The 56,093-nt window shown below is 63.8% G+C and carries 52 protein-coding genes (1 of these 52 running past the window's edge); 24 read left to right on the top strand and 28 right to left on the bottom strand.

The window, feature by feature from the left end; translation table 11 throughout:
- The 4 genes in view from fliF to flgB are tightly spaced (at most 51 nt apart) and all read right to left on the bottom strand, a layout consistent with a single transcriptional unit that may run on beyond the window.
- On the bottom strand, positions 1–254 hold the 5' end (the start) of the coding sequence (fliF, locus tag GTA51_RS08885) for a flagellar basal-body MS-ring/collar protein FliF (RefSeq protein ID WP_160960386.1). Its footprint begins 1,390 nt before the window's first position; only the first 254 of its 1,644 coding nucleotides appear in the window; the start codon lies at positions 252–254; its stop codon lies beyond the left edge, outside the window.
- Positions 255–305: 51 nt separating this feature from the next.
- Positions 306–632: a flagellar hook-basal body complex protein FliE gene (gene fliE, locus GTA51_RS08880; protein ID WP_160960385.1), complete on the bottom strand. Its 327-nt coding sequence runs from the start codon at positions 630–632 to the stop codon at positions 306–308.
- A 12-nt stretch (positions 633–644) separates the two neighbouring features.
- Positions 645–1,085 (bottom strand): flagellar basal body rod protein FlgC, encoded by a 441-nt coding sequence (gene flgC / locus GTA51_RS08875; protein ID WP_160960383.1) that lies wholly within the window; start codon positions 1,083–1,085, stop codon positions 645–647.
- Position 1,086: 1 nt separating this feature from the next.
- Positions 1,087–1,497 carry a flagellar basal body rod protein FlgB gene (gene flgB / locus GTA51_RS08870; protein WP_160960382.1) on the bottom strand — a complete coding sequence of 137 codons (411 nt, stop codon included), beginning with the start codon at positions 1,495–1,497 and terminating at the stop codon, positions 1,087–1,089.
- Positions 1,498–1,870: 373 nt separating this feature from the next.
- Between flgB and GTA51_RS08865 the strand changes: the two genes are divergently transcribed.
- From GTA51_RS08865 to hflX, 4 genes are all read left to right on the top strand, one after another.
- Entirely contained in the window at positions 1,871–2,443 is a 573-nt protein-coding gene (locus GTA51_RS08865) for a tetratricopeptide repeat protein (RefSeq protein WP_160960380.1), read from the top strand.
- Positions 2,444–2,585: 142 nt separating this feature from the next.
- Positions 2,586–3,179 (top strand): IMP cyclohydrolase, encoded by a 594-nt coding sequence (locus GTA51_RS08860; protein ID WP_160960379.1) that lies wholly within the window; start codon positions 2,586–2,588, stop codon positions 3,177–3,179.
- 582 nt (positions 3,180–3,761) lie between these two features.
- Positions 3,762–5,816: a methyl-accepting chemotaxis protein gene (locus tag GTA51_RS08855; RefSeq protein ID WP_160960377.1), complete on the top strand. Its 2,055-nt coding sequence runs from the start codon at positions 3,762–3,764 to the stop codon at positions 5,814–5,816.
- Between the two features lie 196 nt (positions 5,817–6,012).
- Positions 6,013–7,734 (top strand): GTPase HflX, encoded by a 1,722-nt coding sequence (hflX, locus tag GTA51_RS08850; protein WP_246198064.1) that lies wholly within the window; start codon positions 6,013–6,015, stop codon positions 7,732–7,734.
- Here hflX and GTA51_RS08845 read toward each other — a convergent pair.
- The 5 genes from GTA51_RS08845 to GTA51_RS08825 all read right to left on the bottom strand — a co-directional run bounded on the left by GTA51_RS08845 (position 7,731) and on the right by GTA51_RS08825 (position 12,021).
- A complete protein-coding gene (locus tag GTA51_RS08845; protein WP_160960376.1) occupies positions 7,731–8,585 on the bottom strand; it encodes an alpha/beta hydrolase in 855 nt (284 codons plus the stop codon). The genes hflX and GTA51_RS08845 overlap by 4 nt on opposite strands.
- 321 nt (positions 8,586–8,906) lie before the next feature.
- Entirely contained in the window at positions 8,907–9,602 is a 696-nt protein-coding gene (locus tag GTA51_RS08840; protein WP_160960374.1) for an amino acid ABC transporter permease, read from the bottom strand.
- Positions 9,603–9,612: 10 nt separating this feature from the next.
- On the bottom strand, positions 9,613–10,314 hold the full coding sequence (locus GTA51_RS08835; RefSeq protein WP_160960372.1) for an amino acid ABC transporter permease: 702 nt from the start codon (positions 10,312–10,314) through the stop codon (positions 9,613–9,615).
- 101 nt (positions 10,315–10,415) lie between these two features.
- Complete coding sequence (locus tag GTA51_RS08830; protein WP_160960371.1) at positions 10,416–11,234, bottom strand: ABC transporter substrate-binding protein; 819 nt, start codon at positions 11,232–11,234, stop codon at positions 10,416–10,418.
- Between the two features lie 58 nt (positions 11,235–11,292).
- Complete coding sequence (locus GTA51_RS08825; protein WP_160960369.1) at positions 11,293–12,021, bottom strand: amino acid ABC transporter ATP-binding protein; 729 nt, start codon at positions 12,019–12,021, stop codon at positions 11,293–11,295.
- Between the two features lie 305 nt (positions 12,022–12,326).
- Here GTA51_RS08825 and GTA51_RS08820 point away from each other — a divergent pair, with 305 nt between their 5' ends.
- From GTA51_RS08820 to GTA51_RS08810, 3 genes are all read left to right on the top strand, one after another.
- Positions 12,327–12,998: a winged helix-turn-helix domain-containing protein gene (locus GTA51_RS08820; protein ID WP_160960367.1), complete on the top strand. Its 672-nt coding sequence runs from the start codon at positions 12,327–12,329 to the stop codon at positions 12,996–12,998.
- On the top strand, positions 12,982–14,415 hold the full coding sequence (locus GTA51_RS08815) for a sensor histidine kinase (RefSeq protein ID WP_160960366.1): 1,434 nt from the start codon (positions 12,982–12,984) through the stop codon (positions 14,413–14,415). Before GTA51_RS08820 ends, GTA51_RS08815 begins: the two co-directional genes overlap by 17 nt.
- A gap of 116 nt (positions 14,416–14,531) precedes the next feature.
- Positions 14,532–15,824, top strand: coding sequence for an EAL and HDOD domain-containing protein (locus GTA51_RS08810; protein WP_160960364.1), 1,293 nt, complete (start codon positions 14,532–14,534; stop codon positions 15,822–15,824).
- A 229-nt stretch (positions 15,825–16,053) separates the two neighbouring features.
- Here GTA51_RS08810 and GTA51_RS08805 read toward each other — a convergent pair whose 3' ends face one another.
- Positions 16,054–16,650 carry a hypothetical protein gene (locus GTA51_RS08805; RefSeq protein ID WP_160960362.1) on the bottom strand — a complete coding sequence of 199 codons (597 nt, stop codon included), beginning with the start codon at positions 16,648–16,650 and terminating at the stop codon, positions 16,054–16,056.
- A gap of 137 nt (positions 16,651–16,787) precedes the next feature.
- On the opposite strand from GTA51_RS08805, the gene cls reads away from it, so the two are divergent.
- Entirely contained in the window at positions 16,788–18,200 is a 1,413-nt protein-coding gene (gene cls, locus GTA51_RS08800; protein WP_160960361.1) for a cardiolipin synthase, read from the top strand.
- Here the strand turns inward: cls and GTA51_RS08795 are convergent.
- The 7 genes from GTA51_RS08795 to tmcD all read right to left on the bottom strand — a co-directional run bounded on the left by GTA51_RS08795 (position 18,172) and on the right by tmcD (position 24,988).
- The gene (locus GTA51_RS08795; RefSeq protein ID WP_160960359.1) at positions 18,172–19,344 is read right to left on the bottom strand and encodes an NAD(P)/FAD-dependent oxidoreductase; all 1,173 of its coding nucleotides are present in this window, start codon (positions 19,342–19,344) and stop codon (positions 18,172–18,174) included. The genes cls and GTA51_RS08795 overlap by 29 nt on opposite strands.
- Before the next feature lie 313 nt (positions 19,345–19,657).
- Positions 19,658–20,071, bottom strand: coding sequence for a response regulator (locus GTA51_RS08790; RefSeq protein ID WP_160960358.1), 414 nt, complete (start codon positions 20,069–20,071; stop codon positions 19,658–19,660).
- A 104-nt stretch (positions 20,072–20,175) separates the two neighbouring features.
- Positions 20,176–21,171: a hypothetical protein gene (locus GTA51_RS08785; RefSeq protein WP_211922498.1), complete on the bottom strand. Its 996-nt coding sequence runs from the start codon at positions 21,169–21,171 to the stop codon at positions 20,176–20,178.
- Between the two features lie 121 nt (positions 21,172–21,292).
- Positions 21,293–21,691, bottom strand: a complete 399-nt coding sequence (gene tmcA / locus GTA51_RS08780) for an acidic tetraheme cytochrome c3 TmcA (RefSeq protein ID WP_160960356.1) — start codon at positions 21,689–21,691, stop codon at positions 21,293–21,295.
- Between the two features lie 23 nt (positions 21,692–21,714).
- Positions 21,715–23,034, bottom strand: coding sequence for an electron transfer complex ferredoxin TmcB (tmcB, locus tag GTA51_RS08775; RefSeq protein WP_160960355.1), 1,320 nt, complete (start codon positions 23,032–23,034; stop codon positions 21,715–21,717).
- Positions 23,035–23,049: 15 nt separating this feature from the next.
- Complete coding sequence (gene tmcC, locus GTA51_RS08770) at positions 23,050–23,709, bottom strand: TmcC family electron transfer complex membrane anchor subunit (protein WP_160960353.1); 660 nt, start codon at positions 23,707–23,709, stop codon at positions 23,050–23,052.
- Positions 23,710–23,719: 10 nt separating this feature from the next.
- Positions 23,720–24,988, bottom strand: a complete 1,269-nt coding sequence (gene tmcD / locus GTA51_RS08765) for an electron transfer complex subunit TmcD (RefSeq protein WP_160960351.1) — start codon at positions 24,986–24,988, stop codon at positions 23,720–23,722.
- Positions 24,989–25,175: 187 nt separating this feature from the next.
- Here tmcD and GTA51_RS08760 point away from each other — a divergent pair, with 187 nt between their 5' ends.
- Complete coding sequence (locus GTA51_RS08760; protein WP_160960350.1) at positions 25,176–27,407, top strand: lytic transglycosylase domain-containing protein; 2,232 nt, start codon at positions 25,176–25,178, stop codon at positions 27,405–27,407.
- Between the two features lie 361 nt (positions 27,408–27,768).
- Here the strand turns inward: GTA51_RS08760 and GTA51_RS08755 are convergent, their stop codons facing one another.
- Positions 27,769–28,233 carry a chemotaxis protein CheW gene (locus tag GTA51_RS08755; protein WP_160960349.1) on the bottom strand — a complete coding sequence of 155 codons (465 nt, stop codon included), beginning with the start codon at positions 28,231–28,233 and terminating at the stop codon, positions 27,769–27,771.
- A gap of 642 nt (positions 28,234–28,875) precedes the next feature.
- Between GTA51_RS08755 and GTA51_RS08750 the strand changes: the two genes are divergently transcribed.
- Both GTA51_RS08750 and GTA51_RS08745 read left to right on the top strand, forming a co-directional pair.
- A complete protein-coding gene (locus GTA51_RS08750; protein ID WP_160960347.1) occupies positions 28,876–30,150 on the top strand; it encodes a magnesium transporter MgtE N-terminal domain-containing protein in 1,275 nt (424 codons plus the stop codon).
- Between the two features lie 16 nt (positions 30,151–30,166).
- Positions 30,167–31,441, top strand: coding sequence for an Nramp family divalent metal transporter (locus tag GTA51_RS08745; protein ID WP_160960346.1), 1,275 nt, complete (start codon positions 30,167–30,169; stop codon positions 31,439–31,441).
- Between the two features lie 322 nt (positions 31,442–31,763).
- Here the strand turns inward: GTA51_RS08745 and GTA51_RS08740 are convergent, their stop codons facing one another.
- Both GTA51_RS08740 and GTA51_RS08735 read right to left on the bottom strand, forming a co-directional pair.
- Complete coding sequence (locus tag GTA51_RS08740; RefSeq protein ID WP_160960344.1) at positions 31,764–32,939, bottom strand: MFS transporter; 1,176 nt, start codon at positions 32,937–32,939, stop codon at positions 31,764–31,766.
- Between the two features lie 171 nt (positions 32,940–33,110).
- On the bottom strand, positions 33,111–34,226 hold the full coding sequence (locus GTA51_RS08735; RefSeq protein WP_160960343.1) for a linear amide C-N hydrolase: 1,116 nt from the start codon (positions 34,224–34,226) through the stop codon (positions 33,111–33,113).
- 249 nt (positions 34,227–34,475) lie between these two features.
- On the opposite strand from GTA51_RS08735, the gene GTA51_RS08730 reads away from it, so the two are divergent.
- The 6 genes from GTA51_RS08730 (at position 34,476) to GTA51_RS08705 (ending at position 38,222) form a co-directional block, all read left to right on the top strand.
- On the top strand, positions 34,476–34,715 hold the full coding sequence (locus GTA51_RS08730; RefSeq protein WP_160960341.1) for a hypothetical protein: 240 nt from the start codon (positions 34,476–34,478) through the stop codon (positions 34,713–34,715).
- Positions 34,712–35,242, top strand: coding sequence for an acyl-CoA thioesterase (locus GTA51_RS08725; protein ID WP_160960340.1), 531 nt, complete (start codon positions 34,712–34,714; stop codon positions 35,240–35,242). Before GTA51_RS08730 ends, GTA51_RS08725 begins: the two co-directional genes overlap by 4 nt.
- A 12-nt stretch (positions 35,243–35,254) precedes the next feature.
- Positions 35,255–35,554: a hypothetical protein gene (locus GTA51_RS08720; protein WP_160960338.1), complete on the top strand. Its 300-nt coding sequence runs from the start codon at positions 35,255–35,257 to the stop codon at positions 35,552–35,554.
- Positions 35,551–35,781, top strand: a complete 231-nt coding sequence (locus GTA51_RS08715) for a MoaD/ThiS family protein (protein ID WP_160960337.1) — start codon at positions 35,551–35,553, stop codon at positions 35,779–35,781. The genes GTA51_RS08720 and GTA51_RS08715 overlap by 4 nt, the downstream gene beginning before the upstream one ends.
- 118 nt (positions 35,782–35,899) lie before the next feature.
- The gene (locus GTA51_RS08710) at positions 35,900–36,850 is read left to right on the top strand and encodes a HesA/MoeB/ThiF family protein (protein ID WP_160960335.1); all 951 of its coding nucleotides are present in this window, start codon (positions 35,900–35,902) and stop codon (positions 36,848–36,850) included.
- 76 nt (positions 36,851–36,926) lie between these two features.
- Positions 36,927–38,222, top strand: a complete 1,296-nt coding sequence (locus GTA51_RS08705) for a histidine kinase (RefSeq protein ID WP_160960334.1) — start codon at positions 36,927–36,929, stop codon at positions 38,220–38,222.
- Between the two features lie 77 nt (positions 38,223–38,299).
- Here GTA51_RS08705 and GTA51_RS08700 read toward each other — a convergent pair whose 3' ends face one another.
- The 6 genes from GTA51_RS08700 to GTA51_RS08675 form a co-directional block, all read right to left on the bottom strand.
- Positions 38,300–39,007 (bottom strand): superoxide dismutase, encoded by a 708-nt coding sequence (locus GTA51_RS08700; protein ID WP_160960332.1) that lies wholly within the window; start codon positions 39,005–39,007, stop codon positions 38,300–38,302.
- Between the two features lie 138 nt (positions 39,008–39,145).
- On the bottom strand, positions 39,146–39,868 hold the full coding sequence (locus GTA51_RS08695; RefSeq protein WP_160960330.1) for a periplasmic heavy metal sensor: 723 nt from the start codon (positions 39,866–39,868) through the stop codon (positions 39,146–39,148).
- A 9-nt stretch (positions 39,869–39,877) separates the two neighbouring features.
- Entirely contained in the window at positions 39,878–40,339 is a 462-nt protein-coding gene (locus GTA51_RS08690; RefSeq protein ID WP_160960329.1) for a hypothetical protein, read from the bottom strand.
- A gap of 10 nt (positions 40,340–40,349) precedes the next feature.
- Entirely contained in the window at positions 40,350–40,940 is a 591-nt protein-coding gene (locus GTA51_RS08685) for an RNA polymerase sigma factor (protein WP_246198058.1), read from the bottom strand.
- Positions 40,941–40,953: 13 nt separating this feature from the next.
- Positions 40,954–41,454, bottom strand: a complete 501-nt coding sequence (locus tag GTA51_RS08680) for a periplasmic heavy metal sensor (RefSeq protein WP_160960326.1) — start codon at positions 41,452–41,454, stop codon at positions 40,954–40,956.
- 237 nt (positions 41,455–41,691) lie between these two features.
- Positions 41,692–42,744, bottom strand: coding sequence for a class I fructose-bisphosphate aldolase (locus GTA51_RS08675; RefSeq protein WP_160960324.1), 1,053 nt, complete (start codon positions 42,742–42,744; stop codon positions 41,692–41,694).
- A gap of 314 nt (positions 42,745–43,058) precedes the next feature.
- Between GTA51_RS08675 and GTA51_RS08670 the strand changes: the two genes are divergently transcribed.
- The 7 genes from GTA51_RS08670 (at position 43,059) to GTA51_RS08640 (ending at position 54,339) form a co-directional block, all read left to right on the top strand.
- Positions 43,059–43,790: an MBL fold metallo-hydrolase gene (locus tag GTA51_RS08670; RefSeq protein WP_160960323.1), complete on the top strand. Its 732-nt coding sequence runs from the start codon at positions 43,059–43,061 to the stop codon at positions 43,788–43,790.
- A gap of 104 nt (positions 43,791–43,894) precedes the next feature.
- Positions 43,895–45,088: a PAS domain-containing sensor histidine kinase gene (locus tag GTA51_RS08665; protein WP_246198057.1), complete on the top strand. Its 1,194-nt coding sequence runs from the start codon at positions 43,895–43,897 to the stop codon at positions 45,086–45,088.
- A gap of 207 nt (positions 45,089–45,295) precedes the next feature.
- Positions 45,296–45,772: a C40 family peptidase gene (locus tag GTA51_RS08660; RefSeq protein WP_160960321.1), complete on the top strand. Its 477-nt coding sequence runs from the start codon at positions 45,296–45,298 to the stop codon at positions 45,770–45,772.
- Positions 45,773–45,918: 146 nt separating this feature from the next.
- Complete coding sequence (locus GTA51_RS08655) at positions 45,919–48,729, top strand: ATP-binding protein (RefSeq protein ID WP_160960320.1); 2,811 nt, start codon at positions 45,919–45,921, stop codon at positions 48,727–48,729.
- A gap of 113 nt (positions 48,730–48,842) precedes the next feature.
- Entirely contained in the window at positions 48,843–49,127 is a 285-nt protein-coding gene (locus GTA51_RS08650) for an amphi-Trp domain-containing protein (RefSeq protein ID WP_160960318.1), read from the top strand.
- A 19-nt stretch (positions 49,128–49,146) separates the two neighbouring features.
- Positions 49,147–50,781: a PhoU domain-containing protein gene (locus GTA51_RS08645; RefSeq protein WP_160960317.1), complete on the top strand. Its 1,635-nt coding sequence runs from the start codon at positions 49,147–49,149 to the stop codon at positions 50,779–50,781.
- 459 nt (positions 50,782–51,240) lie between these two features.
- Positions 51,241–54,339, top strand: coding sequence for a PAS domain S-box protein (locus GTA51_RS08640; protein WP_160960315.1), 3,099 nt, complete (start codon positions 51,241–51,243; stop codon positions 54,337–54,339).
- 126 nt (positions 54,340–54,465) lie between these two features.
- Here GTA51_RS08640 and GTA51_RS20710 read toward each other — a convergent pair whose 3' ends face one another.
- Both GTA51_RS20710 and GTA51_RS08630 read right to left on the bottom strand, forming a co-directional pair.
- Positions 54,466–55,008, bottom strand: coding sequence for a hypothetical protein (locus GTA51_RS20710; protein ID WP_211922496.1), 543 nt, complete (start codon positions 55,006–55,008; stop codon positions 54,466–54,468).
- A 125-nt stretch (positions 55,009–55,133) separates the two neighbouring features.
- Positions 55,134–55,940: a TMEM43 family protein gene (locus tag GTA51_RS08630; RefSeq protein WP_246198056.1), complete on the bottom strand. Its 807-nt coding sequence runs from the start codon at positions 55,938–55,940 to the stop codon at positions 55,134–55,136.
- Positions 55,941–56,093 lie beyond the last annotated feature (153 nt).

Below are 56,093 nucleotides of genomic sequence, written 5' to 3'. Positions count from 1 at the left end.
ACGGTGGTTCCGTTGTCGCGCAGCTCGTAGGGCGTCTTGGAGGCCTTGAGCAGTCCCACCACCCGGGAGGCGTCTTCCTGGCCCATATTGGTATAAAGGACGCGCATATCCGGCTGGTTGAGGAAGATGAGCATCACGCCGAAGGCGATGACCAGGGAGGCGGACAAGCCGACCAGAAGGATGCGTTGGGCAGCCGATCGATTGGACCAGTACTGGATGAGTTTCTCGAAGTGCTGCTTCACAAAGTCAGGCATGGCGGTTCTCCTGGCGGGCTTCGTTTAAGGCGGCTCTAGCAGGAATCGGGCCTAGAATTGGATTTTGACCAATTCGCGGTAGGCGTCGAGAACCTTGCCGCGCACGGCCGTGGTCATCTGCATGGCCGTGCTGGCCTTTTGCAGATTGATCATCAGCTCATGGACGTTCTCGCTCTTGCCTGAAACAAAGGATTCGACCATGCCGGCCTTTTGATTTTGCATGTCATTGACGCGCGTTACGGAGTCGAGCAGCGTCTGGCCGAAGCCTTCGGCCGGGGCGGCCGGCTTGGCCAGGGAGCGCGACACCTTCGACGAGATGCCCTGGGACTGGCCCATGGCGTTTTGGTAGGCGGACAGGGCGAGCGGTGGGATGGCCATGGTGCTTCTCCGTTAACGCCCGATTTCCAGGGCTTTGTTGAACATGTTTTTGACGGTGCCGACGGATGAGCTTGACGCTTCGTAGCTGCGCATGGCCGTGATCATGTTGGCCATCTCCTCAACCACGTTGATGTCGGGATAGGCGACGTAGCCGTCGGCGTTGGCGTCGGGATGGCCCGGCTCGTACTGCATGCGAAACGGCCGGTTGTCGTCGACCATGCCCGTCACCTTGACTCCGGCCAGGTCGCGGTCCATGGCCGTTTTCATGGCGCTGGAAAACGGGCTGTCCACCGGGGTCGATTCCAGCATGACGGACTTGCGCACGTAAGGCCCGCCGCCGTTGACCGTCCTGGTGGTCTTGATATTGGCCAGGTTCATGGAGATGGTGTTCATCGTGGTCCGCTGGGCCGACATGCCCGACGAACCGATGTCCAGCGCGGTAAAGAGATCCATGCTACTTGCCTCCGTCGATGATGACCTTTTGCAGACCTTCGAAATCTCTCTTTGCCAGGTCGGCCAGGGCGTTGTACATCAACGTGTTTTTGGCCATGACCGTCATTTCCTTTTCCATATTGACGCTGTCCAGGCCCTGGACCACCCGGGGCTTCCACCCCATCTCCAGATCGCCTTCAAAGCCTGCGGCGTTAAAAACCGTGGGCAGATGGCCGCCGCTGGTGCGGGTCATCTTGCCCTTGTCGTTGGTATTGAGCGCCGACTGGAGTTCCTTTTCAAAATCCAGGGAGCGGGCCTTGTAGGCGGGCACGTCCAGGTTGGCCAGATTGGACATGACAAGATTCTGACGCTCCAGGTGCAGGTCCATGACCTTGCCGATCAGCCCGATATTATTTGAAAATATTGTTTTCATTGCGTTTTTCCCTCCGCTTGGGCGGACTGTCCCGGGTGGATTACCCCGGGTTCGCTGCTTCCTAGGGCAAAAAGCGTTCCAGCCGGATCGAACGCGTCGGCGTGTCAGGAATTTTTTTCCGGATATATGTTTCACATTCTAATAAAGCGAAGCGCATTTCCCAAAACCTTCATTGCTGCCAAGGCCCTGGAACGCGGAGGCAGGCGGCAAAAACAGGTTGGCACACCGATTGCTAGACACGCTTCACCTGACAGGTCGCACTGCCAGGCCGGCGAAAGCCGACACGTACCATCTGAGGCGTCGCTGCCAGGCGGCGCGAAACGGCAAGCGCCCAAATCCAGCAAAACGGGCTGCCGCGAATGGAGGGGATGTCATGAGTGGGCAATTGGACTACGAAATCAACAAGGAACTCGGCGAGTGTTATCTGTTCATGGGCGACCTGGACAAAGCCGAAGAGTATTACGGCAAGGCCATGACCAATAACGGCATCCATCCCGACCCCTATCTGGGTCTGGCCACCATCGCCGTCCAGCGCGGCCAGCTCGACGATGCCATGCTGCTCTACCGCAAGGCCTCCTCCATCGAGGCCGACGACCGGTCCCTGTCGGGCATGGCGCTGATCGAAATGGAGCGTGGCGAGACTGCCGAGGCCTTCACCCATTTCAAGGGTGCCCTGGCGAAAAATCCTGAAAACCTCGTGGCCCTTTTCGGCCTCGTGCGGCTGGCCCATGCCGACGCACGTCTGGGGGAAGTCCTGCCCTATTTGCAGGATTACCTCGCCCTGGACCCCATCAAGCACGAGGTGCGCTTCACCCTGGCCGGCTGTCTGGTCAATCTCGGCCGCCACACCGAAGCCGGCAACGAACTGGATCAGATCCTGTTGCAGGATCCGGCCAATGCTGCCGCCAGGGAACTGGCCGAGGAACTCAAGCGGGTCGCCGCCTAGCTTTCTCGCCCTATACGCGGCATCCCTTTGCGACGTCCGGCCGAAGACCCGTCAGCGGCCGGACGTCCCGACCAGGAGCGCCCCGCGCCCTTGCCAAGCCGGCCGGGTTGTGGCACCTCGCCTGAAAAAAGCGAGGTCCAGCATGGATTTTTTGCCAATCAAACGGGCGCTGTTAAGCGTCACGGACAAGACCGGTCTGCCTGAACTGGCCCGGTTCCTGTCCGCTGCCGGGGTCGAACTGGTCTCCACCGGCGGCACCCGCAAACTGCTCATGGAAGCGGGGCTGCCCGTGACCTCCGTCAGCGACGTGACCGGGTTTCCCGAAATCTTAAACGGCCGAGTCAAAACCCTGCACCCCAACGTCCACGGCGGCATCCTGGCCGACAAGGACAATCCCGAACACCTGGCCACCCTTGCCAAACACGGCATCGCCGCCTTTGACATGGTGGTGGTCAATCTCTACGCCTTCGGCAAGGCCCTGGAGAAAAAACTGCCCCTGCCCGAAATGGTGGAGCAGATCGATATCGGCGGCCCGACCCTGCTGCGCGCTTCTGCCAAAAATTTCGCCTCCATCCTGGTGGTGCCGGACCCGGCTTTCTATGCCGAAGTCATGGACGCCCTGGCCGGAAACACCATGCAGGCCCCGCTGGCCCTGCGCCAAAAAACCGCCGCCGCCACCTTCCGCCAGACCAGCACCTACGACGACGCCATCGCCACGTACTTGGCTGATGCCTAAGAGGGGGGAGAGCGGAAGAGGCAGGAGAGGCAGAAGAGGCCTCCGGCGGCCGGGGGGATGATCCCCCCGGACCCCTGCACTTGGAGAAGTTAATAAGGGGGGGCGAAGCGGCAAACGCTCCCCTTAAATCCCTGCCTTCCAGGAGGGATTCCAAAGGGCTCAGCCCTTTGGCCGCCGGAGGCACTCTTTTGAGCCTCACACCGCCACATCCCGCAGGCTTGCCACAACACACAGCATTTTGTGTCGTATTTTACCATAGCGACTCTGAACCGGGCTGCACACCACTGCTCCATGTCTCTGTCCATCTTGGGCCGGGCCACTCCACGGCCTCAATGCGGCCGGCTCCAGATTTGCAAAGGCTGCACTTGCGGCCTGGCATTGCGTTGCGCCCTGTCAGAAGAGAGAAATCACTTTTTACAGAATTGGAAGAATATCCTCCCTGGAGGCAGGCCAAATAGGTTGCCAGAGTAATCACTTTTCACAGCGAGCCGATAGACATGGTGCCGGTCTTGTGACATATATATAAATAATGTCATGTGGCTTTGTTGTGCCACGCCGGAACTCTCGTCTGGAGGGAACGCTATGCGTCTTTCACTTCGCGCCAAATTTTTTGCACCGATCCTCGGCATTGTCGTCATCGGCATGGCGGCTTTGGTCATTTGCAACGACCGCTCCGTCAAATCGGCCTTCAAGCAGGTCGAAAGCCAGTCCATGGTCCTTTTGGACCAGGCGATGCTCAAGGAGGTGGCCGGCTCGGTGACGGACAACCTCGCCCTCCTGGCCAGTTTCGCCAAAACGCCGCAACTCGTCGCCGCAGCCCAAGGGCAGAGCGCCGCCGAGGCCAACGCCTTGCTCACCACCCTGGTCAAAGGCATGGTTGGCGTGGATTACGCCAATGTCTTCGACCTCAAAGGGTTGGCCACAGCCTCCACCAATCCAGCCGCCATCGGCAAGGTCAATGTGGCCGACCGGGACTATTTTGCCGCTGTGGTCCGGGACACCAAGACCGACGTGGTGTCCAAGGCCCTTATCAGCCGCACCACCGGCAAAGCCGCCGTGGTGCTGGCCCAGCCTATCCGCGACGGGGCCGGCAAACTCGTTGGCCTGATCAACTGCGGTATGGATCTCGAATCGCTGACCGCCGATCTGGCCGCGACCAAGATCGGCCAGACCGGCTATGCCTTTATCCTCGACGCCCAGGGTATGATCCTGGCCCATCCCGACAAGTCGCTGCTCATGAAGACGGATTTCGCCGCCACCGACATCGGCAAGCGCATTCTGGCCACCACCGGCAACGCGGTCCTGGACTACAGCGATGCTTCCGGTGACCATCTGGCCGCCGTCGCCTTTGATGCCAAAACCGGCTGGCGTGTCGTTGTTGAAGCGCCGCTGGCGGAATTTCGCGCCTATGCCGACGCGGCCACCCGGCAAAATGCCGGCATCGCCCTGGCTGTCACCCTGGCCATTCTGGCTGCCGTTTTCATGCTGCTTAATGTCGCGGTCCTGGGCAAGCTGCGGGCCTGCATGGACTTCGCCGCCGCCGTGGCCAAGGGCGACCACGGACAGCGCCTGCACATTGCCAGTGGCGACGAATTGCAAACGCTTGGCGAGGCTTTAAGCGCCATGAGCGCCAGCATCGAAACCAGCCTGGAAGAAGCCAAAGCCAAGGGTGCGGAAGCCCTGGCCCAGGCCGACCGGGTGTCCACAGCTCTGGAGGAGGCCCGGCAAGCCAACGAGCAGGCTGAAACTGCCAAAAGCCAGGGGTTGGCCATGGCCGCCGACCGCCTGCAAGGCGTCATGGACACCCTGACCGGCGTGGCCGAGCAGCTTTCCCGGGAAATTGCCACGGTTTCCACCTCGGTGGGCGAGCAGGAGCGCCGCACCACCGAAACCGCCACGGCCATGGAAGAGATGAACGCCACGGTGCTGGAAGTGGCCAAGAATGCCGCCGCCGCTTCGACCAAGGCCGACGACGCCCGGGCCCAGGCCGTCAATGGCCGCACGGTGGTGGAAAAATCCATCGCCGCCATCAGCCGCGTGGACGCGGTATCCCGCGAGGTCAAGGCCGGCATGGACGAACTCGGGGCCAAGGCGCAGGCCATCGGGACCATCATGAACGTCATTTCCGACATCGCCGACCAGACCAACCTGCTGGCCTTAAACGCCGCCATCGAGGCGGCCCGGGCCGGCGATGCCGGCCGGGGCTTTGCCGTGGTGGCCGATGAGGTGCGCAAGCTGGCTGAAAAGACCATGACCGCCACCAAGGAAGTGGGTGCCTCCATCGGGGCCATCCAGATCGGTGCCCGGGACAGCATGGCCAAGGTGGACGAAGCGACCCGGGCCGTGGCTGACGCCACCGAATTGGCCGGCGCTTCGGAAACGGCCCTGGCCCAGATCGTGGCCCTGGTGGACGAGACGTCGGCCCAGGTCCAGGGCATTGCCACGGCGGCCGAGGAGCAGTCGGCCACCAGCGAAGAGATCAACCGGGCCGAAGAGGAAGTCAGCCGCCTGTCCTCGGAGATCGCCCAGGGTATGCGGGAATCGGCCGGTGTGGTGGAGGATCTGACGCGGCAGGTGGACGGCCTGGAAGATCTGGTGGCGGCGTTTCGCAGCAACAGCCTCGGCGAAGGCCGCTAGCCGCAGTCGTTTCCATCGCCCTTGCGCCCCTGTTCCAGCCAAACGACGCTACGACCCCTTGCCGGAGGGGCGGCTAGCGCGCTACAGGCATGCCGTTCGGTAATTCTTGTACTGCCCGGTCGCCGCGTCTGCGGCACTGCCCCTCCAACAAAAAGGATTCGCCATAGCTGCCAAGGTCGTCGGCAACGTGATCGGACTGAAACCCAGTCAGGTCAAAGCATTGGAACGTTTGGGAACGCGGCGCTATCCCGCTGTCGGCGGCTATACCGTCGATCAGGCCCGGGAACTGGCCGCCATCGCCTACGGCATCGGTCGTCAGGTCGGCTTGCTCATTGATCGCAAAGGCCGCCCGGCCCACATCATCGTCGGCAATCAAAAGGGCATCCTCATCCCCGAACTCGACCGGGCGCGCTTAAGCTCCGGCCGGTTGCGCGGGCTGCGCCTGCTCCACGTCCATCTGGCCGGCGAGCCGCTCAATGAAGAAGATTTGACCGACATGCTCTTTTTGCGCCTGGACTCCGTGGCGGCGCTGACCATCGACGGTCTGGCCGCGCCTGTGGCGCTGCATGTAGCCCATCTGCTGCCGCCCGGAGCCGGCGACGCGCCCTACGACGTGCTGCCGCCGCGTCCGTTTGACCGGGTGGACGAGGATTTTACCGCCCTGGCCGAGGCCCTGGAAGCCGAACTGGCCCGCGAAGGCGAGCGCATCGACACCCCGGGCAAATCCGCTTCGGGCCGCGAGCGCGCCGTGTTGGTCAGCGTGGCCAGCACCCCCAAGCCCGTCCAGGAAGCCTCCCTGGACGAGTTGGCCGCCCTGGCCGACACGGCCGGGTTGGATATTGCCGAGCGGGTGGTGCAGCGCGTGGCCACGGTCAATCCGAAATTTTTGCTCGGCAAGGGCAAACTGGCCGAGATCGAGATTGCGGCCTTGCGGGCCGGGGCTTCGCTGCTGGTCTTTGACGGCGAACTGTCGCCGTCCCAGATCCGCAACCTGGCCGAGGTGACCCAACTGCGGGTCATCGACCGCACCCAGTTGATCCTCGACATTTTTGCCCAGCACGCCGCCACCCGCTCGGGCAAGCTGCAAGTGGAAATGGCCCAGCTTAAATATTTGCAACCGCGTCTGGTGCGCCAGGACCGGGCCATGTCGCGGCTCATGGGCGGCATTGGCGGCCGGGGACCGGGCGAAACCAAGCTCGAAGTGGATCGGCGGCGCATTCGCGAACGCATCGGGCGCATCAAGGATGAACTCAAGGAATTGCGCAAACGCCGGGCCGCCGCCCGGGCCGGCCGGGCCAGGGCCGGACTGCCGGTGGTGTCGCTTGTCGGCTATACCAACGCCGGCAAATCAACGCTGCTCAATACCCTGACCGGCAGCGCCGTTTTGGCCGAAAACCGCCTGTTCGCCACCCTCGATCCGACCAGCCGCCGGCTGCGCTTTCCCAGCGACCACGAGATAATCCTGACCGACACGGTGGGGTTTATCCGCGAACTGCCCAAGGAGCTCAAAGAAGCCTTTCGGGCCACGCTGGAAGAACTGGAAGCAGCGGATCTGCTCGTTGCCGTGGCTGACGCCTCCCATCCCGAGGTGGAGGCCCAAGCCGCCGCCGTGGCCGATATCCTGCAAGAGATGGAGCTTGGCGACGTGCCGCGCCTGTTCGTGCTCAACAAGTGGGATTCCGTGCCCGAGGAATTACGTGGTGCGTTGCGAAATGTCTTTCCCGAAGCCATAACGCTCTCGGCCAAGACCCGCGAGGGCCTAAGTGAACTGACCGGTGCCATCCTGGACCGGGTGCGCAGCGGGCCGGGCGCGCGGGTGACGCGAAACAATGCCACCGGGGCCGAAGAAGCCGAGGCTGGGCCGGCAGACGCTGTCCCGTACGCCGTCCCGGACCCGGACGAGGCGCTTATCGACTAATTGGCGGCAGCCGGCTGCGGCGCGCCGGTCCCCAGGCACCCCTCCAGGAATTCACGAATCAATTTCCAGTACATAGGATTATCAAGAAGGTTGTTGTGGCTGGCCCCGATAATGGTCTCGACCGCTTTGGGGCCGGGCCAGACCTCGGCCAACCGCTTCGCGTGGAGTGGCGGGATGAGCGTGTCGTCCCCGGCAATGAGGAACAGCGCCGGTGCCGTGACCCGGGCTGCATCCGGGGCCACGTCAAAGGGATGCTTCAGAAGCAGGCGCACCGGGGCGAACGGGTGGCTGCCCTGGCCCACGGCAGCCAGGGAATCATACGGCGTCACCAAAATGACCCCGGCAACCGGCCGGTTGCCGGCGACATACGCCGCCACACCCGAACCCAGACTGCGGCCCATGACCACAATGCGGCCATCCGGCCCGAGTTTTTTAAGCAGCGCATCGTACACAGCCAGCGCGTCAGCCTTGACCAGCGCTTCCGTCGGCTTGCCATCGGAAGTGCCGTAGCCCCGATAGTCCACCCCGGCCACCGTGTAGGCGCTCAACTCATTGGGCGACCACAGGAAAAACCCGGTCTGCTCCTCGGCGTTGCCGGCAAAATAAAGCACCGCCGGCTGGAGCCGGCCGTCACGCCGGCGCGGCAGATAATAGCCGTGAAGCCCTGTCCCGTCGGCCGCCGTGACGTCAAACGCTTCCAATTGCTTGTAATACTGCTTGATGTCTGCGGTCCGGGCCGGGTTGGCCACCCGGCCCGGAAAGACCATGGCGTCCTGGCCCACATACAGCAGCGTGAGGTAGCCACAATAGGCCAACATGGCGGCAATACAGGCAACAGCAACGTATTTCATGGCGCTCCCGGACAGTGGGTGAGGATGAGGGTGAGGGAATAAGGGGGGATGCCTCCGGCGGCCGGGGGCCTGAGGCCCCCGGACCCCCCAAAGGGGTGAAGGGGGAACGGCGTTGCCCCGGCGGTGGACTTTTGTAGCGTCAAAGAGTGCCTCCGGCGGCCAAAGGGGTGGCCCCTTTGGAATCCCTCCTGGAAGGCAGGGGTTATAGGGGAGCGTCTGCCGCTTCACCCTCCCCTTAAAAACTTCTCCCGTCGGGGGGTCCGGGGGGATCATCCCCCCGGCCGCCGGAGGCATCTTCTGCCTTCTCTTCCCTTCTCTCGCCTAACGGCCGCGGGCCTGGTAGCGGTTGATGCGGCGTTCGAGGTAGCGGGAGAATTCCGTTAAGCAGTAGCAGATGACGAAATAGAGCAGGGCGATGGTGATGAAAATTTCCGTGGGTGCGGTGAGCGTGCGGTTGTTGACTTGCGTTGCGGCCTTGGTCAGTTCGTTCACACCGATGATAAAGGCCAGGGAGGTGTCTTTGGTCAAGGAAACGAACTGGTTGACGAAGGACGGGATCATATTGAAGAGCGCCTGGGGCAGGATGATAAAGATCATGGCCTGCACATGGGACAGGCCCGAGCCTCGGGCGGCCTCCATCTGGCCTTTGGGCAGGGCCTCGACGCCGGCGCGCACGATTTCGGCGATGTAGGCGCTGGTGAAAACGATCAGGGCAATGAGCGCGCTTTCGGCTTCGGGCAGGGTGTGGCCAAAGACCACCGGTGCCAGGAAATAAAACCAGAAGACGACCATGAGCAGCGGCGTGCCCCGGATGATTTCGATGAAAAACATAGCCGGCCAGCGCAGGCGACGCCGTTTGGAGATGCGCATGAGGCCGCAGCCCAGCCCCAGCCAGAAGGCACCGAAGATGCCGCCGACGGCCAGGATGACGGTCATGGCCAGCCCGCCCAGTGGTCCCTGGGGGTAGGCACCGATGAGGAGGTAGTCTAAATTTTTATAAACCGTGTCCCAATGCATCGTCAGCCTCCTACCGTGACCGCACGTGCAGCACGTAGCGGTTATAGAGGTTGACGGAGAAGGAGACGATCAAGGAAATCGTGAGATACATCAGCGTGGACACGGTGAAGGCCTCGAAACCGTGGAAGGTGTGGGCCTCGATTTGTCGGGCCATGTAGGTCAGATCCATGACGCCGATGGTCATGACCAGGGACGAGTTTTTGATGAGATTGAGAAACTGGGAAATCAGTGGCGGGATGATGACCCGAAAGGCTTGGGGCAAGATCACGTAGGCCATGGCCTGGAGAAAGGACAGGCCGCAGGCCCGGGAGGCTTCGAGCTGGTTTTTGGGGATGGAGAAGATGCCGGACCGGATTTCTTCGGCGATAAAGGCGGCGGTGTAGACGGTCAGCGCAATGACGCCGCAGGCGAATTCGAAGTCGCGGGCGTAGAGCCACTCGTTCACAGCGTCCGGGAGCACGCTGTAAGAGCCGAAATACCAGAAAAAAATCTGTACCAGCAAGGGCGTGTTGCGGAAAAATTCCGTGAACGAGGCCGCCAGCCAGACCAGCGGGCGCACCTTGGACAGCCGCAAAACAGCCACCAGCGTGCCCAGGGCCAGAGACAGCACGATGGCAATGCCGGAGATGCGCAGGGTGACGTCCAGCCCCGAGAGCAGCCACTGGCCGTATTCCCCGCTGACCACCTGTCCGAAATCGAATTGATACGCCAAGAGTCTTCCCCACGAACCGGCCGGAGCGGACTCCGGCGCAAGGGCGGCCGGAGGGGCAATCCCCCCGGCCGCGCGGCAAAGTATACGTCAGGCGGCCTCGTCTACGGCCACAACTCCATCTTCCAGGTCAGCGGGATATAGTCCTTGGTGTCCTTGCCGAACCACTTGTCGTAGATCTTTTGGTATTCGCCCTTGGTCCACATGTCCATGAGCGCCAGGTTGACGAAATCGCGGAACTTGGAATCATTTTCCGCAACACCCAGGCCGTAGGGTTCGGGGGAGATGTATTCACCCACGATGTCCCAGGCTTCGGGCTTGTCATCGCTGTTTTTGACGCCGACCAGGATGGATTCGTCGGTGGTCATGGCCTGGACCTTGCCCTGCTTAAGGGCCAGGAAGGCTTCGGGGTAGGTCTCAAAGGAGATGACGGTGGTGTCGGGCTGGGCCTTTTTGACATTCTGCTCGGAGGTGGAACCCTTGACGGACCCGACCTTCTTGCCGGCCAGATCGGCCACGGACTTGATGCCGCCGTCTTTTTTGACCAGCAGCTTCTGGCCGGTCATGAAATAGGTGATGGAGAAATCGACCTGATCCTCGCGCTCTTTTTTGTGGGTCATGGTGGCGGCCACGATGTCCACGGCACCCTGGGTGAGCATGGGGATACGGGTGGAGGAGGTCACGGGTTTGAGTTCGAGTTTGACGCCCAGGCGCTCGGCCAGCGCCTGCATGAGGTCGATTTCAAAGCCCACGATCTGGTTGGATTTTTCGTCCACGTAGCCAAAGGGACGCTGGGAATCCTTGACGCCGGCCACAAGGGCTCCACGCGCCTTGATGTCTTCGAGTTTGCCGGCCAGGGCGGGAATGGCCGCAAAAAGGGTGAGCAGGCAGGCAAGAACGGTAAACCGGACTGCAATGCGCATGGAGGCCTCCTTTCTAGGCATTTGAAGGGTTTGCGGGCTATTGCCCGCTTTTTGGGCGCTACAGGATTTCCTTGAGGAAAAGCCGGGTGCGCTCGTGCCGGGGATTGCTGAAGAAATCTGCCGGCGGGGCGCTTTCGAGTATCTGGCCGAAATCCATAAAGACGACCCGGTCGGCCACTTCCCGGGCAAAGCCCATTTCGTGGGTGACGCACAGCATGGTCATGCCGTCGCGAGCCAGGTCTTTCATGACGTTTAAGACTTCGTTGATCATTTCCGGGTCCAGCGCCGAGGTCGGTTCGTCAAAGAGCATGACCTTGGGCCGCATGGCCAGGGCCCGGGCGATGGCCACGCGCTGCTGCTGGCCGCCGGAGAGTTCGGCGGGGAATTTTTTGGCCTGCTCGTGGATGCCGACGCGCTCCAAAAGGGCCAGCCCCAGCTCCTCGGCTTCCTTGCGCGCCATCTTTTTGACCTTGATCGGGGCCAGGGTGATGTTTTTCAGGACCGACAGGTGGGGATAGAGATTGAACTGCTGAAAGACGATGCCGATGTCGCAGCGTAGCTTGTTGACGTCCAGGTCGTCGCCGTGGATATCGTGGCCGTCGAACAGGATGTGCCCTGTCTGGTATTCTTCCAGGCGGTTGACACAGCGGATCAGGGTGGATTTGCCAGACCCTGACGGGCCGCAGATGACGAGCACTTCGCCCTGGTCCACGGAATCCGTGATGCCCTTGAGCACGTGAAAGCTGTCGTACCATTTCTGGACGTTATGAAATTCAATCATGGCCATGGGGGCACCAATTCCTTTGGGCAAAACGCATTCGGTCGCCTCGCGGCGGCCGCAGACGGCAATACGACGAGGCGAATCTGCAATGCACAAAACTGCTTGAATCGAACCCTTTTGTCAATCCGTGCCGGCCGCCGGCAGGGGTTACGCCGGGATGGCGATTACAGATTTGAAAAAAGGGGAACTCCCCCTGGCGCAGCCGCAGGCTGGTCAGTATGGGGGCCGGTATGTATACCGGGACGCACACCGTACGGCCGCCGTCGCCCACACCCGAGGCCGCCGATCACAGCGACAAGGACACTTGCCCCATGCGCATCCTCCTGATTGAGGACGATGAAAAAATTGCCTCCTTCATCCTCGACGGCCTGCGCCAAAACGGCTTTGCCGCAGACCACGCCGCCAACGGCCCGGACGGGTTGCAACTGGCGGCCTGCGAGCCGTATGCCGTGGCCATCATCGACGTGATGCTGCCGGGTATGGACGGCCTTAAGGTCATCGAAGAACTGCGCCGGCGAAAGATCATGACCCCCATCATCATCCTCTCGGCCAAACGGTCGGTGGAGGACCGGGTGCGGGGCCTGGAGACCGGCGGCGACGACTACCTGTCCAAGCCCTTTTCCTTTGCCGAACTGCTGGCCCGGGTCCAGGCGCTGATTCGCCGGGCCACCAACATCGCCGAACCCACCCGCCTTGCCGTTGGCGAGTTGTCCATGAATCTGCTCACCCGGGAAGTGGCCCGGGGTGGGACGGCCATACCGTTGCAGCCGCGCGAGTTTGCCCTGCTGGAATATTTCATGCGCAATCCCAACAAGGTGCTGTCCAAGACCATGATTATGGAACATGTCTGGGACTACCATTTCGACCCCCAGACCAATCTGGTGGACGTGCTGGTGTGCCGGCTGCGCAACAAGATCGACCGGGACTATGACACGAAGCTGCTCCACACCCTGCGCGGGGTCGGCTATGTTCTCAAGGAATAACCGGCCACTTATCCGCTCCACCACGTTTCGTCTGACCGCCCAGTATTCCCTGATCTTTATTTTCAGCGCCCTGACGCTTTTCGTGCTGGCCTATTCCCTGCTCTCCGGTGCCGTGCGCGAGGGCGACCGGGCGGCCATGGCGCAGAAAATGCGGGAGTATGCCTCGGTGAGCCAGAAAAAGGGACTCACCGGGCTGGTGGATTTTCTGCGCCTGGAACGGGAGAATATCGACGTCGAACAGTATCTGCTGCGGGTGGACGGCCCGGACGGCGCGCATCGTTTCGAGCTGACCCCGGACGACAGCCAGCCCCTGCCCGCGGCGTTGCCGGTGGCCCCGGAGCAGGCGGTCGAGTGGTTTTTTCTGCCCGATCCCGGGGCCGAAGGCGGGCTGATCGAGGTGGCCTGCCGGACGCTGCCCGGCGGCGGGGCCGTGTATCTGGGCAAGGACGCCAGCGAACGCGAGGATCTGCTGGGCCGGTTCCGGGTCATCTTTGCCGGCATCATGATTCCGGTGACCCTGCTCGGGCTGGCCGCCGGCTTCCTGCTGGCCCGGCGGGTGCTGACACCCATCAAAGACTTGATCGACACCGTGCGGGCCATCGACACCGGCCGCATGGACGCCCGGGTGCCGGAAGTCGGCGTGGACGATGAACTCAGCGAGCTGGCCCGGCTGTTTAACGCCATGCTCGACAAGATCCGCACGCTTATTGCCGGCATGCGCGAGGCCCTGGACAACGTGGCCCATGATCTGCGCACCCCGGCCACCCGCACCCTGGCTGCCGTGGAAGTGGCCGCCGCCACCAAAAACGATCCCGAAGAACTGCGTGAGGCCCTGCTCGACTGCGCCGAAGAGACCCGGCGCATGGTGTCCATGCTCGGCATCCTCATGGACATCTCCGAAGCCGAAACCGGGGCCATGCGCCTGCATCTGGCCCCCACGGACATGGCCCGGCTGGTGGCCGAGGCAGCGGAACTCTACGAATACGCGGCCGAGGAAAAACAGGTGTCGCTGCGCGCCCATGCCGCCGGCCCCCTGGAGGTCGTGGCCGATGCCGACCGGCTGCGCCAGGTGCTGGCCAATCTGCTGGACAACGCCGTCAAATACACGCCGCCGGGCGGCCAGGTGACCATCACTGCCACAAAGCTCGCCGCCGGCGTGGCCGTGCGGGTGGCCGACACCGGCGAGGGCATGCACCCCGACGACATCCCCCGCATTTTCGAGCGCCTCTACCGGGCCGACAAGAGCCGGACCAAGCGGGGGCTGGGGTTGGGCCTGTCGCTGGTGCGGGCGGTGCTTTTTGCCCATGGTGTGGTCATCGACGTGGAAAGCGTTCCCGGGGCGGGCAGCGCGTTTACCTTTGTGCTGCCCGCCCCGGTACCGGCCGGCCAACCCGCGCCGGCCGGCCGCACCGCTTGACCGAGTTGGCGCGCGGAGGGGGAAAAGCATTGTCAAAGCCCCGCGCCTGGGGCATCGTTGGGGCAAACCTTTATGGCCTCGCCGCCTCCAACCGTTAAACCACATCGGGGTCGAACATGAGCGAGAACGGCCAGACCAGTGCCAGCCAGTTTTTTTTCACCAAGCAAGCCCTGTTTGATGTCAAACGCAAACTGTGGGGCTATGAAATCCAGGGCGGTGCCGACGCCTGCGCGACGTTGGCCTGCTTTACCGATCAGGAACAACTGGCCGGCTCCCTGGCCTCCACCTCCTATATGGGCGTGCAGCATGCCGTGGAACGCGGCAAAAAAGTGGTGGCCCCTTTTGACGAGGCCGGCTTGCTGACCCAGGCACCCTACGCCTTGCCGCCGGCCCATGGCGTGGTCAAATTCACCGGCCGCGTGACCCAGGCCGGGCCGGTCCTGGACGCGGCCCGCCAGTTGCGCAGCGACGGCTATTCCCTGGCCGTGGACGTCGGGCCGGGCCGGGAGCATCTGCCGGAACTGGCCGATCTGGCCGATGTGTGGTGCTTCGATGCCGGCCAGGAGGCCGACCCGACCGGGGTGGCCGCCCGCAGCAAGGGGCGCAAGGTCACCTTGTGGGCCAGCCAGGTCACGGGCCTGGACCACTTCGAGGCGCTCAAAACCGCCGGGTTTTCCATCTTCCAGGGCCGCTTTTTCAAGGAACCCGAGATTATCGCCGAACGCAAGCTCACCTCCCACCAGATGAGCCGGTTCCAACTCCTGCAGCTCATCGAATCCGAAGACCCGGACGTGGACGCCCTGGCCGAAGCCATCTCCGCCGACGTGTCGGTGAGCTTTCGCCTGCTGTCGTATCTCAACAGCGCCGCTTTCGGGTTCCCGCAAAAAATCCAGTCCATCCGCCAGGCCATCATGGTCCTTGGCAGCATCAAAATACGCAACTGGCTGCGGGCAGTCCTTTTGGCCGACATGTCCCAGGGCGGCGATCTGCCCCGGGAACTGGCCGAGCTGTCGCTGCAGCGGGCACGCTTTATGGAACTGGTGACCATGCGCTACGATTTCTGGGATTTTAATCCGGGAACGCTCTTTTTGCTGGGGCTTTTTTCGCTGCTCGACGCCATCCTGGGCCTGCCCATGGCCAAGGTGACCGAGCATCTGCCGCTGGATGAGAAGCTGAAATCCGCTCTGCGCCGGGATTCGCAAAACGAATACCAACCCCTGCTCGATCTGGCCGAATGCATCGAAGACTCGGATTGGCCGCGGCTGTCCGAACTGACCCGCCGACTCGGTCTGGAACTGGACGTGGTCAAGGTCTGCGCCAGCGACGCCATGGCCTACAGCAGCGGGTTTTTCGTCAGCCAGGCCGATGTCGTGCCGCCCACGGCCCCAAGCAAACGCCCGCGCCAGTAGCCGGGCACCGGCAGCCGGCCGCCGGAGGCAGAAGAGACAGAAGAGGCCTCCGGCGGCCGGGGGGATGATCCCCCCGGACCCCTGCAATTAAAGAAGTTTTTAGGGGAGGGGGAGGCGGCAGACGTCCCCCTTAACCCCTTGCCTTTCAGGAGGGATTCCAAAGGGGTCACCCCTTTGGCCGCCGGAGGCACTCTTCCTCTTCTCTTTCTGCCTTCTCCTCCCCTCTCGTCTATGCTGCCGGTAGGGCGGCGATGGTGGCGGTGTCGACGTTTAAGCGCACCACGCCGTCTTCGTAGGCCGCCACCAGTCCGGCCGGGATGGCCACTTCGCGCGCACCCCACAAATGGCCTTGGCGCAGCAGCAGCGTGATGACGCGGCCGGAGTGGGCTTCGGTCAGCACACCGTCCAGGCGTCCCACTTTGCCGTCGGTGGCGTGGACCGCCTCATGGCCGGACAGGGCCACATCGCCCTGGGGTGTGGCCGGGCGCTCCACGCTCCAGCTGGAGGGGGCCAGCGGCAGCTTACAATGTTCTTTGGCGGCCAGCGTCAGGAAAAAGGACGGCGGATAGTAGTCGGTGATCACATATTCCCGCAGCCCGGCCACTTTGGCGGCGTCGATGGACAGGTGCACGCCTTTGTCGTCGGAACTGGTCACGAATTTTTCCGGCACCAGCCGCAGCGTGTTGGGCAGCGCCTCCTCGCGTACCACCAGGTAGGCGGCCCGACCGTGGGACGGATCAATAACAACGTGTTCAATGCGCCCCACCAGGGCGTCCGTGGCGAAAACCGAGGCGGACAGGGTCAGATCGATGGAACGCTCGTGCATGAAGTCCTCCGGTAAAGGTGCGATGGGAACGGGCCGGCCTTTCTTGCCCGGACCCTCTTGTGCGTATAGAAGGAGGCAAAGGCCGGTCAAGTCCGCATTGCGTTGACACGCGGATTCGGTTCGGCCGGGGAGGCCTGATGCTGTTTGTTGTTCTTGCCATCTGCCATCTTATTGGCGTGGCCTCGGCCGCCCGGGCGCTTTTCACGGCCCGCTCGTCCCAGGGTGCTCTGGCCTGGGTCATGTCCATGATCACCTTCCCGTACGTGGCCGTGCCGCTCTACTGGATTTTCGGGCGCAACCGTTTTCAGGGCTATGTGGCTTCGCGCCGGGCCGGCGACCGGGCGGTCAACGCCATGGCCCCGGAACTCCATGCCGCCAGGGCCTGGCCCGATCCCCATGCCCCTGGCCTGCCGAGTCTTTTTCCGGTGCTTGAACGCCTGGCCGAACTGCCCTTTACCGCCGGCAACGACGTGCGCCTGCTCATCGACGGCCAAGCCACCTTCGAGGCCATTTTCACGGCCATAGACGCGGCGACACGCTATGTGCTGGTCCAGTTTTTCATCATCCGCGACGACGGCCTCGGCCGGCAGCTCAAGGAAAAGCTGCTGGCCAAGGCCCGGGCCGGGGTGGCGGTGTATGTGCTCTACGACGAGATCGGCAGCCATCACCTGGACGCCGGCTACATCGCCGAACTGACCCGGGCCGGGGTGCACATCTCGCCGTTTAACACCACCCTGGGCTGGCGCAACCGTTTGCAGCTCAACTTTCGCAACCACCGCAAGATCGTGGTCACCGACGGGAATCTGGCCTTTGTCGGCGGCCATAACGTCGGCGATGAATACCTCGGCCAGGATCCCCGGCTGGGGCATTGGCGCGACACCCATGTGCGCATCGAAGGTCCGGCCGTGACCCTGGTCCAGCTCACCTTCCTGGAGGACTGGTACTGGGCCACCCGGCAGACCCCGGCCTTGAACTGGGAGATGCGCGCGGCCCCTGGCGGGACCATGCCCGTGCTGGTGTTGCCCACCGGCCCGGCCGACGACATCGAATCCTGCGATCTGTTTTTCTTCCAGGCCATATCAGCGGCCACGAAACGGCTGTGGATCGTTTCGCCCTATTTCGTGCCGGACCGGGAGATCGTTTCGGCCCTGCAACTGGCTGTGCTGCGCGGAGTGGATGTGCGGGTCATGCTGCCGCAAAAGGCCGACCATCATATGGTCTATCTGGCTTCGTTTTCCTATCTGACGGACCTGGAGACGTTGGGGGTCAAATTTTACCGTTACCAGAACGGTTTTTTGCACCAAAAAGTCATTCTGGTTGACGACACCATGGCCTCGGTGGGCACTGCCAACTGCGACAATCGGTCGTTTCGGCTCAATTTCGAGCTGACCCTGGCTGTGGCCGACCCGGGCTTTATTCAGGCGGTGGAGGCCATGCTGCTGCGCGATTTCGCCCAGTGTATCCAGGCCACGGCCGAGGACTATACCGACCGCTCCTTCTTTTTTAAAACCGGCGTGATGGTCAGCCGGCTGTTCTCGCCGATTTTGTAACGCGGGTTGACGGGGCAAAAGGCCGCGCGGGAGAGAGCCTGCGCAGGAATTTTCGGTCGATATAATCTTTGAGGCCCATGACCCAGGCACCCTCGGTGACAAACGGCCCTTTGCGCAAAATCGCCCGGCCGTCGCCGCAGTTGAGCAGGGCCAGATAGTTTTTGCCGGTGGCGCGAAAAGGGGTCAGCTCCCGGCCGGTCAGATAGGCCAGCAGATTGGCGGCCAGGACCGGCCCCTGGCGCACGGCGTAGACGCCCGCCCGGGGCAGCGGGGCAGGGCCGAAATGAATGCAGTCGCCGCCGCCAAAGATTTCCGGGGCAAACGGACTTTGCAGGCAGGCGGAAACGGTCAGCCCGTCGTCGGAATCGGCCGAAAGGCCGCATTCGGTAAAAAGCCCTGGCGGGCGCGTGCCCGTGGCGGCCAGGAGCAGATCGCAGCCGATGCGCGCGCCGTCGGACAGGCTGGCCGTGCCCTTGTCCAACCCCACCACCCGCGCCGCGACCACCCGCGCCCCGCGATCCTCAAGCGAGCGCCCGGCCAACCGGACGGCCCGGTCCGGCCAGCCCGGCAGCAGCCCCCGGGGCGCGGCCACGGTGAGATGCGGTGCCGCGACTCCCAACCGGTGAAAAAGCCCCAGCATATTGGCCGCCACCTCAAATCCCGCTGCCCCGCCGCCGGCCACCACCACCCGCACCATGCCCCCGGCCTCCACCCGGCTCTCGACAGCCTGACGGGCCAGCAGCAGATTTTCGATGGGCTTGACCGTCAAAACGGTCGCGCCGGGCGTGTCGCTGAGGGAAAAATCCGGCACCACCCGGCTGCCAAGGCCGAAGCTCACCGCGTCATAGCCCAGGCTGCGGCCATCCCGAAGGAGCAAGCGACGCCCGGCCGGATCAATGGCGGCGACAAGGCCCCGCTCAAAGCGTGCGCCGTGCCGGGACGCCATGGCGGCGATGGGAAAGCGCAGTTCGGCCAGGGTATAGCGGCCCGCCAGCAGGCCCGGTCCCATGCCGGAATAGGCCAGATACGGCCCCGGGGCCACGCAGACGACTTCAATGCCGGCGGCCGCGAAATCGGCCAGCCGCGACAAGGTCATAAGATGGGCGTGGCCGCCGCCGGCCAGGACAAGGCGTTTTGCGAGCATGGTCCTTTCTACGCCAAAGACGCGGCCCCGGGAAGATGGGCAGGGAAAATTATTACAGGGAGCGCGTGAGGAGAAGGCAGAAGAGTGCCTCCGGCGGCCAAAGGGAGTGACAGCCCTTTGGAATCCCACCTGAAGGCAAGGGGTTATAAGGGTGGGGAGTGGCTGCGGCGGCCGGGTGAGCGCGAGAGGAGAAGGCAGAAGAAGCCTCCGGCGGCCAGGGGGGATCATCGCCCCCGGACCCTCTGAAAGGAAGAAGTATTTAAAGGGGTTTGCGGCGCTGGCTGGTAATCTGGCTGGCTGAAGATTGGGCGGACTACGCCTCGGCCTCGGCGGGCAGACAGCCCAGGCGGCGCAGTTCGGCCAGGATGGATTTCTCGTCCACCGGCTTTTGCAGAAACGACGTGGCACCACCGAGGTACATGGCGTTGTGGGTGTCTTCGCCGTCTTCCAGCACCGAGGTGATGATCACCTTGCAGCCGGCGTCGCCGGCGACGCCGAATTCTTTTTCGATCTCGCGCATTTCTTCAAGTGCCTGCGGGCCGTCGATGACCGGCATGAGCAGATCCATAAAGACCAGCGTGTACGGCTCGTTGCCCTCCATGGCCTTTTTAAAGGCCATGATGGCGTCCTCGCCGTTCACGGCCGCGTCGCATTTTGCGTAAGGATGCAGAATATATTCGAGAAAGCTTCTGCTGTAAAAATCGTCATCAACAATGAGCGCCCTCATGATTCCTCCGGCGGATGGTGAACGGGAAACGTCAAAAGTTGATGCAAACTGGCCGAAAGCGTTTCTACCGGGCCGCACAGAGCTCTGTCAAGGCAGGCTAATGGCTAGTCGTTTTTAAGGATCGTTGCATAGTTGCCGGCACACTGGCAGTCCGTGTCGTAGCGGCGCACATAATCGAGGCGGCTGCGCAGGCAACTGACCACGCCGTCGCGAAAGACCACCCAGATACGGCCGTAGCTGGCGCACAGGTAGCTTTCCGGGCCGATGACCGATTGTTTGACCGCTGCCGGGTTGCCGAGCAGTTCCTTGACCTGTTTGATCGACATCCCGGGCACGATACGCCGCGCGGCAAAGGCTGCGTCCTGGCCCATCTCCTGCTCCATCTCCCTGGCTCGAAATTCCCGGTCCGCGCCAAAGGGCACGGCGGCCATGCGGGCTTCACCGGCCTGTCGGTCACGCATGGCGGTCTCGGCCAGGGCGGCGGCGTGCAGTTCGGGGTTGCCGGTATAGGCGGCCAGCCGCTGCTCCAGCGTGCCGGGATCGGTTTCGGCCCGAAGGGTCAGGCGCACGGCCAGACCGTCGGGAAGGGGGCGGATTTCCTCGTCGGCCACCGAGATCTTGAGCAGGCTGTCGGCAAAGGCCCGAATATCCGGGGCGCTCAAGGCGGCCCGCACGATGGACGGGTCGTTGCCGAGCTGGTTGACGGCGGTGTCGAGCAATTTGCCACGGGCCTGATAGCCGCACAGCCGTTTGGCCTGGCCCTGGTCGATATGCGGTCCGTAAAAGCAGGTGGTGGTGGTGGACAGGACACGGGCGTCGGAAACCTGACGCCGCAGTTCCGGGCTGTCCGGGGCGGCGGGGGATTGTTCGGAGGCTGGCTGGGGAGCCGGGCTCGCCAGGGGTTGGCCGGCCGTTTGTTGGGCCGCTGGGCTGGCTGCGGGCTGCCCGGCAGACTGGCCCGGCACAGGCTGCGGCGGGGTGCCGTAGAGGGGTGTGGCCGAGTGCCCGGTTAACCGGGAGCCTTGCTGGGCCAGGGCCGGCAGGACGCACCCGGCGATCAAAAGCAGGGCGAGAAAAAAGGGGAGGAGCAATCTGGGCATGGGGCCTTCCTGGGTTTGCCGGTCTGCTAGCAAAAACGGTTCCAGTGGCCCGGTCGCAAAAAAGGCGCGACCGGTTTCCCGGCCGCGCCTTTCGCGTTTTCATGAGGCCAACGCAGGCGGGCTACTTTTTGGGAGCCGGTTCGTGGCAGTCGCCGCAGGTGACCGGGCCCTTTTGCTTGTCCATGTGGCAGCCCATGCACTGGCGGTGGAAGGCCCGCATAAGCGGCGTCTTGCCCGGTTTGGCTTGGGCCGAATGGCAATCCGAGCAGGGGATGCCGGAGGTGTCGGCGCTGTTGTCGCGTTTGCCGTCTTTTTCGCCGTGATGGCAGGCCGAGCAATCGGCCAGGGCGGCTTTTTCATTATGGGCGTCGTGGGCAAAGACTGCCGGCAACCGGGTGGTTTGCTTAAACCCTTCGGTCGGCACGGTGGTCATGTCCTGCTGGCTCATAGCCGGCACCGCCAGGAAGACGGCGGCGACAAGCAGCAGCAGCGCCAGGGGGATAAGGGGCGTTCGTTTCATGTCGGTTTCTCCTGCGCGCCGGGTTACTCGGCCTCGGGCTTCTCCATGAGTTCATAGATGAGGTCGCCCAGGAACTTGGTGTGCATATTCAAGCCAAACTTGCTGATGATGTCTTCCAAGCCGCCGTGGCAGTTGTGGCAGGGCGCGACCAGGGTATGGACACCGGTGGCCTTTAACTGTTCGGCCTTGATGGAGTTGCCGACAATGCGGACGTTTTTGAACGGAGGCCCGCAGTTGATGACGCCGCCGCCGGCGCAGCAACAGTAGTTGTGCTCGCGGTTGGGGGTCATTTCCACCACGTTTTCGCACAGGAAGTGGGTCACCTCGCGCAATTTTTCCATGAGACCGCGTCCCCGGATGATGTTGCACGGGTCGTGGATGGTGACGGGTTCGGCGTACTTGTGGGTGAGCTTGATGCGCCCTTCCTGAATGAGCTGCCAGAAGAAGTCCACGGAGTGGACCACCGGCACGGGATGCCACTTCCAGCCGAGCCAGCGGTTGCCGACATCGTAGACGGCGCGGAAGGCGTGGCCGCACTCGCCCATGACGATGCGTTTGACGCGCAGCCGTTGGGCGGTTTCGTAGTGGGCGCGTTCGATGCGGGCCATGATTTCCGAGTCGCCGGTGAACATGGCCATGTTGGAGTTGTCCCAGCCCGGGGTGGAAGGCATGGTCCAGGAGACGCCGGCAGCGTTAAAGATGGCCGCGGCCTGATAGATGAGCTGGGTACGGAACTTGGGTTCCGGGGCGATGACGGAATACATGAAGTCCGCGCCCTCGACATCGAGCGGGATGCGCAGGCCCGGAAATTCTTCGCGGGCTTCTTCTTCCTGCCACTGCAGGGTGTCGGGCCATTCGTCGTCTTTGACCCACATCTGGTTCATGGTGGCCGAGTGGCTGTGGGCAGTGTCCTGGATGTACTGGGGGGTGACGCCGAGCTTGTGGCACAGGCGGCGCACGACACTGATGATATAGCCGGTGTCGATGCCCAGCGGACAGTAGTGGATGCAGCGCCGGCACAGGTTGCACTCGGTGTAGGCGACCTGGGCGCATTCGTAGATGACTTTGGGATCGACCTTGCCATCGGCGTCAAAGAGGCGCCACATGGTCTGGCTGACCTTGGCCACCGGGGTGTAGCTCGGGTCTTTGTGCGACATGTAGTAATGGCAGGCCTTGGCGCACATACCGCAGCGCACGCAGGTCTCCATGTAGGTCTTCATGCGTGCACCGCATTCGCCGGCCACGAGTTCTTTAAAGACCTTCTGTATTTTCTCCGGGGTCAGGCGGTCAACGCCGCGTCTGAGCCCCACGTCCTCGATAAGACGATCGGCAATGGTTTTCATGACATCCTCCGGCGGTTACCAGTCCTTGGCGTGTCTGACGGACCCGAATTCCGAGGCGATGTAGCCACGGCTGAAAAATCCGAACAGCATGTGGGAAAGCCTCGTGAACGGGATGGCGACCAGCATGGCCTCGCCGCACAGGATGTGCAGGGTGGTCATGAAGAGATTGTCGCCGATACGGTGATAGGCCAGGACGCCGGTGAGAAAGGTCGCGCCGACCAGGGCCAGCACCAGCCAGTCATGGGTGCGGGTGATGAAGCGGACTTCCGGGACAGCAATGCGCCGCCACAGGAAGTAGAGGCAGGCGGCCACGACCACGATGGACAGCGTGTCGGCCACGGTGTCCGGCAGGGCCGGCCAGGACCAGCCGTGAAAGGCGTCAAACAGGGCGATGTGTCCCATGAGGAACAGGGGCACCAGGAACAGGCAGATGTGGAAGGCAAAGGTGACGACGGTGACGCCGGGGTTTTCCCGCCACCCGAGCGCCCCGAACGGGGTGATCCAGTGGGCCAGGGATTTGAGTGCATGGGGCCAGCTGATGTAGGCCACAAACGAGGCGTCTTTTTTAAGCGCCAGGGCGCGCATGGCCATGAGCCGGTAGGCCGAGCCGAGGATGAACAGGGCAAACGCCAGCCAGGCCAGGGGGCCGACGGCGAGATTGAACAGGGCGTGCATGACGTACCTCCTAGCCGGTGAAGGCCGCAACCGGGGCCACGATGCGGTGGTATTTGCCGCCGGCCACGGCCCGGATGAGCACCTTGGAGCCGTCCGGGGAAAAGGCCGGGTCGAAACACTTGTCAAAGCTCTCGGGATAGGCCTTGCCGTCCACCAACACGGTGAAACGACCGGCTTTCTCCACGGTCACGGCCAGATGGGCGGCGTCAGGGCTCCACACCGGGGGGTAGGCCATGTCGTAGCGGCCGGCCCAGACTTTGCCGTCGCACAGGATGGCGAAATCGGAATTGTGGTTGCTGGCCAGGGCGGCGAAGCGGTTGCCCACCGGGCTCGGGGTCAGGTCGGTCACCACCGGGAAGACGATATCCCAGGGGGTGTTGTCCACCACCACGGTGAAATCGCCGAAGCTCACGGCGGCAATGGCCGCCAGCTTGGAACCGTCGGGCGAAAAAACCTGATGCCACAGTTGGCCGTAGCGGATGTCCCAGGCCATGGCGTCGTCGATGGCCATGCCCCAGGCTCCGGCCTTGCGCACCGGCGCAGCCACGGCCCCGGTGGCCGGGTTGAAGACCGGTCCCCAGGCGCAGGCGTACGAGCCGGTCCAGGCCTTGCCGTTGACGGCAATGGAATAGTCGTAGAGAGAGCGGCGGATGGTGGTGGCGACGTTTTTCCCGGCCGGGTCAAAGGTCGGCGCCCAGCAGTTGACGAAAATGGAGTCCCAGGCGACGCCATTGACGGCCACGCTGAAGATGCCTTCCTGGAAGGCCGCGATGTCGGCCTGGGCCGGGGACTTGACCTGCACCACGGCGGCGGCGGCGCTGCCGTCGCGCGAAAGCGTCACCTGGTTGGCGTTGTCAAAAAGCGTTTCCCAGGGTGTGCCGTTGACGGACAAGCCGTACTTGCCGTCCTGCTGGATCGGCGCGGCAATGATGTCGCCGTTGGCGGAAAAAAGCGTACCCCAGATGTAGGCGTACTGCTCTTCCCAAGGCTCTCCGTCCACGACCATGGTCCATTCGCCGTCGGTCTGAGCCAGGACCGTCAGGCGGCCATCGGGCGAAAACCGGGGATACCAAACCTTTTCGAAGGTCGCTTCCCAGACTTCGCCGTTGACCGCCACGGAAAGGGCGGGATCAGGCAGGGCTGCGACCATGGCCACGCGTTCGCCGTCAGGCGAAACGTGGGGTTCCTCCAACCATTCGTATTCACGGGAGCATTGCCGCATATCGTCGAGAACGACGCGGACGCCCGGCGTGAAATCCCAGGACTGCGCGAAGGACATATCGACCTCCTTGACGGGTGGAAAGCACGCAGGGCAGGCGTCCGGGATCGCACGCCCTGGCAAAAGAAACAGACATTGTGAACCCGGGAACGATAGTCACGAATTGCCAGCGAAGTCAAGGGGGGTATTTTTTGAATACATCTAGTAAAACTGCGGGATATGACGCTCCAAGGTAGGAAATTACGCCATGCCCAGACCGGGAATACTCCCCTTCTCCGATCAAATTGGTGCGGTCTTGATCGCCCTGGCCTTTCTTCTGGCCGCAACACCTGCCCTCAGCCGGGCCGCCGCCCCGGACCCCTGGCTGCCGCCGGCCAAACCCGAGGCCGCGCCCCTGCCGCGTTCCGCCAAACTCGGCGTCGACGAGGACAGTCTGCCGGCCGGGCGCACGGTCAAAATCCCGGCCGGAGCCAGTGAGGCCTTTCGCGAACTGATTCTTGGCGTCAGCGAAGTGCTGGCCGGCGCGCACCGCCAGGGTGTTACCCGGTTGCGGGCCGTTTTGCCCCAGGCTGGCGATCAGGCTGACGTGGCCGCCTATTACCAGGGGCTGGGGCTGTATCTGGCCGATGAGCCGGCGGCGGCCCTGGCCGCCCTGGAAGGGCTGGCCGCCCGGTCGGCCAACTCCTTCCTCGGCCGCGACGCCCTGTATATCGCCATGGAGAGCGCCGCCCGGGCCGGGCGGCAGGACCGGGCCCTGGCCCTGGCCGAGGCCTGGCTGGCTGTTCCCGAGCCGGGTCTGGCCCCGGAAGTCTGGCTGCGGGCCGCCGTGGCCGCGGCCTCCCTTGGGGCGGGGCAAAAAGCCCAGGATTTTCTGCGCCATCTGGCGCTCGATTTCCCGGCTTCCCGCTCGGCCGCCGCCGGCAATGCCCTGGCCCGGCGGCTGCTGGCCCAGTCCGGCGGAGCAGGCGCGTTTGATCCCGACGCCCCGGACACCGTACTGCTCATTGCGGAGGCGTTGGTGGAAAAAGGCGCGCCCGAGACGGCCTTAAAGCAGCTGGCCGGCCGGACCGGCTGGACCCCGGGGCAGGCCGCCCGGGCCGAATATGTCCGGGGCAAGGCGGAATACCGGTTGCGCCGGCCCAAGGCCGCTTTCGACGCCTTTGCCCGGGCCATCGCCGTCGATCCCACCGCAACGCTGGCCGGCTGGGCGCGCTACCATCAGGCCCGCTGCCTGTGGCGCTCCCTGGAGGCCGAGGACGCGGGCCGCATGGAGACGCTGTTGCGCGCGGTGCTCGACGCCCCGGGCCGGGATGACCCGTTGCGCGAAGTCGCCGCCCGGCATCTGGCCTTGCTGCTGGCCGAGCGGGGGCGCTTTGCCGAGGCCCTGGAGGCTGCCGGGCGCTTAAAAGGCTTGGCCGTGTCGCCGGAGCTGGCGGCCCAGGGTGCGGCCCTGGCAGCCATCCTGCGCTACGTGACCGGGGATAATGCCGGGGCCGAGGCCGAGCTGGCCGCTTTTGCCGTCCGGTTTCCCGGGGACGACTGGGCCGACGGGGCGCGCTACTGGCGGGGCCGGGCCCTGGCCGGACTGGGACGGCCCGGCGAGGCGGCGGCGGTCTGGATGGAGGTGGCTTCTACCCGCCCCAACACCTATTACGGTGGCCGGGCCGCGGCTGCCCTGGCCGGGGCCGGCGACGTGCGCGATACCGTGGTGGCCTCGACCCCGGGTGCCTCGCCGCGCTGCCCGGAGGCGGCCGAGCCGCCTTCGCCCGAGGCGACGGCGAGCCTGGGCAAGGCCTATGCCCTGTCCGACGCCGGTTTGCCGGCCCTGGCCGAGATGGTCCTGGAATTTGCCGCCAAGGCGGCACCGGGCCGGGCCGATCTGGCCCTGGCCCACATCCGGGCGGCCATGGACGGCGGGCGGCGCACGGCGGCCATGCGCACGGCCTGGCGCACCTTCGGAGCCTGCCTGCTGCGCGGCACGGCAGCGGAACTGGGACCGCTTCGCGACGCGCTCTACCCCCGGGCCTATGCCGGCGAAGTGACGGCGGCCCTGGCCGGCTCGGACATCGACCCGGACGTGATCTATTCGCTTATCCGCCAGGAGAGTTTTTTCGATCCCAAGGCCGTGTCCGGGGCCGGGGCGGTGGGGCTTATGCAGCTCATGCCCGAGACGGCCAAGGCCATCGGCAAAAAAATCGGCATCCGGCCCGAACGGGCCGATCTGTTCAATCCGGTGATCAATATCCGCCTGGGCACAGCCTTTTTCCGGGAGCGGCTGGCCCGGGAGGGGACGCTGGCGGCGGCCCTGGCTTCGTACAATGCCGGCCAGAACCGGGTGGCGATCTGGAACACCGGGTTTGGCCGGTTGGGTGAGGAGCTTTTTATTGAACTGATCCCCTTCACCGAGACCCGGGACTATGTGCGGCGCATCACCACCAACGCCATGCTTTACGGGAAGCTCTATCCGCGCGCCAAATAAAGCAGACGCTGCGCCTGCGGCCCGACCGCCAAGGCATTAGGATTAGGGGAGCCTCCGGCGGCCGGGGGGGATAATCCCCCCCGGACCCCCTTGATAGGAGAAATATTTTAATGGGTTTTTGGCGATGGCGGGCAATTCAATCGGCTGCGGGCCGAAACAGCCGGCGCTTGTGCTTGACGGGAACCACCGTTGCTCCGACGGCCCCTGCGGAAAAAGTGGTTAGAGGTTCTTGGGACTGCGTGCAGTCGTCGCAGCAACGCCGCCCCCCCTTAACCCCTGTCAGGGAGGGTCCGGGAGGGGGCTACCCCCTCCCGGCCGCCGGAGGCACTCTTTTCTATCCTTCTCTTCCTATTACGCTGCACTACGCGTCGTCGGCGGAGAGTTCTGCCAGGGAAAAGAGCTGTTCGGCGTCAAGGACGATGGTGAAGGTGTCATCCAGGCGGACCAGGCCGCGCACGAAGCGGGTGGGCACGGCCAGCCCCATATCCGGTGGCGGGGCGATGTCGGCTTCGGCGATTTCCACCACTTCGTGGACAGCGTCGGCCAGGGCGGCGATGGGCAGCATGTCGCCGTCGTAGTCGCGTTCGACGATGATGAGGCAGGTGGGCGGCCGGGTGCCGGGATCGAGTTCGAGCTTGCGGCCCAGATCCACCACCGTGGCCGCGTTGCCGCGCAGGTTGACCACCCCGCGCAGATGGTCCGGGGCCAGGGGCACCCAGGTCAGGCGCGGCAGGTCGAGCACCTCGGAGACGAGCAGCGAGGGCAGGGCGAAGCGTTCGCCGCACAGGGTGAAGGTCAGGTATTGGCGGGCGGAGTCGTCGGCCATGGAGGGAGCCTCCGTTTTCGGGCAGTATGCAGCAACCATACGGCAGCCGGGGCCGCCCGGCAACCTCCCGTCGCCATTGCCCTTGCCGCGCCCGGACAGGAATGGCGGGCAGGGCGTTGACAAGCTTGCCGGGCGGGCATACACCTTCCAGCAATTATGCACCTTTTTGAGGAAACAATGGACGAGCCGTACAGTAGTCGCTGCTTCTCCCACAAGGCCTATACGCTTTTCGCCATGCGATAACGCCTCCTGCCGCCTCCGGCCACGCCCCGTCTGGGGTTTGGCTGACGTCCGCCGGCAGGCGGCGGCACAAGGAGGCACCAGATGAAAACGTCCTTCATCGGGTCTGAAATTTTTGCCTCAGGGCTTTTCCCCCGCGCCGGCTCCCGCTTTGGCGCGGCCACGCTTTTCCCTGTCTCCCGGCGGCTTTGCGCCGTCTCTTCCGACACAGCCAAGGAACCTCCCTCATCCAGTCCCCTGCCCACATCGTAGGGCCATGACGCGGCTTTGGCCGCTCCTCGTCTCATGGTTTTTTGCGTCTTGAGGCGCCGACGGTTTGTCTGACGCCCGTCGGCGCAAACCCTGGTGGCATTGCAGCCGGCCCGCGCCGCGCTGCACCGCCGCCTCAGGGGAGGCTTGGTTATGAGCGAACTTTATGTCAGCGCCGTTCTCGGCCGGCCGGTCATCGACCCTTTTGGCGTCGAACTCGGCCGTCTCGACGATCTGGGACTGGTGCCGGGCGAAACGCTGCCTGTCGTCTCCGGGCTTTTCATCCACCGCGCCGGCAAACGCCGGTTTGTGCCCTGGCGGTGCGTCAATCTTTTCACGCCGGTCATCGTTTCGGCCGATCTGGCCGGCGTTGCCGACCTGGACATCCTGCCGGGGGATCTGTCCGGCCCCCACGATGTGGCCGACATCCGCCTGCGCCGCGACATCCTCGACCGCCAGATCGTGGATGTGGACGGGGCCAAGGTGGTGCGCGTCAACGACCTCAAACTGCGCGCCCTGGGAGCCAGTTTATTTATCGAGGCCGTGGACGTGGGCATTCGCGGCATGGCCCGACGCCTGGGCCAGTTGCCCTTTTGGAACTGGCTGGCGAAACTGTGCGGCCTCACACTGCCCAGCCGGGAAATCGACTGGCGCTACGTGGCCCAGCTCGACCCCAACGCCGACAAGCTGACCCTGACGGTTGCCCGCGAACGCTTAACCGACATGCACCCGGCCGACATGGCCGAAATCCTGGCCCAGCTGCCCCACAAGGAAGTCGGCACGGTCATCGGGTCCCTTGATCCCGAAACCGTGGGCGAAGCCATCGGCGAACTCGATCCCGAGGTGGGCGGCCGGGTCATCAGCCAGCTCGACAGCGAGATGGCTTCGGACATCCTGGAAGAGATGGAGCCGGACGAAGCCGCCGATCTGCTCGGCGATCTGCCCGAGGAAAAGGCCCGGGAACTCCTTGGCCTCATGGATGCCGACGACGCCGAGATGGTCCAGGAACTGCTCGAACACGAGGACGACACCGCCGGCGGCCTCATGAACAACATGTTTGCCTTCGTGCCCCCGGCCATGACCGCCGAGGAAGCCCTCACCTACATTCGTTTGGTCGGAGCGGAAATCGAAAACGTATATTATGTCTACGTCATCCGGGCCGACGAGACGCCTCTGGGCGTGGTGACGCTTAAGCGCCTGCTGCTTTCGCCGCCCAAGACTCCGGTGGCCGAAATTATGACCGTGGGTCTTAAGGCCGTCACCGTTGAGGACACGCCGGGCAAGGTCATGGAAGTGCTTTTTAAGTACAATCTGCTGGCCGTGCCCGTGCTTGAGGCCGGACACATGGTCGGTATCGTGCCGGCGGATGCGGTCATCGAACTCTATCTGCCCGAATCCGTCACCCGCACGCGGTTCGCCTCCCATTAGTTATTGAGGGTTTGTTATGCCGTTTTTCAAGAAATTTTCCCGCAAGAATTTCATGCTCTTTTTCGCCCTGCTCGGACCGGGCATCATCACCGCCAACGTGGACAACGACGCCGGCGGCATCACCACCTATTCCCTGGCCGGGGCGCGCTACGGCTATTCGCTGCTGTGGATGCTCATTCCCACCACGATTTCGCTTGTGGTCATCCAGGAAATGTGCGCCCGCATGGGTGCTGTGACCGGCAAGGGCCTGTCTGATCTCATCCGCGAATCCTTTGGCCTGCGCATCACCTTCTACATCATGATTGCGCTGTTTCTGACGAATCTGGGCAACACCATTTCGGAATTCGCCGGCATCGCCGCCGGTATGGAACTGTTTGGCGTCACGAAGTTTTTATCCGTGCCCCTGGCCGCCACGCTGGTCTGGCTGCTCATCGTCAAGGGGTCGTACCGCATTGTGGAGCGGGTGTTTCTCATCGTCTGCGTGGTCTATCTGGTCTATCCGCTGGCCGCTCTCTCCGCCGACGTGCCCTGGGGCGAGGTGGCCCGGGCGTCTGTCACCCCGTCCTTTCGGGCCGACGGCGACTATATCGCCATGATGATCGCACTCATTGGCACCACCATCGCCCCGTGGATGCAGTTCTACCAGCAGGCGGCCGTGGTGGAAAAAGGCATCACCGCCGAAAATTACGCCTTCACCCGCCTGGATGTCGTCATCGGCTGCATCCTGGCCGTTATCGTGGCCCTTTTTATCGTGGTGGCCTGCGCCGCCTCCATCCATCGCCACGGCCTGCCCATCGAGACGGCGGCCGATGCGGCCATGGCGCTCAAACCGCTGGTCGGCCAATACGCCTCGTGGCTGTTTGGCGTGGGCCTGATTAACGCCTCGCTCTTTGCCGCCGGCATCCTGCCCTTGTCCACCGCCTATTACATCTGCGAAGCCATGGGCTGGGAACTGGGCATCGACAAGGATTTCCGCCGGGCACCGGAATTTTTCTGGCTGTTCACCATCAGCATCGTCATCGGCGCGGCCACCATCCTCATCCCGGGCATGCCGCTGCTGTTCGTCATGTACGTGTCCCAGGTGGTCAACGGCGTGGTGCTGCCGTTTGTCCTCATCCTCATGCTGCTTTTGATCAATAATAAACGGCTTATGGGGAAATTCGTCAACGGGCCGGTCTTTAACGCCGTGGCCTGGGCGACCGTGGCGGCACTCATTGGGCTGACAGCACTCATGACCATCGACACCATACGGCCCGGGGCCATCAACGCCCTGGTCAAGTTGATGACTTGAGTATGGGGAGGAGAAGAAGGGGGGATGCCTCCGGCGGCCGGGAGGGGGGAGCCCCCTCCCGGACCCTCCCTGACAGGGGTTAAGGGGGGCGGCGTGGCTGCGACGGCTGCACTAAGTCCCAAGAATCACTAATTATTTTTCCCACAGGGGCCGCCGGAGCAACGGTGGTTCCCGTCAAGCACAAGCGCCGGCTCTCCCGGTCCACAGCCGCCCACAATACCCGCTATCACCAAGAACCCATTAAAATACTTCTCCTATCAAGGGGGTCCGGGGGGGATTATCCCCCCCGGCCGCCGGAGGCACTCTTCGTCTTCCTCTTCGTCTAGGCAGGGCGGGCTGTGCCGAGGCCCTGGCTGAGGGCTAGTCCGAGCAGGCAGGCGCCGGCTCCGACCAGCAGGAAGCCGTCGTAGCCGTACAGGCCGACGGCGGCGCTGCCGAGGATGGGGCCGAGGAAGCTGCCGCCTTGCAGCGAGAGCATCATGAGATTGGCGTTGAGGCCCTTGAATTCCGGTTCGGACAGTTCGTACATAAAGGCGTTGAGCGACGGCGACCCGACGCCCATGCCGCAGCCTAAAAGGACGGCGGCCAGATAGGTCAGCCCCTGGCTGTGGGTGAAAGCGAGCAATATGAAGGTAGCGCCGGTGACGGCGTAGCAGAACCGGATGAGCCGCAGTTTCGGGACCACGTCGAAGAGGCGGTTGGCAAAGACGCGCAGCAGCAGCATGCAGCCGGTCTGTATGGAAAAAAAGAGGCCCACCCCGGCCAGCCCCCGGGCCAGGAAGAGGCTTTTGGCCAGGAAAAAGAGCGAGGCAAAGCTCAGGTAATACATGGCGTTAACCACGAGCAGTTGGGAAACCGGCCGTTTGCGGGCATTTTTCGCCATGGCGGCCAGGGTCGGCCTGGGGGCGTGGGCATGGCTTTTGCCTCGGCTGCGACGTCCCAGCACGGCCAGGACGAGCAGGGCCGGGGCCAGGGCCAGGGCGACCAGCGCGTAGCCTTGGGGATAGTCGAGGTAGGCTGGCGAGAGCCAGTCAAACAGCGGCGGCATGACGGAATAGGGCAGCAGCATGGCGATGGAATAGAGGCCAAAGGCCTGGCCGCTGCGGGTGGGCGGGATGACGGCCACGAGCAGCGTCATGGCCCCGGCCGATACCAGGGCCACGCCCAGGCCGTTGGCCAGGCGCACGGCCAAGAGCGCTGGTGTCGAGACGGCGACCAGATACGCTCCCCCGCACCCCAGCAGGATGACAATGCCGAGGGCGGCTGCCTTGGCTGCGTTTCGCGTGTTTAAAAAGGGGCTGACGACGAGGTAGGCGGCCATGGTGGCCAGGGCCGAGGCACCGATCAAGACCCCGCGCCAGGACTGGGGCACGCCAAGGTTTTCGAAATAGACGTAGAGGCTGAAAAAGACCGAAATATTGCAATAAGCCAGAAAGATAAGCAGACACAGGCCGATAAATTCGAAGGAAAAGATGCGTTGGGGCGGCGTTGGGTTCATGGCGTCCGACCGGCGGGGGGGAGGTTGGCGGTGCGTGGGGCTCAGGCCGGATACCCGGGCCGGGTCGGGGCGTCAAGGTCGGTGCTCTGACAACTATTTCTGTTGGAAAGTTTTGCCGCCGTGTTGTTGTCCGGGCCGGGAGGGCGCTGCCCCCGGCCCGGACGGGGACGGTTATTTGATGGGTTTGGCCGTAGCGGTGGTGTTGGGGTAGTCCGGCGGCACATTGATGGCTACGGTCTGGATGGTGCTGCCGGCGGCGGCCAGTGCCTGGGCCACGTCCACGTAGCGCCAGTTTTTGTCGCCGGCAGTGTGGTAGTAGTAGCGTCCCCGGGCGGTGTCGGCGGCGACGGCCCATTGGGTGACGTCGTATTCGGTGCCGGTGGCGTCTTTTTCGCGCACAGCGCCCTTGGGGATGTCCACGTTGCCGATAATCGTCATGGCCAGGGCCAGTCCGGCGTCGGGGCCGGTGGCAGGCAGGGCGGACTGGGTGAGGGCCACCATGCGCACGAAGCGGCTGGGCGGGGTGAAGTCGCCGGGCAGGCCCAGCATGCCGGAACCCTGGCCGGTCTGGCGCACGACGTAGCCGGGCAGATCCAGGGCCGGGACGTTGACGGCCGAGAGATTGACGGTGTTGCTTAAAAACGTGCGCATCCAGGGGAAATCCGGGGAGTTGGTGAGCACACCCAGGGGATTGTCGTAGATATTGAGTTTGCCGCCGACGTATTCGAGGACAATGCTGGCACCGGTTGCGTCGTGGATGGTGTGGTGCAGGGCCAGTTCGCCGATGGGCACGCCTGTAAAGGTGGTTGGTCCCTGGCAGACGCGCACCTTGGCGATTTCGCGGCGCACGTCGGCCACGGTGGCGCACTGGGCGAGCAGCCAGTCAACCAGATCAAACTGGGCCAGGGTGCTGCCGGATTTGGTGGCGGTGTAGGGTTCGTAGCCAGCGTAGCCCGGGAAGAGCAGGCCGCCGACCATGAGGCCCTTTTCGTTGATGCCGTCAATGAGGATGTTGGAATTAAAGGCGTTCATGCCGACGAAGCCGTATTTGGCTTTGTAACGCAGGCCCTTGGGGGAACCGTCCGGGAGGGTGCCGACAAGGGGCGTGCCTTTGGGCACGATGAGCACGTTGGAGCCGAGATCCTGGCCGTATTCCATGGTGCGGGCGTAAAAGACCTGCCCCTGGGCGGTTTTCATGCGAATGCTGGTGCAGGCGTCTCCGGGGCGCACAGGCGCAAGCAGGGCCAGGAGCAGGGCGGCGGTGACGAGCGGGCGGGCAAGCAGCATGGCACAATCCTTTGCCGCACGGGCGGGGGTGGGGGGTTGTGGAACTGGCGCGCCGTCGCAGAAAGGAACGAGTCGCGTCTCTAAACGCTCTACGGAAAAGCGTCGGCGAGGTCCAGTCGAGGCAGGAGCGGCGTATTCTTTCCTGCAAAGACAGGCCTCCCCGCATTGACCCAGCCCCCCCGGGAACGCTAAGGCTTGGGAGCGGCCATACCGGCCCGTAGGCCATCCGGCCCGCAAGGAGGCTCCTTTATGCTTCGTCCTCTCGCTGTCGCCGCCTCGCTGGCCCTGGCCGTCCTGGCCATGGGCTGTGCCGGCTCCAGTCCCCATGCCGACAATGTGGCCCAGGAAACCCTGGATGCCGATTACAACAACTGCCAGTCCAGGGCGCTCGTCTCCACCGCCCTGATCAAATCTGCCGGCGAAGCCGAAGACAAGCAGCAGGAAATCCTCGACACCTGCATGCAGGAAAGGGGGTACTCCGTTAAATGAGCGCACCCGAAAAGCGTTCCCTTGAGCCTAAAACCGTGTCTGCCAGCCATGTGGTCATGCCCCAGCGCATGCTGCCGTCCGACGCCAATCCGGCCGGCAACGTCCATGGCGGCGTGATTCTCAAATATATCGACACGGCCGGCGGCATCTGCGCCATCCGCCATGCCCGCTCCGCCGTGGTCACCGCCTCCATCGACCGCATGGATTTTTTAAAGCCCGCCTACATCGGCGAGGTCGTGACCTTTTTCGCCAGCGTCAATCTGGTCGGGGCCACGTCCATGGAAGTCGGGGTGCGGGTGGAGTGTGAAAATCCCATCACCGGCGAAACCCGCCATGCCGGGTCGGCCTATCTGACCTATGTGGCGCTCGATTCCGAACGCCGCCCCCAGGCCGTGCCGCCGCTGGTGCTGGAAAACGAGGCCGACCGACGGCGCAACCGTGAAGCCGCCGCCCGCCGTGAAGCCAGACTGCAAGAACGTCGCAGCGAACGCGATTCCCAACTGCAACATCAGTCCGAAAACCCTTAACCGAGGTGCGACGTGGCCGAAACCATCGATGATTTGACCGTCAATTACGAAGAAGACGACGTCCAACTGACCAAGGAACTGGACAAGGTCATCCTGACCCGGGGTGCCTGGACCACCATCATCTTCCGCTTTGTCCAGTGGGACCCCAAGAAAGAGGCCTACAGCCCCGACCGCTACGCCATCCGTCGCTACAAGAAGTCCGGCGACACCTACCGCGTGCAGTCCAAATTTGCCATTTCCAGCCGCGATCAGGCCACCAAGATTGTCGCTGCCCTGTCCCGCTGGATCGAAGCCCCGGAGGGTGAAGCGTGAGCGATACCGTCACTGTGCGCGCCCTGGCGACGTTGGCCCCCTACGCCCCTCCCGGCGGCGTGGCGTCGGTCGGACCCGGCGAAACCGCCGGCGAACTGGCCGACCGTCTGGGCCTTGAGGCCGACGCCATTGGCGCGGTCCTGGTCAATGGCAACCCTGCCGCCATGGAAACGCCGCTGTCCCCGGGCGACGTTGTCTCGTTTGTGCCCCCCATCACCGGAGGCTAGGTCGGTCCTTGGAAGAATACGGGCGTATTTTTAAGGAATACCGTTTCTTCCAAGTTGTTGGCAGGCATGGCCGGGCGAATAGGCGGCGCTGCCCGACCGGTCCCGGGAGGAGAGAGTCATGGCCGTTACCCCCATCGCCCCTGATGCTCCTGACGCCGGCGTAGACGCCGGTTTCGCGGCTGGCCTGGATGTCGCCCAGGCAGCTGCCCAGGCCGGGGCTCTGAACGCTGCTTTGGCCGCCGCCCTGACCACCGCCAGCCGCGAGCTGCCCTATCCTGACGGCCGGCCGGGGCGTTTTCTGGACGCCGGGGCCGTGACCGAACTGGCCCAACGGTTCGGTCTGGCCCCGCGCCGGGTGGAGATCGCGGCCCTGGCCGCCGCCATCTGCCCCCTGCGCTATGCCCGCAACTTGCGCGCCTTTACCCTGGCCGAACAAGCCCGGCTGCTGGGCTCCAAGGCGGCCCTGATCGGTCTTGGGGGCCTTGGCGGCGGGTTGCTGGAAAATCTGGTGCGGGCCGGGGTGGGGGTCATCCATGCCGCTGACGGCGACGTGTTCGAGGAGACCAACCTCAACCGCCAGTTGCTTTCCCGCCTGGACGCCCTGGGCCGGCCCAAGGCCGCGCTTGCGGCCGAGCGGGCGGCGGCCGTCAATCCGTCGGTGGAATTTGTCGCGACCGCTGCCTTTCTGGACCGGGCCGGCATGGAGACGCTGCTCACCGACGCCCAGGTGGCCGTGGACGCCCTGGGCGGGCTGAAGGATCGCGGCGCCCTGGTTGCCGCTGCCGCCGGCCTGGGCCTGCCGCTGGTGACCGGGGCCGTGGCCGGCTATACGGCCATTGTGGCCACGGTGCTGCCGGGCGCGCCTTCGCCGGCCGACCTGTTTGGCGGCGGCGGGACCGGCCCTGCGGCCGAGGACGTACTGGGCTGTCCCTCGCCGGCGGTCATGGCCGTGGCCGCGCTCCAGGCGGCCGAGGTCATCCGGCTGCTGGCCGGCCGCCCGCCGGCCCTGGCCGGCAAAGCGCTCCTGATCGATCTCGAAACCATGCGCTTTGACACGGTCGCTTTGTAAGTCAGGTGACAAGGGGGGCAAAGGCGCGGTACAAGGGCAGACGACGCGCCCGGCGTCAAATTTTTAAGGAAGCGTCATGACCCTCAAAGCCGATTCCTGTTATCTGGCCACCCCGTTGTTGCTCATGGGTTGCGATCCCCGCGAGCGGATGCAAAACATCATTGGTTCCGCACCCCAGGCCGTGCGCATTGCCATCACCGATCTGCTGCTTTCCATAAAGACCTCCCTGGACGTCCTGCCCATGGCCCCGCAACTCGTGGAGCCTGATCGGGAGGTGACGGACTGGGAAACGCTCCTCACCACCCTGACCGCCATTCGCCGCGAACTCGACGTGTTAAAGGCCTCCAAGATCGAAGGCCTGCGCCGGGCCAATCCCGGCTTTGTCCAGCTCGAATACCGCTTCGGGATGCTTAAAAAAGCCAACGAAAAAGCCAAGCTCATGCTGGAGATCCTTTATGAGCTGATTAACGCCGGCCAGGATTTCCAGACCGCTGGTGAAATTTTGGAGCAGAGCGCCGAGATCATGCTCAAGGAGCTCAAAGGCGACCTCTACGTCTGCCGCCTGCACGACGAGGGCAACTGGGTCAATATCGCGGCCAACACCCACAACGGCCGGGCCACGCCCATTTTCGTCAAGTTCATGGAGGAAACGCTGCCGCATCACCCGGTCATGCGGTCGGTCAGCGACCCCCATGCGCTGTTCGTGGTCTCCAACAACCTGCTTGGCCCCGAACGCGGCGGCGAGTCCATCGACTGCGTGCCCTATCTCGAAGGCTACCGCTGCCGGCTGTCCTTTTTTCTGCGCGAACCCGATGGCAAGGCCTTCGGGTTGATGATGCTCTATTCCAAAAAGAGCCAGTTCTTCGACCGCTACGAAACCGATTTTCTGGCCGACTGCGCCCGGGTGGTGTCGCTCACCGTCGGCCGACGCCTCGAACTGGGCCGCGACGTCCTGGCCAAGGCAGCCGGCGGCATGGCCCATGTCGGCAACAACGTGCTGGCCATCATGAAAAACGGCGCGGAACTGATTTTGGAAGATTACGAGGATTTTCTCGACCATGAGGACGACATCGCCACCGCCATGATCGCCGAAGCCATGCAGCTTGTGCCCGGCCCCTGGCCTCCGCTGGCCCCGGCCGCCATGCGCCATCTGTTCGGTCTGGCCGTGGAACGCATGGAAGTCGAAAAGAAGATGCAATACGTCAATCTCATCGTCGAAAATATCAACAGGCTCAAAGGGGCTATTGCCAATCTGCTCAAGGCCGTGGAAAACCCCATCCTCATGCACTACATCGGCGGCGAAAACGTCCTCGATCTCGAACCCGACGACCACGAACCCGACGAGCGCGAAGTCTATAACCAGACCTCGTAAGCGCGCTTGCGCACGAAATGAAAAGCGCCCCCTGACCGCTGTGTGCGGCAGGGGGCGCTTTGGCGTCCGGCGATGCGTCAGCCGAGGTTTTTGGCCGCGAAATCCCAGTTGACCAGCTTGTCCAGCACGCCCTTGACATAGTCAGCCCGCCGGTTCTGGTAGTCGAGATAGTAGGCGTGCTCCCAGACGTCGATGACCCACAAGGGTTTGAGGCCGTCCTGCAGGGGGTTGTCGGCGTTGCCGGTTTTGACCACCGACAGCTTGCCGGTGGAATCGGCCACCAGCCAGGCCCAGCCGCTGCCGAACTGGCTGACTGCCGCTTCGGCCAGGGCTTTCTGGCAGGCTTCCAGACCGCCAAAGGAGGTCTCGATGGCCTTGGCCAGTTTGCCCGAGGGCGCGCCGGCTGTGGCTGTCAGGCCGTTCCAGTAAAAGACGTGGTTCCAGGCCTGGGCGGCGTTGCGAAACAGCCCCACCATCTTGGGGTCTTTGGCCGCTTCCAAAAAGACCTTTTCCAGCGGCTGCCCGGCCAGGGGCGACTCGGCCACCAGTTTGTTGGCGTTGTCGAAATAGCCCAGGGTATGCTTGCCATAGTGAAAGCCCACGGTCTTGGCCGAGATGACCGGTTCCAGGGCGTTTTCGGCGTAGGGCAGGGCCGGGGCGGCAAAGGCGGCGGCCTGGGCATCTCCGGGCCGGAGCAGACCGCCGGCCAGAAACAGCAGGCCCGCGCCGGCCGTCAGGCGCAGCATGTGGCGGCGGGAGAAGGTGTGGGCGCTCGGTATCGGCATGTCGCATCCTCCTCAGTGCCCGGCGTCACCCAAGGGGACGGGGCACGTTGGCGTTGCAGCGGGCCGAAACACATACGGCCCGCCTGGGGATGCTTTCAGTCTTGCCAGAAAAAGCGGCGCAGGGGAACGGGAAACCCGTTATTGGGGTTTCGTTTCAGAAGCCGGGGCCGGTTTGACGCCCTCGGTCGCCGGCTTTTCCGGGTTTCCAAGCGTTGGTCCCTTGCCGTCGCGGCCAGGCGGCGGGCCAGGCGGCGGGCCATGGGGCGGCGGACCGAAATCCGGGCCGAACATATCCGGGGGCGGACCGAAGCCTCCCGGCGGCGGTGGGCCAAAGTCGTCCATGTCCGGCGGACCGAAGCCGGGGGGCAGGCCGGACTCGCCGGGCGGACCGAAACCTCCGGGCGGCGGCCCAGGCGGGCGACCGTCCCGGCCCGGCGGCGGGCCGAATCCGCCCGGCGGCGGGAGCGGCGGGCCAAAGCGCTCCATGGCTTTGCGCCGGGCGTCCAGGCGTTCCATCATGGCCGTGAATTTCTCACGCTGCTCGGGGGTGAGCAGCGCTTTGGTCTCTTCTTTGCTTTTCTCGATAATGGCCTGGATCTTGGGTTCCTGTTCCTTGCGGAATTCCGTGAGCTTGCGGGCGGTATCCATGACCAGGGGCCGCAGTTTTGCCTGTTGCGCCTCGGTCAGATCAAGATCGCCCGACAGGCGATGCACGATCGTTTCGGCGAAATGGCGCGGGTCGCCGTGGAGCAGGGCCAGGGGACCGCGCTCGTCCACCAGACGGGAGCCGAAATAGCCCACAACCGCCCCTGAGGCGAACAAAACAAGTCCGGCCAATACTTTGGCAAATTTCGGAGTCATGCCTCCACCCTACACGCCCAGCAGGGACACCAGAACCTGCCCGCTCGGATCATAAAACAAGAGCCGGCTCAGTTCCCCTTCCAGCCCCGAACCAAAGGTCAGGGCAAACAGCACCGTGGCGGCGGCCAGAAGACCGGCTCCGGCGGCCATGCTCCACAGCACGCTCGTTTCCTGATCGGGCTGGGCAGCGGCTTCGGCCTTTATGGCCTCCAGCACCGATACAGCCATGGCCGGGTCAAGGGGCGGCGGCAAACGCCGTCCCTGGGCCGTGCGCAACACGCGCTCCAACCGGTCGATACGGGCGTCGGCGGGCTCGGTCGCGCACGGTTTGGCAGTCCCGGGTCCGGCCTTTATGGCAGCCAGCACCGAATCCGCCAGCCCGGCATCCACCGGGGGGGCACCACGTCTGGCGTGGGCCGCCCGCAACATCGCTTCCAGGCGATCTGTGCGCCGTGCATCGTTTCCGTCCATGGAGTCCTCCTTACGCACCGATGACGTTGGCAAGCAAATCCCGCAGTTTTTTCCTGGCCCGAAAGGCCCGCACCTTGACGTTGGGAACGCTTAACCCCAGCATTTCGGCAGCCTCGGCCACGGGACGCTCTTCCAGATGGGTCAGCGTCACCACCATGCGGTCGGTGGGTGAAAGTTTGTCCAGCGCCCAGCGCAGCAACTCTTCGGCTTCCCGGCGCGTGGCCGTCTCTTCAGCCGCTTCGCCGGTGGCCAGGGCCGCCGCTTCTTCGGCAAAAGCCCGGCATTCGTCGGAAAGATCACTCTCGGGGCGCTCTTTTATGCGGTACTGGGCTCGCCAGAAGTCGTGGCAGGTTCGCACCGCCACCTTGGCCAGCCAGTGCCCCAGCGGGCTGTCGCCCCGGTACCCTGCCAGCGAGCGATAGGCTCGTACAAACACCTCGTGGGTCAGTTCGCTGACCCGGTCCCGGGGCGCGTGGCCGGAAACGATGCCGGCCACGCGTCCCTGGTACTTGGTCATGATCGTAGCGTAGGCATCCACGTCGCCAGCCCGTATTGCCTTAAGAACCCGGGCGTCCTCCATATCCACCAACGCTTCGACCATAACGCTCCGCAGGTTAGCTGTCCTTGCCGGCGTGGGTATCGATCCAGTCATTAACCAACTCGCGGCCGGCATGGAATCGCTCCTTGGCGTCCTTGGAAAGGGGCGGCATGTCAGTCTCGTCCCAGTATTTACGCTGCTCGGGGGTGAGCAGGGCCATAAGGGCGGCCTCCACCTTGCCGCGCAGCACGGCCATGTCCTCGGAGGCCACGGCAATGGCCCGGTAGGCTTGGCGCACGTTGGCCTCGTTGGCGGGATCGGTGCGCATGACCTGGCCCATGCCGTCAAAGGCGTTGCGCAGGGCCGCCATGTCGGTTTCAAAGGCCGCACGGTTGCGTTTGAGGATCACGGCCACATCGTGCTTTTGGGCGTCAGTCAGCTTAAGCGACAGCAGCCGGTTGAGCAATCCTTCAGGCCCGGGACCACCCGGGCCGCCCGGGCCGGGACCGGCGGCCACGGCAAAGGCCGAACCGACCAGGATGGCCAGGGTGAGCATTCCATAGAGTAACTTTTTCATTGAGGAGAACCTCCCGCGTGTGTTGGGCGGCAACGCCGTCCTATGCGCGGTTGGTCGCGGGCTGGAATGTCCCGGTTACATGTTTCGGGGCGCTGCGGTCCAAGCGCCCCGAAACAGGCGTCGGGCTGCCGGGCGACAGCCGCGTCACGCGTCGTCAGGGAAACCGCGCCGTCTTCCTGCGTCTGCGGGGCAGACCGGAGCGTTTTGGGGGCGCAGCATCATCCCGCTCCCTCCGGGCTAGGCGATGGTCACTTCCGGGCACAGGTAGACGTCCTGGATGGCCTCCAAGAGCTTGACACCCTCGTTCATGGGGCGCTGGAAAGCCTTGCGCCCGGAAATCAGGCCCATGCCGCCGGCCCGTTTGTTGACAACCGCCGTGGTCACGGCGTCGGCGAAATCCGCCGCACCGGACGCGCCGCCGGAATTGATCAGCCCGATGCGGCCCATGAAACAGTTGGCCACCTGATAGCGGGTCAGATCAATGGGATGGTCGGTGGTCAGCTCGGAATAGACCCGCTTGTCGGTCTTGCCAAAGCCGATGGCCGTGTAGCCGCCGTTGTTGGTGGGCTGCTTTTGCTTGACGATATCAGCCCCGACCGTGGCGGCCAGATGGTTGGCCTGGCCGGTCAGGTCAGCAGCGGTGTGGTAGTCCACCCCGTCTTTGACGAAGCCGGGATTGCGCAGATAGGCCCACAGGATACAGGCCATACCCAGTTCGTGGGCCCGGGCAAAGGCTTCGGAAATCTCCTGGATCTGGCGGCGGCATTCGGGCGAGCCGAAATAGATGGTGGCCCCGACGGCGGCCGCACCCATGTCGTAGGCCTGTTCCACCGAGGCGAAAAGGGTCTGGTCGTGGATGGGCGGCAGGGAGAGCAGCTCATTGTGGTTGATTTTTAAAATAAACGGGATCTTGTGGGCGTATTTGCGAGCCACGCTGCCCAGGGCTCCAAGGGTCGAGGCCACGGCGTTGCAGCCGGCGTCCAGGGCCAGTTTGACGATGTTTTCCGGATCGAAATACACCGGATTGGGGGCAAACGAGGCCCCGGCCGAGTGTTCGATGCCCTGATCCACCGGCAGGATCGACATGTAGCCGGTGCCGCCCAGGCGGCCGTGGCCGAAAAGGGCGGCCATGGAGCGCAGCACGGGAATGGGACGGTCGGTCTGGGTAAAGATCGTGTCGAGATAGTCCGGTCCCGGCAGATGCAGGGACTTTTGGGGAATGGTCTGGCAGACGTGGGACAAAAGCGATTCGGCCTGGTCGCCGAGGTACCCGGTAATGGTGTCGATCATAGGGGCCGCCTCCTTTGGCAGATTGAGGGATAGTAGGGCATGTGCCGCCTGGGGGACAACAAAAAAACGCTTGTTCCTCCTGACCCGGCGGCCGTGACAGAAACATGTCGGAGCGGCGGCGGCAGCGACACTGCGTGCGGCCCGGCGAATGCGGACAGATGTGGAGCACTGTCGGTTTGCCGGGCCATCGGGCAGATCATCTACCCCCTTGATCGGTCCTTTCTGTTGGTGGGCATTGACGCGGTTTGCGCCTTTGCCCTTGCCCAGAGCCGCCGGTCCCGGCTACATTAACGATATAGCCAAGGAGGTTCGCCATGCTGCTGCAAACCCTTGCCGCCCTGGCCCTGGTTGCCGGCCTGGCCGTTTCGGCCCGGGCCGCAGCCCCTGCCTCGGATGTGTTCGACACCGCCGCCGGTCCGCTGACCGTCACGTTTATCGGCCACGGCTCCCTGCGCTTCGATTTTGCCGGCAAGACCGTCTACGTCGATCCCTATGCCAAGGTCGGCGACTACGGCACCATGCCCCCGGCGGATCTGGTGCTGCTCACCCACGAGCATGGCGACCACCTCGATGCGGCCGCTCTGGCCCGTATCACGGTGCCTGGCACCCCGATCATCGAGACCGCGGCATGCCTGGAAAAGCTCGGCCGGGGCACGGTGCTGGAAAACGGCCAGACGACCCAGGTGCTTGGCATCGGCATAACCGCTGTGCCGGCCTATAATAGCGTGCACAAGCGCGAAAACGGCGAGCCCTATCACCCCAGGGGGCGCGGCAACGGCTACCTGCTGACCTTTGGCGGCCTGACAGTCTACGTGGCCGGCGACACCGAGGACATCCCGGAGATGGCGGCGCTTGGCCGCGTGGACGTGGCCTTTTTGCCCATGAACCTGCCCTATACCATGACGCCGGAAATGGCCGCCCGGGCGGCCCGGATGGTGCGGCCCAAGGTGCTGTATCCGTATCACTACGGCGAGACCGACCCCCAGAAGCTCGTCAAGTTGCTGGCCGGGGACGGCATCGACGTGCGGGTGCGGGAACTGCGGTAGGGACATGCACGGTGCGGCTGGCGGGCTTGGCTTTGCCACAGCGTTGCCTGTGGCAAGCACTTCTCCTGCGCTGTCGTTGGTTTTAAAAGAAGATTCTTATTGGTATGTCGCGTGCCGTGATCGTGTATACGATAGATGAAAAGGAACAGGAAATGACACGCCAAGAACTCGGTACAAAATGCGCCCCACCCCAACGACTTGGCGTCAACGCGGTCGATCTGGAGAAGCAAAAGCTTTCCCAACATATTTGCTCAAGCTATTTCGACTTTTTCCCCCTTTCGATTGTCGTTATTAATAGCTGCCGTCAAATAGTGTTTAGCAACAAAGCTTTTCTCGATGTCCTTGGGGTCAAGGATATCGGCAGTTTTCTCGGTGAACGTCCCGGCGAAGCCATGGGCTGCATCTATGCGTCTGTCGAAGAGGCAGGGTGCGGGACGTCTGAATATTGTCGGGAATGCGGCGCGTTGAAGGCAATACTTGACAGTATGATAAACAATTCAAAGTCCAAACAGGATTGTCAACTCCTGGTAAAAGAAGACGACGAGACGCGCGCCCGGGATTTGCGCATATTTGTCTCTCCGTGGAAAGTCGAAGATACGATGTATTACGTCATGTCTTTGGTTGACATCGCTGAAGAAAAACGCCGGGAAATGCTGGAACGGATATTTTTCCACGACATACTCAATGCTGCCGGAGGAGCAAAGGGGTTGGTGGATATCCTTATGGACGAAGTTCCAGACGAAGCCAAAGAATTTGTGATTTTGGCGCAAGCTTCCCTGTTTGGTTTGGTTGAAGAGATCAGAAAACAAAAGCAGCTTCTTGCTCTTGAGAAGAACGAATATACGATTTCCATGATAACGCTCCAAGGCGCTGAACTTATCCAAAAGGTGGCGAACGAGTATCGCACCCATCCTGTCGCAGTTGGGAAACGCATTGTCATTGCCCCGGACAGCGTCAATGTTTCCATTTCGTCCGACTACGCCCTGCTCATGCGCGTCCTGGTCAATATGACGCTCAATGCCCTGGAGGCGACCAGTGAAGGGGGCAGTGTCACCCTTGGCCTCAAAGACGATGGGGACTTTGCCACCTTTTGGGTCGCCAACGCCAAAGTCATGCCTGAAGCTGTCAGGGTACAGATCTTTAAGCGTTCTTTTTCCACAAAAGGTACCGGGCGCGGGCTGGGCACGTATTCCATCAAGCTGCTCACGGAAAACTATCTTGGCGGCGAAGTCGGTTTTACTTCCGAAGAACCTGCCGGAACGCGTTTTTGGGTGAAAATTCCGAAATACCATGCCTAAGCCGTCTCATCCAGGGCCTTCGGGAGCGCCTTTTTAACAAACGCATCGCTTTGTTGGGAAGGGAAGGCGTGTTTCGGAGAGCAGGCTAGGCCGAAAGAAACGCCGCCCGGTGTTCCCAGGACTGACACCGGCGGGATTTGGCGCGTCCGGCGGCAGGGGCCAAACCCGGCACGGGATTTGCTGTGTCCCGGGCGGAGGTCCGGGACCATGCCGGTCATATGCCGTACTGCCTTGCTGCTCCTGGTGAGCCTGACCCTTTGCGGCTGCGCCTTTTCCGTAGGCTCCCGCGAGCCTGGCCCTTTGCCGCCGGCCCAGGGTTCGGTGCTGGAGACCGCCCGGTCCCTGATCGGCACGCCGTATCGGCCCGCCGGCGAGTCGCCGGATAAGGGCTTTGACTGCTCGGGCTTCGTCAAATGGGTCTACGCCCGCCACGGCATCCGCCTGCCGCGCCGGACCTCGGACCAGTTGCGGATCGGGCGGCCCGTGCCCCGGGAGGAACTCAAAGCCGGGGATCTGGTCTTTTTTACGCCCTCAGGCCGGCTTTCCAGCCTGCATGTGGGCATCTTCGACGGCCACGGCGGTTTCATCCACAGCCCGTCCCCCGGCGGCCGGGTGCGCGAAGAACATTTGCTCGCACCGTACTGGCGCTCCAGCTATTATGCAGCCAACCGGGTGGCGCGCTGATACGCCGCCCCGGCCTTGAAAGCCTTTGACAGTCTTTTCCGTTGTTTTTAAGAAAGAGAGAAATTCAAACTGCTGCCGTCAGTGGCACGTCTCCTTCCGGCAGGCCAGGACTGCGGGGCCGGCCGGAGCGGGGAAGCGGATCATCCATGCGCGGCGTATCCCTGCGACTCAAAATCAATGCGGCGATCCTGCTGGCCTTTCTGGCGGCGGCAGCCGCCTTTGGCGGCGTGCTGCACCTCTATATGGAGGACCGCCAGGCCGCTGCCCGCAACCGGACCCGGACCCTGCTCGGCGTCCTGGCCGCCCACCGGCTGGAAAATCTGGCGCCACTGCTCGCTTCGGATCAGGCGGCGGGGCCGGTCCAGGAAATTCTCAACCGGCTGGTGCGGGTCGAGGGCGTGGCCGAAGCCAGTCTGTTTTCGCCGGCCGGCCGGCTCGTGGCCGATGCCGGAACCGTTGCCCCCGGCCCCCTGACCAACGAGGGCGATAGCACACTGCCAACGGGTCGCGTCTTTACCGTAGCGGCCCAGGGCGACCGGCTCACCGCCACCCTGGTGGAACCCATCCGGTCCGAAAACCGCGACCTGGGCTTTTTGCGGCTGCGCTATGCTCTTAAAGATGTCTCGCCCCTGGCCGGACAGGTCTGGACCATCTTTGCCCTGGCCGTGGTCGGAGCCTATGTCTTCCTGGCCGGGGTGCTCAATGTGCTGCTGCACCGTTTCGTGCTGCAGCCGGTCAACACCTTGCGCCAGGCCCTGGAAGCCGTGGAAGCCGGCGATCTCGACCAGCGCGTGCCCGTGGCCACGTCCGACGCCCTGGGCCGGGTGGGCACGGCCTTTAACGCCATGGCCGCCCGACTGCGGGAAACCTCGCGCTGGCTGGGGGAATCCCGGGCCGAGGTGGAGGAGCACCGCACGCTGCTCACCCGGCGGGTGGAGGCGCGCACGGCCGAACTGGCGGCGGCCAACGCCCAGCTCGTGGAAGAGATCGGGGCCAGAAGCCGGGCCGAAGACACCTTGCGCCAAGCCCTGGCCCAGCGCGACGCCGTGCTTGGCAACACCCAGATCGGCCTGGCCACCACCCGCGACGGCCTGTGCACCGAAATCAATGCCCGGGGCGCGCAACTGCTCGGCTATCGCCGCGAGGAACTGTTCGGCAAAAATATCACGGTCCTTTTTGACGACATGACCGAGTATGAAGCCCTGACCCGGGTGGTCGAGCAGAGCCTGGACAGTTGCGGTTCCACCAGCCAGGAGTGTCGGCTGCTGCGCAAAGACGGCCAGGCGATCTGGCTGCGTGTCCACGGCAAGTCCGTGACTCCCGATGCGCCGGCCAGTCTGGTGGTCTGGGCCTTTGACGACATCACCGCCGAAAAGCGGCATCAGGCCAGCCTGGAGCAGGCCAAGACCGTGGCCGAGGAAGCCTCCCGGGCCAAGGGGGCGTTTTTGGCCGTCATGAGCCATGAAATCCGCACCCCGCTCAATGCCGTCATGGGCTTGGCCGACGCCCTGCTGGCCGGTCAGGCCAGCCCCGAGCAGCTTGGCCATTTGACGGCCATTCGGGACTCGGCCGGGCATCTGCTGGGCGTGGTCAACGACATCCTGGATTTTTCCAAAATCGAGGCCGGCAAGCTGGTCTTGGAGCGCCTTGATTTCGATGTGCGCGAGATGGTGGCCGAAGCGGCGCGGACCATGGAGCTGGCTGCCCGGCATAAGGGGTTGGCCTTTTCCGTGGCCATTGATCCGGGCACGCCGGCCGCCCTGCGGGGCGATGCCGGCCGGTTGCGCCAGGTGTTGCTCAATCTGCTGGGCAATGCCGTCAAATTTACCGCCGCCGGGTCCGTGTCCCTCACTGTCGCTGCGGTCCCCGAGGCCCAGACCCCGGCCGGCCGGGTGGGGCTGGCGGTGCGCGTGGCCGATACCGGCATCGGCATCGATCCCACCCGCACAGAGGAACTGTTCGAGCGCTTCAACCAGGGGCCGGGCAACATGGCCCGGCGCTTTGGCGGCACGGGCCTGGGGCTGGCCATCTCCAAGGAACTCATCGAGCGTATGGGGGGTCGCATCACGGTCAGCAGTCGCGAAGGGAGCGGCAGCATCTTTGCCTTCACGGTTTTTCTCCTGCCCGGAAACGCCGACGCCGTGGTCCGGCTGACCGGTTTGACCGCTGGCGGCGGCCCGGCCGCCCGATCCGTGCTGCGCATCCTTTTGGTGGAGGACAATGCGCTCAATGCCGCCGTCACCCGGCTGCACATGGGCCGCATGGGGCACCACCTCACCGTGGCCAGCTCGGCCCGGGAAGCCTATGCGGCCCTGGCCCGACAGCGCTACGACGCCGTGCTCATGGATATCGAGATGCCGGAAATCGACGGCATCACCGCCACCCGGGCCATCCGTGGCGGCGGTGCGGCCACGGCCCCGGTCCTGGACCCGGGACTGCCGATTATCGCCCTGACGGCCCACGCCGTGGAAGACGTGCGCCAGCAGTGTCTGGAAGCCGGCATGGACGGTTTTGTGACCAAGCCGGTCAACTATCGCACCCTGCAAAGCACCCTGGAAGCCATCCGTCGGGAAAGCTGCCTGCCGGTGCCCGATCAGCAGGCCGACCCGGGGGAGGAAGTGTTTTCACCGGAGGTGGCCCGGGAGGCCATGGGCATTTCCTGGACGCAGTTCGGGTCGTTGGCCCGGGCCAGTTTCGAGGAGGGCACGCGGCGGCTGACGGAAACCGTCGCGGCGGTGGAGTCCGACAACCAGACCGGGGCGGTCCTGGCCATGCATACCTTTAAGGCAACGGCCGCCGCCCTTGGGGCCTATGCCTGCCGCCAGTCGGCCATGGAACTGGAGGCCGTCCTTCGCCGGGAGGATGCGGCCCAGTCCCTGCTGTTGCTGGATCGCCTGCAAAGCCAGTGGGGGCAGGTGCGCGCGGCTCTTGCCGCCTGGAGCTGTCCCGACGATTGAGGTCCGTGCCGGCGTCTCGTGGTTGCGCTTGGCAAGCGCCGTACGGGGTGACCCCCTTGCCATCCCGGCGGGGGGATGGGAAACAGGTGTTCACAGCGAGAAGGGGGAAGGACGTGGAAAAAGAGACCCGCTTTAAATTTGAGTCCACCCAGGACGCGGACACCCTGCGCCGCTACCTGGAAGCCATCACCGCCGGCTTTGCCTCGGGCGAACTGCGCCTGGGCAGCCGCGAGGGCGAAGTGGTGCTGCACCCTTCGGGCATGCTGGGCTTTCTGGTCGAGGCCCGGTCCATGGGCGGGCGCATGAAGCTGCATCTGAAGTTTTCCTGGCGCGAATCTTCGGACGAAGACGTCGGCGACGATACCCTGACCATTGCCCCCGGCGGGCAGGAATCCTGACACCCCGGGGGGAGCCGCCATGCGCATTCTGGAAGGCATCGAAGAGAATTTCCGGTTCATGGTCCTTGAAGTGTCCAAGCAGGTCGCCAGCGCCCGCAGCGTGGTGGAGCGCCCGGAACCAGACCGCATCAAAGCCATCGAAAGCCGCGACGACTATATCGATAATCTCAAAAGCGTCATCGAAAACGCCTGCTGGGGCCGCATCCACGGCTCCACCGACCGCAACAAGCGCACTCTGGATCTGGTGCGAGCCGCCAATATCATTAATATCAACCTGGAACGCATTGCCGACTATGCCGTCAATATCGTCTCCCAGGTGCAGTATCTGAGCGATCCGGGGTTTATCCGACGCTACAACTACCGCGAACCGTTTGTGGACGTGGACAAGGCCCTGGGACTGGTCTTTGCCGCGCTGACCCGCCAGGACGTCACCCTGGCCCTGCGCATCTGCCGGGCCGAATTCGCCCTGGACGACCATTTCAAGACCGCCTTCGACGCCATCCTGGCCGATCTGCGCCAGGGCGAATCGCCGGAAAACGCCATCTCCAGCTTCAACATCTTCCGCTACCTGGAACGCATGGGCGATGCGTTGCTCAACATCGGCGAGGCCGTAATTTTCGCGGCCCTGGGCGAAAAACTCAAGATCCACCAGTATCAGGCCCTCCAGGACAGCCTGGAACTGGGCGCGGAAACGCCCATTCCGGCCGGCGATTTCCATTCCATCTGGGGCACGCGCTCGGGCTGCCGCATCGGCCGGGTCCAGGACGACCACGGGCCGCGCTCCAAGGGTGTGCTGTTTAAGGAAGGCAATGCCGTCAAGCTGGCCAGGGAGAAGGAAAATATTGAACGGTGGAGCAGGCTGGCTCCGGGGCTGGCCCCGAACATCCAGGCCTTTCAGACCGATGGCGACTCGGCCTCCATGCTCATCGAATTTCTGGGCGGCTGCAACGTGCAGCAGCTTGTACTGACGGCAGACACCGAAATCATTGAAAATGCCTGTTTCCTCATCACCCAGACCGTGGGCGGGTTGTGGGAACAGACCCTGGTGCGCCGGCCGGTCCCCTGTGACGCCGTGGCCCAGTTGCGCTCCCGCTTAGACGATGTCTTTCGGCTGCATCCCGAATTACCCGCCGATGCCAAGACCCTGGGCCGGGTGGTTGTGCCGTCGCTGGCCGAGTTGCTCGCTGCGGCGGAAACCGCCGAAAAGGAACTGGTTGCGCCCTTTGCCGTGCTCTTGCACGGTGACTTCAACCTGAACAACCTGGTCTACGACCACACCGCCCAGCGCATCCACTACATCGACCTGCACCGCACCCGGGAAGGCGACTACGCCCAGGATACGGCCGTGTTCCTGGTTTCCAGCTTCCGTCTGCCTTTTTTCGATCTGCGCCTGCGTGGGCAGTTCGAGCTGGTCATGCGGCGGTTTCTGGAATTCGCCCGGGCCTTTGCCGCCGAGCAGGGGGACGCCGCCTTCGAGGCCCGCCTGACCCTGGCCGTGGCCCGGGCCTTGGCCACCTCGGCCCGGTTCGAGGTCAATCGCCCTTTTGCCCAGGAGCTTTTCCACCGGGGCATCTATCTGCTCACCCGGGTTGTGGCCCACGCCGGCCGTCCCTGGGAGACACTGGCCTTTCCCGATTCCGTTCTCGTCTATTAAAGCGGGGCAGTGTCTCCCGGGGCCGTTTTCCCCAAGAGCTTTTCCTTGCACGTTGTCTGTGGCCGCTCCACAGGAGTTCGTGCAGTGATCTGTTGTCGCAGCGCTGCTGCCCTGGCAGGAAACTGCAACTGGAGCAATCCAGCCAGGGAGGATGCCACCGCGTTGCCGACCACGGTCAAGGATACGCTCCTCTGGGGCGCGCTGGAGACTTTTCTGATGGCCGCCAACGCTTGCGATCCCTAAACGATTTGTTCGTGTTGCACGCAAAAGCCCCCGCCCAAACGGGAGCTTTTGCGCGGTTGCGGCCAAAGCTGCAGTCCAGGCTTGCCAAGCTTCACCCCCCCCTTGCTTCAACGACGGCAGCCGGCTATGAGCAGTCGATATTCGGCAGCCGGCCGGCCGCTCGTGGCACCACCCGCCGAACAACCCCTCGCCAACCGCAGGCAAGGAATCGCGCTCATGCCCAAGGGCCTTGTCAGGACGACCGTCTTGGTTGCCGCCGCACTGCTTGGCGCGGCACTCGTTGTCGTGCCGGGAAGCTGGGTTGTCCTTGATTCGGAAAACGCCCGTTTCGCTGCGGCCCAACGAGCCCAGACCCAACTCGTATTGGCCGAAGCCAAGGTGGCCCTGGAAGCCTCTCTGGCCGCCCGGCTGACCTCCCTGCGGGCCCTGGCCGCCTTTGCCGCCAGCCAGCCCGACGTGGGCGAGGCGGAATTTGCCATCTTTGCCCAGGGCCTGGCCGCCAGCCTGCCTGACATCCGTTCCGTCCAACTGGCCCGCAACTTTGTCGTTTCCCACCTCTACCCGCAAAGCCGCAACAACGGCATACTGGGCTTGGATCTGCGCGCGCATCTGCCGCCAGCCCAGCAGGCGGCCTTGGAACGCGCCGTCGACGCCAACGCGCCCGTACTCGATGGTCCCGTGCCCCTGCTCCAGGGCGGCATCGGCCTGATCATCCGCAGTCCTGTCCTTGCCCCGCACGGGGGGGGCCAGCCCCCGCAGCGCTGGGGCCTGGCCACCATCATCCTGGATGCCGACGCTTTTTTCGCCCAGGCCACGCCGCCCGACAGCGGCATCCGCCTGGCCATCCGCTCGGCTGGCCAGACCGACCGGGAAAACCGCCTGCTCTTTGGCCACGGGGCCGTTTTCAACGACGCCCCGGTTCTCCTGAACCTGGAGACGCCCGGGGGGCTCTGGCAATTGGCCGCCACCCCGGCCCTGGGCTGGACCGCCATGACCACGCCCCCGACCCTGGTCGGGGGCAGTTGCGCCGCCTGGCTGGCCCTTTCTGCCGCCTTTTTTATCCTGCTTATCTGGCCGACCCGGTTGCGCACTGCCGTGGCTGCGGCCACCGCCGCCCTGGACGCCGCCCGCCAGGATCTCGAACGGACCGTGGCCGAGCGCACCTCCGCGCTGGTTGCGGCCAACGAAACCCTGGGCGCTCTCTACGACCACGCGCCGGTCGGCATCTTCACCTCCACGCCGGATGGTCACTACCTCAAGGCCAATGCCTTTCTGGCCCGGATGTATGGCTTCGACACCCCGGAGGCGCTGCTCGACCATGTGGCCAGCATCCAGGATCAGATTTACGTTGATTTCACGGAACGCCAGCGCCTCCTGGAACTGCTTACGACCCGGGGGTCCCTGTCCAACCACGAGATCCGACGGCTGACGCGCGCTGGCGACGTCATCTGGGTGTCGCTCAATATCCTGGCCGTGCGCGACGACGCCGGCGACATCGTGCGCCTGGAAGGCTTTTGCACCGACGTCACCAAGCGCAAGCTCGCCGAAGCCGCGCTGGCCCGCCAGGAACGCGAACTGCGGATCATCTTTGAAAACTCCCCCCTGGGGTTGGTGGCCTTTGACCCGGATGGGGCCATCGTCAAAGGCAACCAACGCTTTCTGGCTCTCATGGGCACCACGGCCGAGCAGATCCAGGGGGCCAATCTTGTGCCCCGAATGCCGGCATTTGTGCGCGAGGCCCTGATGGGCGCCCTGGCCGGCGAGCCGTCCCAGGCGGAAGGTCCGTATACCTCGGTGCTCGGTGGCCGCAGCTTGAACATCCGGGCGGTCTTTAACCCGGTGCTGACCGGCCAGGACCCGAGCCCGGTCATCGCCTCGGTGGAAGACATTTCCGAACGGCGCGCGCAGGAACAGCGGCTGCGCCTGCTGCGCGCGGCGGTTGAGCAGTCGCCGGCCTCCATTGTCATCACCGACGAGAACGGGAGTATCGAATACGTCAATCCCTATTTTACGGAGCTGACCGGCTACAGCGCTGCAGAAGCGCGCGGGAAAACCCCCCGGGTCTTATCCAGCGGCATCCATGACAAGGCCTTTTTCCAAGCCATGTGGCAGGTCTTGCAGGCCGGCAATATCTGGCGGGGGGAGCTTTGCAACCGCAAACGCAACGGCGATCTGTACTGGGAGGATTCCTCGATCTCGCCCATCCGGGACGACCAGGGCAGGATCACCCACTTTGTGGCCGTCAAGGAAGACATTACCGAGCGCAAAGAACGCGAAGCACGCCTGCACCAGCTCATGACCGAGTACGAGGCGATATTTAACGCCTCCTCGGTGGGCATCGTGCATCTGGACAGCGAGGCCCGGGTGGTGCGGGCCAACCGGTGTTTCGGGGTGCTGTTCGGCATTGCCCCGGAAACACTGGCCGGCCGCGGCCTGGACGCCATCCATGAGGCCGAGCCCCGGCGGGAAACCCTGCGGCGAGAAGTTCTGGCGGCTGTGGCCGAGGGCCGGGAAGCCTCGGTGGAAGAGCGGTTCCGCAACCGTTCGGGCCAGGTGGTGTGGTGCTCGATCCACGGCCGGCGCATCGATGCCGAAAGGCCGCAAGCCGGCTCCCTTTGGATCTTTGACGACATCACCGCGCGCAAGGACCTCGAAGCCATCCGCGAGGACGTGGAGCGCATCATGCGCCACGATCTCAAAGCGCCCCTCAACAGCATCCTGAATTTGCCCGAACTCGTGGCGGCCCTTGGCGAAACAACCCAGGAGCAGCGCGACATCCTCAATGAAATCGAGCAATCCGGCCGCCTCATGCTGGATCAGATCGACCTGTCACTCGACCTGTATAAAATGGAAACCGGCACCTACGCTCCCGAGGTCCAGCGCATCGACCTGACGCGCATCGTCACCACGGCGGCGGAAATGCTGGTGACCCTGGCCAAGGCCCGGGGGGTGACCATCGATCTGCCGCCCGGCCAGGTACCGGTCTTTGCCCTGGGCAACGCCCTGCTGACCCAGACCATTGCCGGCAATCTGCTGAAAAACGCCCTGGAAGCCGAGCCTGCCGGCCGGGTGGTGGCCGTGCGCTTTTTGCTCGCCCAGGGGCTGGCTGGCTTTGCGGTGTCCAACCCGACCCCGCCGCCGCCGGAAATTGTTCCGGTCTTTTTTGAAAAGTACGCCACCAGCGGCAAACGCGGCGGCAGCGGGCTGGGCACGTACTCGGCCCGGCTTATGGCCGAATGCCAGGGCGGCGAAATCCGCCTCGACGCCTCCGAGGCCGCAGGCGTAACCGTGACGGTCCGTCTGCCTGCGGCCTAGGAATTTACGTCGGGTTAGTCTCGTTGGGGGTTGCCAAGCGCCCGCAGCCTGCCTTGAGAGTGTCTCTTCGCAAACAAGCGATCTGTCTTTTGTGAACGCGACCCGAGGGAACGCCGGGAGACCGTGTTAGCGTTCGAGATTCCAGTCTTCTTTTTCTTTCTCACCCTCTGTCTGGAACCAGCCCACCAGCATCTTGCCGTTCTCGACGATCTTCCATTCCACGCGGCCGCGCTCTTCCTTGCCCTTGCCGACCTTGGGACGCTCATACCACTGGCCCTTGACCGTATTGCCTTCGATCACGGCGTCGATGCGTCCATCCAGCGTCACATCGTCGTCGTTGGCGTAGGAATAGCTGGCCACAAGCTTGTCGCCGGTCTGTTCGATGGCGACCTTGCCGGTGATTTTGGACGCCCAGGACCCGGTCAGGTTGACGCTCGCCGCTGCCGGAGCCGCCGGGGCGACAGCCGGTGCCGCGGCCGCAGCCGGTGCCGCCGCCGCCGGGGCTGTTGGAGCAGCGGCAGCCGGGGCGTCAGGGGCGGCTGCAGCCGGTGCCGCCGCCGCCGGAGTCGCCGGGGCGGCCTGTTGGTCGCCTGTGGCAGCGAAACCATTGACGGTGATGGCAAATACAAAGAGAAACAGAAGTGTCGAAAAAGCCCATCTTTTTTCCATAATACGGTCCTTTCACGCAGCAATGTTGCAGGTTGATGAGAGTCTTGACGCTGTGCCCACTGTCGTTTCAAAACCTTGGGGCAAGAGGCGGACTGTTGCACGCTCGGCCCCAGGCGCACCCTGTCTTACGCGGCGGCTTTTTTGCGGCGTCCCAAGCCGAAAAAGAGCGCCACAGCCGCAACAAGCAGGGCGCCGCCCAAGAGCGGCCGAAAGACGATCCAGGCCACGGCGATGGTGATAAGGGAACAGACCAGGGCAAGAAGGAACGCAAAAAAACCCAGGCCCCAGGAGGCCACATCACCCAGGAACGGCAGGACATCGAGCACGACCGAAATCGGCTGAAAAGCCAGGGCAAAGCCAATGAACAGGAGCACGAAACCGACGCCGCGCAGCACCCAGGTCATCACCGTGTTTTCGGCGACAGCATCCTGAAACATGGCCTGGGCGCTGTGCTCACCGGTTTCGATGCGCTCGATGGGCTTGCCGATTGTCGTGACATACGGCGCAAACGAGGTGCCGCGTTGGGCCGCATACAGGCTCACGGTCTGCGGGGGCACCTGGCTGAACGAGACGCGCGTATCACCGAGTTGCGGCGAAGCCGGGTCTTGGCCGAGATAGATGTCGCCATCAATGCCCTTGGCTTTGTCCAGCAGGGCCGCCGGCACAACAACAGCCACTTTTTCATACCCCCCAAGGGCCGCCAGCAGCGAGGCGGAAAGCCGAAAGGCTCCCACCGTGACCGTCCGGGCTCTTTGCTCCTGCGAAGCAACGGCAAAGGGGGGATTGGCATGCCCCTCGGGTTTTTTAAACCGCGTCGCATCAATGGGTGTTTCGGACCAGACCTTGGTGTAGGTATAGGTCGTGCTTGTGGTCTCCCCGCCGCCGAGTTCTTTGCGTTTTTCCTCGCGCTTGTCTTCGCGCCATTGCAGCATCTCGACCTTGCGTTTGAGCTTGAGGGCATTACTGTCCGGCTAAGAAAAGGCTTGACGCCTGAAAGCGACAACTGGTGCAAGCTCATGATGCCTTTCCACTTAGGCGATCAATTTTGAAAAAATGGCATAAATTGCCATGACATCAAGTTCAAA

This window comes from Solidesulfovibrio aerotolerans, assembly GCF_009856865.1.
Classification (GTDB): Bacteria; Desulfobacterota; Desulfovibrionia; order Desulfovibrionales; family Desulfovibrionaceae; genus Solidesulfovibrio; species Solidesulfovibrio aerotolerans.
Note: the sequence above shows the minus strand (reverse complement) of the source record. Positions and strands in the feature narration are given on the sequence as shown.

Bases quoted from the DNA above. Each gene is read 5' to 3' on its own strand.
- fliE (WP_160960385.1), bottom strand. From the start codon at position 632: ATGGCCATCCCACCGCTCGCCCTGTCCGCCTACCAAAACGCCATGGGC.
- flgC (WP_160960383.1), bottom strand. From the start codon at position 1,085: ATGGATCTCTTTACCGCGCTGGACATCGGTTCGTCGGGCATGTCGGCC.
- flgB (WP_160960382.1), bottom strand. From the start codon at position 1,497: ATGAAAACAATATTTTCAAATAATATCGGGCTGATCGGCAAGGTCATG.
- GTA51_RS08865 (WP_160960380.1), top strand. From the start codon at position 1,871: ATGAGTGGGCAATTGGACTACGAAATCAACAAGGAACTCGGCGAGTGT.
- GTA51_RS08860 (WP_160960379.1), top strand. From the start codon at position 2,586: ATGGATTTTTTGCCAATCAAACGGGCGCTGTTAAGCGTCACGGACAAG.
- GTA51_RS08855 (WP_160960377.1), top strand. From the start codon at position 3,762: ATGCGTCTTTCACTTCGCGCCAAATTTTTTGCACCGATCCTCGGCATT.
- GTA51_RS08845 (WP_160960376.1), bottom strand. From the start codon at position 8,585: ATGAAATACGTTGCTGTTGCCTGTATTGCCGCCATGTTGGCCTATTGT.
- GTA51_RS08840 (WP_160960374.1), bottom strand. From the start codon at position 9,602: ATGCATTGGGACACGGTTTATAAAAATTTAGACTACCTCCTCATCGGT.
- GTA51_RS08830 (WP_160960371.1), bottom strand. From the start codon at position 11,234: ATGCGCATTGCAGTCCGGTTTACCGTTCTTGCCTGCCTGCTCACCCTT.
- GTA51_RS08825 (WP_160960369.1), bottom strand. From the start codon at position 12,021: ATGGCCATGATTGAATTTCATAACGTCCAGAAATGGTACGACAGCTTT.
- GTA51_RS08820 (WP_160960367.1), top strand. From the start codon at position 12,327: ATGCGCATCCTCCTGATTGAGGACGATGAAAAAATTGCCTCCTTCATC.
- GTA51_RS08815 (WP_160960366.1), top strand. From the start codon at position 12,982: ATGTTCTCAAGGAATAACCGGCCACTTATCCGCTCCACCACGTTTCGT.
- GTA51_RS08810 (WP_160960364.1), top strand. From the start codon at position 14,532: ATGAGCGAGAACGGCCAGACCAGTGCCAGCCAGTTTTTTTTCACCAAG.
- GTA51_RS08805 (WP_160960362.1), bottom strand. From the start codon at position 16,650: ATGCACGAGCGTTCCATCGATCTGACCCTGTCCGCCTCGGTTTTCGCC.
- cls (WP_160960361.1), top strand. From the start codon at position 16,788: ATGCTGTTTGTTGTTCTTGCCATCTGCCATCTTATTGGCGTGGCCTCG.
- GTA51_RS08795 (WP_160960359.1), bottom strand. From the start codon at position 19,344: ATGCTCGCAAAACGCCTTGTCCTGGCCGGCGGCGGCCACGCCCATCTT.
- GTA51_RS08790 (WP_160960358.1), bottom strand. From the start codon at position 20,071: ATGAGGGCGCTCATTGTTGATGACGATTTTTACAGCAGAAGCTTTCTC.
- GTA51_RS08785 (WP_211922498.1), bottom strand. From the start codon at position 21,171: ATGCCCAGATTGCTCCTCCCCTTTTTTCTCGCCCTGCTTTTGATCGCC.
- tmcA (WP_160960356.1), bottom strand. From the start codon at position 21,691: ATGAAACGAACGCCCCTTATCCCCCTGGCGCTGCTGCTGCTTGTCGCC.
- tmcB (WP_160960355.1), bottom strand. From the start codon at position 23,034: ATGAAAACCATTGCCGATCGTCTTATCGAGGACGTGGGGCTCAGACGC.
- tmcC (WP_160960353.1), bottom strand. From the start codon at position 23,709: ATGCACGCCCTGTTCAATCTCGCCGTCGGCCCCCTGGCCTGGCTGGCG.
- tmcD (WP_160960351.1), bottom strand. From the start codon at position 24,988: ATGTCCTTCGCGCAGTCCTGGGATTTCACGCCGGGCGTCCGCGTCGTT.
- GTA51_RS08760 (WP_160960350.1), top strand. From the start codon at position 25,176: ATGCCCAGACCGGGAATACTCCCCTTCTCCGATCAAATTGGTGCGGTC.
- GTA51_RS08755 (WP_160960349.1), bottom strand. From the start codon at position 28,233: ATGGCCGACGACTCCGCCCGCCAATACCTGACCTTCACCCTGTGCGGC.
- GTA51_RS08750 (WP_160960347.1), top strand. From the start codon at position 28,876: ATGAGCGAACTTTATGTCAGCGCCGTTCTCGGCCGGCCGGTCATCGAC.
- GTA51_RS08745 (WP_160960346.1), top strand. From the start codon at position 30,167: ATGCCGTTTTTCAAGAAATTTTCCCGCAAGAATTTCATGCTCTTTTTC.
- GTA51_RS08740 (WP_160960344.1), bottom strand. From the start codon at position 32,939: ATGAACCCAACGCCGCCCCAACGCATCTTTTCCTTCGAATTTATCGGC.
- GTA51_RS08735 (WP_160960343.1), bottom strand. From the start codon at position 34,226: ATGCTGCTTGCCCGCCCGCTCGTCACCGCCGCCCTGCTCCTGGCCCTG.
- GTA51_RS08730 (WP_160960341.1), top strand. From the start codon at position 34,476: ATGCTTCGTCCTCTCGCTGTCGCCGCCTCGCTGGCCCTGGCCGTCCTG.
- GTA51_RS08725 (WP_160960340.1), top strand. From the start codon at position 34,712: ATGAGCGCACCCGAAAAGCGTTCCCTTGAGCCTAAAACCGTGTCTGCC.
- GTA51_RS08710 (WP_160960335.1), top strand. From the start codon at position 35,900: ATGGCCGTTACCCCCATCGCCCCTGATGCTCCTGACGCCGGCGTAGAC.
- GTA51_RS08705 (WP_160960334.1), top strand. From the start codon at position 36,927: ATGACCCTCAAAGCCGATTCCTGTTATCTGGCCACCCCGTTGTTGCTC.
- GTA51_RS08700 (WP_160960332.1), bottom strand. From the start codon at position 39,007: ATGCCGATACCGAGCGCCCACACCTTCTCCCGCCGCCACATGCTGCGC.
- GTA51_RS08695 (WP_160960330.1), bottom strand. From the start codon at position 39,868: ATGACTCCGAAATTTGCCAAAGTATTGGCCGGACTTGTTTTGTTCGCC.
- GTA51_RS08690 (WP_160960329.1), bottom strand. From the start codon at position 40,339: ATGGACGGAAACGATGCACGGCGCACAGATCGCCTGGAAGCGATGTTG.
- GTA51_RS08685 (WP_246198058.1), bottom strand. From the start codon at position 40,940: ATGGTCGAAGCGTTGGTGGATATGGAGGACGCCCGGGTTCTTAAGGCA.
- GTA51_RS08680 (WP_160960326.1), bottom strand. From the start codon at position 41,454: ATGAAAAAGTTACTCTATGGAATGCTCACCCTGGCCATCCTGGTCGGT.
- GTA51_RS08675 (WP_160960324.1), bottom strand. From the start codon at position 42,744: ATGATCGACACCATTACCGGGTACCTCGGCGACCAGGCCGAATCGCTT.
- GTA51_RS08670 (WP_160960323.1), top strand. From the start codon at position 43,059: ATGCTGCTGCAAACCCTTGCCGCCCTGGCCCTGGTTGCCGGCCTGGCC.
- GTA51_RS08665 (WP_246198057.1), top strand. From the start codon at position 43,895: ATGTCGCGTGCCGTGATCGTGTATACGATAGATGAAAAGGAACAGGAA.
- GTA51_RS08660 (WP_160960321.1), top strand. From the start codon at position 45,296: ATGCCGGTCATATGCCGTACTGCCTTGCTGCTCCTGGTGAGCCTGACC.
- GTA51_RS08655 (WP_160960320.1), top strand. From the start codon at position 45,919: ATGCGCGGCGTATCCCTGCGACTCAAAATCAATGCGGCGATCCTGCTG.
- GTA51_RS08645 (WP_160960317.1), top strand. From the start codon at position 49,147: ATGCGCATTCTGGAAGGCATCGAAGAGAATTTCCGGTTCATGGTCCTT.
- GTA51_RS08640 (WP_160960315.1), top strand. From the start codon at position 51,241: ATGCCCAAGGGCCTTGTCAGGACGACCGTCTTGGTTGCCGCCGCACTG.
- GTA51_RS20710 (WP_211922496.1), bottom strand. From the start codon at position 55,008: ATGGAAAAAAGATGGGCTTTTTCGACACTTCTGTTTCTCTTTGTATTT.
- GTA51_RS08630 (WP_246198056.1), bottom strand. From the start codon at position 55,940: ATGCTGCAATGGCGCGAAGACAAGCGCGAGGAAAAACGCAAAGAACTC.